General features: G+C 57.9%; 30 protein-coding genes (2 of these 30 cut by a window edge). 21 read left to right on the forward strand and 9 right to left on the reverse strand.

Annotation, left to right across the window (positions count from 1 at the left end):
* On the forward strand, positions 1 to 153 hold the end of the coding sequence (locus K227x_RS18535) for a DUF1552 domain-containing protein (protein WP_145171823.1). Its footprint begins 1,254 nt before the window's first position; only the last 153 of its 1,407 coding nucleotides appear in the window; the start codon falls outside the window, past its left edge; its stop codon occupies positions 151 to 153.
* A 43-nt stretch (positions 154 to 196) separates the two neighbouring features.
* Here K227x_RS18535 and K227x_RS18540 read toward each other — a convergent pair whose 3' ends face one another.
* Positions 197 to 1,138 carry a sugar phosphate isomerase/epimerase family protein gene (locus K227x_RS18540; protein ID WP_246145913.1) on the reverse strand — a complete coding sequence of 314 codons (942 nt, stop codon included), beginning with the start codon at positions 1,136 to 1,138 and terminating at the stop codon, positions 197 to 199.
* Positions 1,139 to 1,711: 573 nt separating this feature from the next.
* Here K227x_RS18540 and K227x_RS18545 point away from each other — a divergent pair.
* Complete coding sequence (locus tag K227x_RS18545) at positions 1,712 to 21,445, forward strand: tandem-95 repeat protein (RefSeq protein ID WP_145171824.1); 19,734 nt, start codon at positions 1,712 to 1,714, stop codon at positions 21,443 to 21,445.
* Between the two features lie 457 nt (positions 21,446 to 21,902).
* On the opposite strand, the gene K227x_RS18550 is transcribed toward K227x_RS18545, so the two are convergent.
* Positions 21,903 to 23,231 (reverse strand): IS1182 family transposase, encoded by a 1,329-nt coding sequence (locus K227x_RS18550; RefSeq protein ID WP_145169287.1) that lies wholly within the window; start codon positions 23,229 to 23,231, stop codon positions 21,903 to 21,905.
* 345 nt (positions 23,232 to 23,576) lie between these two features.
* On the opposite strand from K227x_RS18550, the gene rpmI reads away from it, so the two are divergent.
* The 3 genes from rpmI to pheS all read left to right on the forward strand — a co-directional run bounded on the left by rpmI (position 23,577) and on the right by pheS (position 25,504).
* Positions 23,577 to 23,798: a 50S ribosomal protein L35 gene (rpmI, locus tag K227x_RS18555; protein WP_145171826.1), complete on the forward strand. Its 222-nt coding sequence runs from the start codon at positions 23,577 to 23,579 to the stop codon at positions 23,796 to 23,798.
* A gap of 144 nt (positions 23,799 to 23,942) precedes the next feature.
* On the forward strand, positions 23,943 to 24,332 hold the full coding sequence (gene rplT, locus K227x_RS18560; protein WP_145171828.1) for a 50S ribosomal protein L20: 390 nt from the start codon (positions 23,943 to 23,945) through the stop codon (positions 24,330 to 24,332).
* A gap of 125 nt (positions 24,333 to 24,457) precedes the next feature.
* A complete protein-coding gene (gene pheS, locus K227x_RS18565; RefSeq protein ID WP_145171830.1) occupies positions 24,458 to 25,504 on the forward strand; it encodes a phenylalanine--tRNA ligase subunit alpha in 1,047 nt (348 codons plus the stop codon).
* A 157-nt stretch (positions 25,505 to 25,661) separates the two neighbouring features.
* Here pheS and K227x_RS18570 read toward each other — a convergent pair whose 3' ends face one another.
* On the reverse strand, positions 25,662 to 26,081 hold the full coding sequence (locus K227x_RS18570) for an Rrf2 family transcriptional regulator (protein WP_145171832.1): 420 nt from the start codon (positions 26,079 to 26,081) through the stop codon (positions 25,662 to 25,664).
* A 223-nt stretch (positions 26,082 to 26,304) separates the two neighbouring features.
* Between K227x_RS18570 and K227x_RS18575 the strand changes: the two genes are divergently transcribed.
* Positions 26,305 to 27,552, forward strand: a complete 1,248-nt coding sequence (locus K227x_RS18575; protein WP_145171834.1) for a hypothetical protein — start codon at positions 26,305 to 26,307, stop codon at positions 27,550 to 27,552.
* Between the two features lie 113 nt (positions 27,553 to 27,665).
* Here the strand turns inward: K227x_RS18575 and K227x_RS18580 are convergent, their stop codons facing one another.
* Positions 27,666 to 27,998: a hypothetical protein gene (locus K227x_RS18580; protein ID WP_246145914.1), complete on the reverse strand. Its 333-nt coding sequence runs from the start codon at positions 27,996 to 27,998 to the stop codon at positions 27,666 to 27,668.
* Positions 27,999 to 28,244: 246 nt separating this feature from the next.
* Entirely contained in the window at positions 28,245 to 29,384 is a 1,140-nt protein-coding gene (locus tag K227x_RS18585; protein ID WP_246145915.1) for an acyl-CoA desaturase, read from the reverse strand.
* A gap of 391 nt (positions 29,385 to 29,775) precedes the next feature.
* Between K227x_RS18585 and K227x_RS18590 the strand changes: the two genes are divergently transcribed.
* The 3 genes from K227x_RS18590 to K227x_RS18600 all read left to right on the forward strand — a co-directional run bounded on the left by K227x_RS18590 (position 29,776) and on the right by K227x_RS18600 (position 33,494).
* Positions 29,776 to 30,654, forward strand: coding sequence for an RAD55 family ATPase (locus K227x_RS18590; RefSeq protein ID WP_145171839.1), 879 nt, complete (start codon positions 29,776 to 29,778; stop codon positions 30,652 to 30,654).
* Between the two features lie 226 nt (positions 30,655 to 30,880).
* Positions 30,881 to 32,089 (forward strand): type IV pilus twitching motility protein PilT, encoded by a 1,209-nt coding sequence (locus tag K227x_RS18595; protein WP_145171840.1) that lies wholly within the window; start codon positions 30,881 to 30,883, stop codon positions 32,087 to 32,089.
* 70 nt (positions 32,090 to 32,159) lie between these two features.
* On the forward strand, positions 32,160 to 33,494 hold the full coding sequence (locus tag K227x_RS18600; protein WP_145171842.1) for an ATPase, T2SS/T4P/T4SS family: 1,335 nt from the start codon (positions 32,160 to 32,162) through the stop codon (positions 33,492 to 33,494).
* Positions 33,495 to 33,589: 95 nt separating this feature from the next.
* Here K227x_RS18600 and K227x_RS18605 read toward each other — a convergent pair whose 3' ends face one another.
* Both K227x_RS18605 and K227x_RS18610 read right to left on the reverse strand, forming a co-directional pair.
* Positions 33,590 to 39,079 (reverse strand): SdrD B-like domain-containing protein, encoded by a 5,490-nt coding sequence (locus K227x_RS18605; RefSeq protein ID WP_391540383.1) that lies wholly within the window; start codon positions 39,077 to 39,079, stop codon positions 33,590 to 33,592.
* 116 nt (positions 39,080 to 39,195) lie between these two features.
* On the reverse strand, positions 39,196 to 40,341 hold the full coding sequence (locus K227x_RS18610) for a WD40 repeat domain-containing protein (protein WP_145171846.1): 1,146 nt from the start codon (positions 40,339 to 40,341) through the stop codon (positions 39,196 to 39,198).
* A 399-nt stretch (positions 40,342 to 40,740) separates the two neighbouring features.
* Between K227x_RS18610 and K227x_RS18615 the strand changes: the two genes are divergently transcribed.
* From K227x_RS18615 to K227x_RS18640, 6 genes are all read left to right on the forward strand, one after another.
* The gene (locus K227x_RS18615; protein ID WP_145171848.1) at positions 40,741 to 41,757 is read left to right on the forward strand and encodes a TIGR03009 domain-containing protein; all 1,017 of its coding nucleotides are present in this window, start codon (positions 40,741 to 40,743) and stop codon (positions 41,755 to 41,757) included.
* Between the two features lie 412 nt (positions 41,758 to 42,169).
* Positions 42,170 to 43,270 (forward strand): hypothetical protein, encoded by a 1,101-nt coding sequence (locus K227x_RS18620; protein ID WP_145171850.1) that lies wholly within the window; start codon positions 42,170 to 42,172, stop codon positions 43,268 to 43,270.
* Between the two features lie 86 nt (positions 43,271 to 43,356).
* Positions 43,357 to 44,178 carry a glycosyltransferase gene (locus tag K227x_RS18625; protein WP_145171852.1) on the forward strand — a complete coding sequence of 274 codons (822 nt, stop codon included), beginning with the start codon at positions 43,357 to 43,359 and terminating at the stop codon, positions 44,176 to 44,178.
* A 134-nt stretch (positions 44,179 to 44,312) separates the two neighbouring features.
* The gene (locus K227x_RS18630) at positions 44,313 to 45,356 is read left to right on the forward strand and encodes an aldo/keto reductase (RefSeq protein WP_246145917.1); all 1,044 of its coding nucleotides are present in this window, start codon (positions 44,313 to 44,315) and stop codon (positions 45,354 to 45,356) included.
* 204 nt (positions 45,357 to 45,560) lie between these two features.
* Positions 45,561 to 46,694, forward strand: a complete 1,134-nt coding sequence (gene carA / locus K227x_RS18635) for a glutamine-hydrolyzing carbamoyl-phosphate synthase small subunit (RefSeq protein ID WP_145171854.1) — start codon at positions 45,561 to 45,563, stop codon at positions 46,692 to 46,694.
* Between the two features lie 1,323 nt (positions 46,695 to 48,017).
* Complete coding sequence (locus K227x_RS18640; protein WP_145171856.1) at positions 48,018 to 49,256, forward strand: hypothetical protein; 1,239 nt, start codon at positions 48,018 to 48,020, stop codon at positions 49,254 to 49,256.
* Between the two features lie 21 nt (positions 49,257 to 49,277).
* Here K227x_RS18640 and K227x_RS18645 read toward each other — a convergent pair whose 3' ends face one another.
* Both K227x_RS18645 and K227x_RS18650 read right to left on the reverse strand, forming a co-directional pair.
* Positions 49,278 to 50,699: an O-antigen ligase family protein gene (locus K227x_RS18645; protein ID WP_218933356.1), complete on the reverse strand. Its 1,422-nt coding sequence runs from the start codon at positions 50,697 to 50,699 to the stop codon at positions 49,278 to 49,280.
* 70 nt (positions 50,700 to 50,769) lie between these two features.
* Positions 50,770 to 51,918 carry an acyltransferase family protein gene (locus K227x_RS18650; protein WP_218933357.1) on the reverse strand — a complete coding sequence of 383 codons (1,149 nt, stop codon included), beginning with the start codon at positions 51,916 to 51,918 and terminating at the stop codon, positions 50,770 to 50,772.
* Between the two features lie 356 nt (positions 51,919 to 52,274).
* On the opposite strand from K227x_RS18650, the gene K227x_RS18655 reads away from it, so the two are divergent.
* The 6 genes from K227x_RS18655 to K227x_RS18675 all read left to right on the forward strand — a co-directional run.
* The gene (locus K227x_RS18655) at positions 52,275 to 52,727 is read left to right on the forward strand and encodes a DUF2071 domain-containing protein (RefSeq protein ID WP_218933358.1); all 453 of its coding nucleotides are present in this window, start codon (positions 52,275 to 52,277) and stop codon (positions 52,725 to 52,727) included.
* Between the two features lie 150 nt (positions 52,728 to 52,877).
* Positions 52,878 to 53,243: a hypothetical protein gene (locus K227x_RS18660; RefSeq protein WP_246145918.1), complete on the forward strand. Its 366-nt coding sequence runs from the start codon at positions 52,878 to 52,880 to the stop codon at positions 53,241 to 53,243.
* A gap of 248 nt (positions 53,244 to 53,491) precedes the next feature.
* Positions 53,492 to 54,874 (forward strand): sulfatase family protein, encoded by a 1,383-nt coding sequence (locus tag K227x_RS18665; RefSeq protein WP_145171862.1) that lies wholly within the window; start codon positions 53,492 to 53,494, stop codon positions 54,872 to 54,874.
* 663 nt (positions 54,875 to 55,537) lie between these two features.
* Positions 55,538 to 56,797 carry a DUF1559 domain-containing protein gene (locus tag K227x_RS18670; RefSeq protein ID WP_145171864.1) on the forward strand — a complete coding sequence of 420 codons (1,260 nt, stop codon included), beginning with the start codon at positions 55,538 to 55,540 and terminating at the stop codon, positions 56,795 to 56,797.
* A gap of 173 nt (positions 56,798 to 56,970) precedes the next feature.
* Positions 56,971 to 57,144: a hypothetical protein gene (locus K227x_RS30680; RefSeq protein WP_218933359.1), complete on the forward strand. Its 174-nt coding sequence runs from the start codon at positions 56,971 to 56,973 to the stop codon at positions 57,142 to 57,144.
* Positions 57,145 to 57,250: 106 nt separating this feature from the next.
* Positions 57,251 to 57,671, forward strand: the 5' portion of a protein-coding gene (locus tag K227x_RS18675) for a DUF1559 domain-containing protein (protein ID WP_145171866.1). The gene runs 776 nt beyond the window's last position; 421 of the gene's 1,197 nt are visible here — the first part of the coding sequence; the start codon lies at positions 57,251 to 57,253; its stop codon lies off the right edge, out of view.

The raw sequence follows: 57,671 nt of genomic DNA on the forward strand, positions 1-57,671 counted from the left end.
TCCGCCGGTGGCCGATTCAAAACCGGCCAAATCATGGACGTCGGACACGAGGGCATCGATGTCTACAACACGATGCTGGAACGCATGGGTGCCGACGACCGGCTAGGGCCCGCGGAGCGTGAAATGCAACGGGTGGAAAAGATCCTTGCCTAGCAACGTGCGTGAAAAAAGTGGTCGACCAGTCCTTAGCGGTCTGCTAGATCCACTGTTTCAGCGTCTGCAGGTCGGTCTTCATCGCCTTCAAGTGGTCGGGGACAAGTTCCGGCTTGCGATGGTCCAAGTACTCTTCATGCAACGAGATCGGTCCATCGAACTCACCTAGCTTCATCGCCTGGATCGCTTCTTTGCCGACGCGACCTTCGCCCAACGGGACGTTGATCAACCGATTGCCATCCCACTTGAAATCTTTGATGTACATCGCGCCGATGTGTGGCCGGATCAGTTCCAAAGCCACGGGCCATGACATCCCGCCTTCGGCGATCCCGTGCCGAATGTCATAGGCCACGCCGAGGTCGGATTTTGCGATCCCTTGCAGCCCAAGGTGCAAATCCCAGATCGGTGCGCCAAAGTAATTCTTGCCCGCGTGGTTCTGGTACAGCCCCTGGATGCCGTAGCTATGGTTCAGGGCCGCCAAATCTTGCAGGCCCGGCCGCCACTGTTGGATTTGATCAGCGATGTTCTGGTTCAGATCGTACTTCAGGTACTCCATCCGATAGCGTTGGATGCCGAGCGTCGCCGCCGTCCGCAACACACGCTTGGTCAACGGATCGCTTGCGTCCCGAATGTCGGTGGTGATCAACAACACCTTCAGTCCGCGTTTGTCCAACGCCTCGACCAAGCGGGGCAGATCATCTTCGACCTTCTCTGGCTCGACATTTCCGCCCGGTCGCACCGGTGCTTCAATGCCATCGAAACCGGCTTCGGCCAACACGTCGGCCATTTCATCAAACGAGATCGAATTCAGTGGCTTGGTGAACACGCCGATCGGCGCCACGGGTGGTTTGACGTCCTGACTATCGCTTGTCGCTTGACCTTGCTTCTGGTCCGCGGACGCGGAATCTGCAGAGACGAACATTGATGCGGCGGCAGTGGCGGACGCGGCGGCAAGAAAATCACGGCGAGAACGGATGGGAGACATCAAATGCAGCTCTTTCAGGGGGCGGGCGGGGCAGAAGCGGTCAAAACGGCGAGGCCCCCATCATGACCCGGCGGCTGCGGCATGTCAGCCAACTGCCGCTGGCAATCGGCAAACAAAATTCAAATCCAACAAATTTCTGTTCTCCGTGCAAATTTTCTGGTCGGCGACAAATTCTAGGAAACATGGAACTTTTAGAGAACTTCGCGAAGCTTCGAACGTTTCAGGTACTGCAACCGTTGTAGCCGGACAGCTATCGCGAAGGTTCGCAGCGAAATCAGAAGTGAGCAAATGGCGGCTATGCCGAACGTTTTTGCCATTTCGCCTTCCGTAGCTTCTTCTGAGTTGTCTTCTTCGCGACGCTCTTTCGCCGCTAAATCCCCGTCTATTTGGGGGTTCCTCTTATCCCAAAAAAATCGACAATCCTCACCCAATCGGCGGGTGCCGGTTTTGCTTTCCTGGGGCGTCGTAATTACCCTTTCACGTCGGCGAGCGTTCTGTGCTGCGCCATTAGCACACGACTTTTTCAGCGTTCGTATCCATTTCTAGTTTTCATCCTGCAGAGTTTTCCCACCCATGGTCCAACTTCGACCAACCGCGAAAACGCGGCGCCAGCTTCGTACCGAAAAACGACGTTTGCAATTGGAGTCGCTTGAGCGGCGAGAACTTTTGGCAGCCGAAATCATCGGCACAACCGGCTTAGAACCCCACGCAGTTTTTGCTCCCGATACGCCGCAAAGCTACATCGATCAATGGGAACAGGAACACGGAAACGCGCCGGTCCCGGACGGATTTGTCGGTCCGATCAACCTTTCCAGTTCGCGGTGGACCAACCCCACCGGCGGAGTGAGCCCAGAGATCGGCGACGGAGCGACAATTTCGTGGAGCTTCATTCCTGACAACACGTTGGTTGCCGGGGACGCTGCGCCAGCCGGCAGCGATCTGATCGCGTTTCTAGACGGTATCTATGGCGGAACCGGAAACAGCACGATCGAAACCAAACCATGGTTCCCGTTGTTCCAGAACGTGTTCGACGAATGGGAAACGAATTCGGGACTGACATTCGTCTACGAACCCAACGACGACGGTGCTGCACAGGGTGGCAACGCCGTTGGCGAGATCGGCGTGCGCGGGGACATTCGAATTGGTGGTGCCAATATCGATGGCAACTACAACACGCTGGCCTACAACTTCATTCCCACCGGCGGTGGAAATAGCGGTGTGGACGGGGACATGGTCATCGACACCGCCGACATTTTCTATGCCAACAATTCCAATGGTGCCGGCGGCGAAAATCGTGGTCTTCACAACGTGCTGATGCACGAAGTCGGTCACGGACTGGGCCTGTTGCACGTCGAACCTGTCAACCAAACCAAGTTGATGGAACCGTCGGTCAATTTTTCGTTCCTCGGTGCCCAGCATGACGACAAGCTGGCGATCCAAAGCCTGTATGGCGACCGATTCAGCGACAACAACTCCCAAGCCAACGCTACCGATCTAGGGCAGGTCAACGCGGCTTCGATTCATGCCACGAATGTATCGATCGACAGCAATAGTGACATCGACTGGTACAGTTTCGACGCCGAAGCGGGTGAATTGCTGACATTGGCGATCACGCCGTCGGGCGAAGCCTACAGCGTCGGGGCCCAGGGCGGATCGGCCAGCGACGTGGATTCCCGATCCAACAGCGACCTGCGTTTCGAACTGTACACCCCCTCGGGCGACCTGATCGTATCGCAGAATGCTGCTGCCGAAGGTGAACCCGAATATGCGTCCTCGATTGCGCTGTTGGAATCCGGCAAGTACACCGTCGGTGTGTTTGGCAGTTCCAGTCGCGGTGCGAACTCGGGCGAGAACTCGCAAACCCAGTTCTACAGTTTGACGGTCCAGCAGTCGCAGTTGACGGACCCATCCCTGATCGCGGTGGCCCCGAACAATGGCGAACTGTTTGACCTGGATCCGACCGATCAATCCAGCAATTTCCGCGAATTGGCGCCCACCGAACTGACCCTGACCTTCGGCGGCACCCACGCGATCGATGCGTCAACTCTGGACGCGATTACGGTCCAATACAGCGAGTCCGGGAACTTTGTGTTGGACGCCGTTGACGTCAACATTGGCTACATCGGATTGGACGCCAGCGGACGAAATGCGATCGTGCGATTTGCCGAAAATCTCAGCGACGGCTTCTATCAGCTATCGGTTTCATCCGAATTGTCCAGCGTTGCCGGCATTCCGTTTCTGCCCAGTTCACCAGAGCCGGTACCCGGTGCCCCGTTGCAAACGCGAGAAGTGATCAGCTTCGAGATCGAACTCGGCGCCAAGGTCATTGCTGTCGTTGCGCAGCCGATCGTTGGTGGGTCTGCGAACCTTCGTGAAATCGACGTCTACTTTGACGACGCAGATCTATTCCGCCCTGGATCCACGATTGCAAACCCGAGTTTTTATCAGCTCGTTGACACACAAAACACTGCGACGACCGAGGATGATGTCCTTGCGATGCCCCAATCGATCGCTGTCGACTCGGTCGCTCGGAAAGTCACGCTGACCTTCGCCGCGGATCTAGACGCCTACGTTGACCCGGGCGACACGCTGCGGCTTCGCGTTGGTGACAACACGGATTTCACCAACATCAACGTCACCAGGCAGTCGATTCCAACCGACGCAGGCCTGACCAAGACCACCGCGGCCGCCGTCACATCCGCAGCGACTGGCAGCTGGTCGACCGTGATCACCGGTCAAGCGATCCGAAACTTCGGCGCAATCCAGGTCAATCCGATGGTGGACGATGCCGGATCCCGAAGTGATCCCGGTCATCGCGATATCGAGATCGAAGGTCACTTTCTATCGCCAGGTTCGATCGATGGTGACAACAGTGTCACAACCATCGCCTACACGTTCTTGCGAAACACACCGTACGGATCGAACAGTCAGGGCGATCCGCTGTTCAATCAAATGAACGCGGAACAAGAGAAGCGTTTCCTAGAGATTTTGGATTTGTACAGTGCCCAATTGGGGATCGACTTCGTCGAAACGGAAACCTTTGGCTTGCGTCTGATCGTTGGTGACTTGTCGACAGCCGACCCGACTGTCGTCAGCGGACCGGGCGGCACAGCGGGCTTGGGCGGCCCAGGCGGCGTCACGATGGATGCACTCGATTTCACGACCTCGCAGTCGAATCAGTTCGGTGCAGGTTTCTTCAATGTGGCACTCCACGAAATCGGCCATGCCATTGGGCTGGGCCACTCGTACGAACTATCCCCTGGGACGGTTCAAGGATCCACTGGCCAATACCCTGATCCGGAACGAACCGGCCCCGGCACCGAGTGGGCATTCCCCAGCGCCAACGACATCGTTCACGGTATCCATTTGCACCAACGTGAATCGTTGGACGTTGACCTCTACAAAGTCAGCGTCGCCGAAACGGGCATATTGAAGGCACAGACTTTTGCCCAACGGTTGCCCAGCGCCAGCTTGCTGGACACGCGTTTGTCGCTGTACCAAGAAGACGCCAGCGGCAAACTGGTTTTGGTCTCGGCCAATGAAGACTACTTCGGGGCGGATTCCTTCATCGAGTACTCCGTCACGGCCGGTGACTACTACGTCGGTGTATCGTCCGAAGGCAATTCATTGTTCGACCCCAATTCGGGTTTGACGGCCGCCGGGGGTACCAGCGAAGGCAGCTACGAATTGCGAGTCGATTTTAAGAGCGAAGCGGCAACCGCCATGGTCGACGCGGCGGGAACCCGGATCGACGGTGACCGCGATGGTTCGCAGGGGGGCATCTACGACTTCTGGTTCGAACCGGTCGACACAACCACCATTTTCGTCAACAAGCTTGGCGGAACCGGTGTCGGCCCGCTGGGATCGCTTACGAATCCCTACACCGATATTCCTGCTGCACTAGCGGCTGCCGAAGCCGCCGTCGCTGCCAACGACGGCGTCGTGGTTCGACTATTGCCTAACGGCGGTGTCGACGCAGACGTCATGACCGCCGGCGATAATCTGGCCTATGAAATCGGCGTCATACCGTCGATCAACGACACGCTGGACGATGGTCGCAACCTGACACTGCCTCGCGGGGTCCATTTGGTCGTCGACGCCGGCGTGATCATGAAGTTCTTGGACGCTCGGATTTCGGTCGGTAGCGATGACGACGGGAACGACCGTAGCGAAGGATCGATTTCGGTTCAGGGCACACCCGATCTACCGGTCTACTTCACCAGTTACAACGACACCACGCTAGGATCCAACAGCAACATCTTCGGCAGTGCAGTCCAACGGGGTGATTGGGGGGGGATCGAAATCCGTAGTGACGTCGACCGCCTGCAAGGCCGCAACGACCTATCCCGCCAAGGGATTTTCCAGAACTACGTCAATCACGCACAGTTCTCCTACGGCGGTGGTGAAGTCTCCACGGTCGGCCGCACCATTGACCCGATTCACCTATCCGATTCGCGTCCCGAACTGTCGTACAACATGATCGTGCGCAGCAGCGGTGCAGCGATGTCGGCCGACCCGAACGCCTTTGAAGTCACCACGTTCGCCGAACCGCGATTCCAAAGTTTTTCAATTTCCGGAGACGGATTCTCGACCGATTATGACCGCGTGGGACCGAGCATCTTCGGCAACCTGTTCGACGAGAATTCAACCAACGGCATCTTCGTGCGGATCGACACGCCCGCCGGTGGTGGGCTAGAAACGCTTCGCGTGACCGCTCGCTTTGACGATACCGACATCGTCCATGTATTGGGCGAAAACCTGTTGATCGACGGCAACGCGGGGGGCCCGATCCAAGTTTCACGTCGCCCCAGCCCGATCATTGGATTGGCAGTCGCCAGTGGCGGGGCACTGACCGCCGGCAATTATCAATACAGTTACACGTTTGTCGATCAGTTTGGGTTCGAAAGTCCCGGATCGGTTGTCCAGCAGATCAACGCCGTGGCTGCGAATTCACAGATCGATCTGACGAACATTCCGGTCGCCAGCGAGCAATATGTTGCTAGACGGCTGTACCGCAGCGTCGGCGGCAGCCCGTTTACGCTGGTCGCCGAGCTGGATAAATCGTCGCGTGACTACACCGACAATTTGACCACGCCGGCCATCGGGGCACCGACGATGGATCCCACTAACGCCGCTGTGATCCATAGTCGGCCCGACGGCACGCTGGTCGTTGATCCGGGCACGCTGATCAAGAATCGCGGCGCCCGTATTCAGCTTGGATTCGGCGCGACGTTGATCGCCGAAGGGATCGAAGGGAAAGAAATTGTTCTGACAGCACGCGCCGATGATCGTTACGGTGCCGGCGGAACGTTCGATACCAACGGGAACGGAGCCAGCGTCGGTGCACCCGCGGCCTGGGCTGGTATTTATGCGTCACCAACGAGTCGGCTGAGTATCGATCATACCTACGTCGCATTCGCCGGTGGTACCACCGGTGTGAATGGCGGTACAGCCTCGTTCAACCCGATTCAAATCCACCAAGCCGACGCCCGCATCGCAAACTCGGTCTTCGAAGACAACGCCGATGGAACCGGCGTTTCCCAAGGAGATGCGCGCCGCGACTTTGCTCCGAACGCCGCTGCAACGATCTATGTCACCAACGCCCAGCCCACCTTCGTCGGCAACACGCTGATCAATAACGAGGGTTCCGCGTTCAACATCAACGTCAATTCGATGAACGCGGACTTTGTCACCGACCTAGGTCGTCAGACAGGCGCCGTCGCAATATACGAAACGCCGCCCGCCAACAACGGCCCCGTGCTGCGTGGCAACCGGATGTCGGGCAATGGTGTCAATGGTGTCACCATCCGCGGGGAAGTCCTCACCACCGAAGTGGTCTGGGACGACACGGACATTGTCCACGTGCTTCGAAACGACATCGAAATTCCTGACCTGCACACCTACGGTGGCATGCGGATGGAAAGCAGTTCCAACGAGGCCTTGGTGGTCAAGGCAGAGAACGCCGAAATCTTGGCGACGGGTCGATCATTGGACATCGATGATCGAATTGGTGGCCGCCTGATCGTGTTGGGGCAACCTGGATTCCCGGTCGTGATCACGGCCTTGAACGACGCCACCGTCGGTGCCGGGTTCTCACCAACGGGATCCGCCCAACTAGAAACCGTCGCGCCCACCAACGGGCCGACACCGGGATCATGGCAAGGGTTGAAATTCGATTCGTACAGCCATGACCGAAACGTGGCGACCGCAATCGAGCGAGAAGGATCGGTCAGTGGACTCAGCGATTCCAACGGCGACATTGGCGTGCAACAAGACCTTGGGTTGCTGGCTGCGAATGAAAAGTCGGGCGACGAAAACATTCGCTTAGGTTTCACCGTTCATGGTGCGATCGCAGCGGACTTCGACAAGGACCTGTATAGCTTCGAAGGCGTTGCCGGAACCGCGGTTTGGTTGGACATCGACGAAACCGACCCCCGTTTGGACACGGTGCTGGAACTGATCGACGGCAACGGACGGGTGCTGGCTCTGAGCCAAAACTCACGCACCGAATCGGCAAACGGTGCGTTGACCTACACCGATACAACCTTGATGCGGCCCGGCCACGCGTTGCCCATGCAACTGGATCAAGCTGCCGAGCAAAACCAAGCGGGTGGGTACCGTGACTTGTTCACGACGAATGATGGTGACTCGGGGATGCGGGTCATCCTGCCCGGCACCAGCGGTACGCGAAACACGTTCTATGTCCGTGTTCGAAGTGCGAACCTGACATCCAGCTACAGCACACTTGCCGGCATCAATGCCAGCCTAGTGGAAGGCGGAAAGACTTCGGGCGGATACCAGTTGCAGATTCGTCTGCGCGAAACCGACGAACATTCTGGCAGCGTCGTTCGCTATGCCGACCTGCGTTACGCCACCAACGCGATCGTCGCGATCGGGCTCCCCGCCCACTCGCCTTTGGCGGGCGAGATGAATAATCCAGGCGGCGTGCTGGATTTGGGCAGTTTTAGCAACACCGACCGTGCTGCAACATCGATCTCTGGATTTGCCGACTCCTCACCGGATGCCTACACGTTCACAGTCGAGCGTGATTCGCTTCAAGGGTTGAATCCAACCGACAATAGGCTGTCGTTGATGATTGACGTCGATTGGGCCGATGGGCTGACGCGCCCCAATACCAGCGCGTACCTGTTTGATGGCACGACCCTGATCGCGATTGGCACCGATTCGAATGTTTCCGATGACCGAATCACACCGATCGTGCCCGGGCAACCATCGACGACCAAAGACGATTCACGAGGTTCTGTGGGCAGTCGCGATGCGTTCATCGGTCCTTTGGAATTATCCCCCTTGGGCGACTACCGCTTGGTGATCGCGAATCCGGAACAAGTTCCCGCCGACATGGCTCAGTTTTTCCGAAGCGATGCTGCCAATCCGTTGGCGCGTTTGGAACCGATCGATTCGGCCGTGCGGATCACAGATGACCGTTTTGATTACAATCCCGGCACCGGAGCCAACCAGACTCCCGTGCCGCTGGGTCCCAACGGGCCAGTTGCGGTTCAAGTCGGCTTTGATGACGACGGCAGCAACATCATCCCGTGGCAGTTCGGCGATATCCCGCTGATCACGCTTCGCGAGGACATCAACAACGCTGGCGAAGCACGGTTGTCGATCTACAACCCGATGACCGGTCGCCACGATGCCGTGATCGAGGAAGCAACCTCGAACGCTCCGCTAGGCGCAGCGGCTCAATCCACCAACGGAACCATTCTGGGAATCCGAAATCGCGGCAACGCGTCGCCGCAGAACGATGCCAACACATCGACGACCTATTCGATTTCGAACGAAGGTCTGGTCACGCAAGTCGGTTCAACCGGTATCCAAACCTACGAACACTTCCTGACGACGGGTGCCAATCCAGTCAACACGAACCGGTTGGACAACGAAGGCACCGAGTTTGTCAGCATGACTTACTACAACTCGCCCGAGAACGCCGACCGATTCTTGTACGGCATCAGCAACCGTGGTGCTTTCCAAGGCGTCACCGTGGGAGCTGACACTAATGGAAACGACATTGTCGGACCGGGAACGGGCGTCAATGCCGACAACATCATCTTCCTGCTGGACCCCGACACGGGCACAGCGATCAGCCGCCGCGGCCAGAACATGATCGGTGGATACGAATCCGCCGATCCACTGGATCCTCGGCTGCAGAACAATTTCAACGGCAACAACAGCACTGCTTCTTACTTCCCACCGGAAACCCCCTGGGCAGGCACTCAGATCGTTGGGCAAATCCAGATCCCCACGAACTCGCCCGCTACCGGCAATCCCACCGGCAACGTCACCAGCATCACGACCAGCGTGGGCGATGCGGCCAAACTGTACGCGTTCACCGATCAGGGTGCCGTGTGGGAAATGGATATCGTCACCGGCAATGGCGGCCTGTATTCCAAGGGCGATCTGAGTGTTCCGACGGCCAACAGTGGGCTGCCAACATTGCTGGTCGATCCTAGCGTCGCTGCGCCGATCGGCGGAGCGGATTTCATCACGGATTCTGATGGCAACCGACTGGTGTTCGAACAGGTCACTAAGGGACCGAGCAACTTCTTGGACGCGACCAATGACACCGTCGGCCTGGCTGACATGTACTTTGGCGTCGGACGTGCAGCGGGCGAAGCCAATTCGGTCCGTCGTTTCTATGCATTCGATCTGGCCTCCCGAACCTCGCAGCCTGTGTTCACCTTTGGTGCGGACCGAGTGGCCGTCGACGGCAACAATGCCGGGGGCGAGTTCGCCGGACTGTTCTTCAGCCCCCTAGACCAATCCCTTTGGCACCTCTCGGACACCCTGCGTGATCAAGAAGGCCATGGATATGGTGAAATCGATGACCGCGGACCGGTCATCGGCGGCGGTTCGCTGCGATTCGGGTTCGATGCACTCAACGACGACTTCAACCACCTATCCCGTCAGGACGCAGATGGCGTTTTGGGCGGCATCGTCAGCGACAACTCGGACGGCAACAACGATCTGGACGCATCCGACCTGCAAGGGTTCACCGGTTACAACTTCATCGGTGGTGCCCACGGTTCAGTCCAAAGCAACAACATCGATCTGTCGGGATTCGCGTCCGATGACCTGCCCACGCTGTACTTCACCTACTTGCTAGACAGCGAGAACGTGAACGCCGATGACGACGCACCTAACTTCAGCGACGGCGACTTGGACGATGTGATGCGAGACTCGTTGCGAGTTTCGGTCGCTGGCGAAGACGGCGTATGGCGGCTAGTGGCGACCAACAACATGGACGATTCGATCGACAACCGCGTTTGGCATGACAGTCGCGGGAACGTTCACGAATATGATCCGGTCGGAAGCAACGGATACACCGACATCGGCGACCAACGTTTCGTGCAAGAGTTATTTGACGGTGGTACCGATTTCCGCCAAGCACGAATCGATCTGGGCCCCTGGGCCGGACAAGAAAATGTGCGAATTCGCTATGAATTTAGCACCGCAGGCGAGGCCAGACCTGACCAGAGCGAGATCCAAGCGATTGCGGGCGAGCGTATTATCGATGGTCACACGCTGACGATTTCTGGTGATATGCCCGATTCGAACTTCACCAATGTGTCGGATCCATTGGTGACACGAACCAAGACGTTTGAATTCGACCACGGCTTGGTCGTCCAGATGCCATCGGGAGCTCAAATCGCCGCCGGCGGTCCAGTCGAACTGACGCGACCCGGCGGCTCTCGGATCATGCTGTTGACGGAGAACTCCGGCGAGTCGCTCGGGGTACAAGTCTTCGCATCCGATTCGGCTGCTGATGTGGCTGACAAAGTGGCCTCATTCATCGGCTTGTTCGCAACATCGCGCAGCCCCAGCAATCCAGCGTTGGTGTCCTTTGACTCCGAGAACATGACCGGGAACTACGGTTTTGGCGGTTTACCATCGCAGATCATCTCGAAACCCGGGATCGCGGCGACATCCGATGTTGCGATCCAGATTCACATTGGCATGACGGATATCGAAGTTCGTGATGTCATCCAACAATCACTTGCCGAAACCATTCGGTACGCTGACGTCGCCGCCAACTTGGCGTCTTTCCCAGTCGTCGGAAACACCAACTCGGTACGGGTCTACGACCTCGAAGTCACTCAGAACAACAGTTCCGATCCATTGACTCTGATCAACGGTCAGAACGCAGGCGTCGCGAACACGCCGGGTGCAGATTTCGGTGTCTATTCGGGTGGCAGCTCTCTATCCAGCCTACTGCGTGCGGGCGAACGATCACGTGGTCTGGGCGGTGATAACGGGATCTACATCGACGATATCGTGATCGGGCTGGCCGACCGCGGTGAAACATTCTCTGGCGCCAACCAGGGTACCACCATGGTGGACGACCCTTACTTCGAAGCGTTGTTATATGACGCACAGCGGGACGAAGACCGTCCGATCGTTCCAGAAGTCACTCGAGGTGCTTACCAAGTCGAAGTCAGGCTAGGCCGAGAATACTTGGGCGACGACAACGACGGTAAAGACGCGCGAGTCGGGCTGAACGAACGGCTGGCCGAGGGATTGAACCTGGTCATCAATAGCACCGGAGCAGACATCGTTGATGGAGACACGTTCACCCTATCCAACGGTTCAGAAACGCTGACGTTTGAATTCAATGATGTCACGGCGCCAGCGTTGACGACGGCCCCCGTTTCGACTCGAGTTCCGGTCAACTACACGATCTCCGATTCGCAAGGCAACATCGCGGACCGGATCCGGGCTGCCATCAACAGCACCTCGGTGCGGTCGGTATTGGGTGCCCAAGCCACCACGCAAGCCGGTAAATCAAGCGACCCGACCGACCCGGTCATCCTGATTCACGGTTATCTGGCAGCCACCAATCTGGGTGCCATTGATTTCACATCACCCCAAAGCGGCCGAGCCCATATCACAGGCAATCTGACCGGCGGTGATGTCGTCCTGGGAATCGACAATGGCGATCGCAATCGCCAGCGGGATCAGGGCGTGTTCATCGTCGATTCGAACGTGATCAGCTTTGCGTCGGGTACCGCCATCGACATCGTTGCTGACGACATCGCACCGGGCAGCAAAGTTCCACTGGAAGGCGATCGCCCCAAACCTGGTGCTCCGCAAAACCTGCCGACTCTATCCAACGAGAAACTGGTCCACGGTGCGGTGGTGCAGAACAACCTGCTGATCAGCAACGGCAATGGCATCCACTTGGCCGGCAATCAAGACGCCGATGGTCCCAACGTGTACTCGCGAATCGTCAACAATACGATTTTTAATTCCGCCATCGGAATTGACATCGAAAATAACGCGGCTCCGACCTTGCTGAACAATGTTTTGGTGGGCAACGGAATTGGACTTCGCGGCAACAACCAAGGGCCAACCGTCATTCGCGGAACCGTGTTTGACGACAACGGCAACAATTTCCCGGGAATCTCTGCAGGCACCGAAGCGATCATCGACCCGGTGGGTCCGCTGTTCGTGAACCCAAGCGATGTCAACTTTGGCCTCTCGGCTGGCAATCCAAATTTCTATCCCGCAGATGGCAGCGTGCTGATTGACAACAGCATTGAAAGTCAACTGGATCGCACCTCGATCGTCGATGTCAAAGATTCGCTGGGCATCCCACGCAGCCCGATCGTCGTGACCCAGCGAGATCTGGCGGGCCAAATCCGTGACGATGGTTCAACGTCGTCCGGACAATCCCAGAACGTGAAGATCGACCGCGGAGCTTTGGATCGATCGGATTCGGTTGGACCGGTCGCGACGATTCTCGTTCCTGCGGACAACGACGCCGAAATGATCGATATCGATCGGCTCGATACGTTCATGCAACTGCGTGAAGGCGTTTACAACTTCTTTGAAATCCTGCTGAACGATGGTTCCGGCATGGGTCCGAACGAAGGAACGATCACGGCCGACCAAATCGTCTTGCTGGAAAACCGTCGCCCACTGTTGGCCGGAAATGAATACACCTTTGGCTACAACAATTCCAACCGCACCCTTCGCCTGACACCCGCAGCGGGCATTTGGCGTCAGGATGCGGTTTACGAAATTGTGATGCGAAACGACTTTTTGACGTTGGCCGATGGCACCACCATCAACCCCATCGTTGATCTAGCGGGTAACCGTTTGCAACCCAACCGGCCCGACGGGCAAACACGATTTACGATCGTGATGCCAGAAGTCGAATTGGACTTCGGCGACGCCCCTGCGTCCTACGCGACTTTGTTCGCCACAGACGGTCCACGGCACGCGATCATCGACAATGCGACACCGCGACTGGGCAAATACATTGATAGCGAAGACGATTCGGCCGGTGTGGGTTCGGACGACATCGTGACCGCACCTGTGGTGGATGGCAATGTTCGCGAAGCGGGCGATGGCCCGTTCATCGTTACGACCGTCGGCACCGACGTGCAACTTGTATTGTCCACGTTGCCAGTGATCGGTGACAACATTTCGATCACCGCAGGTAGCGAAACGGCGGTCTTTGAATTGGTCGAAACCGGCCGATCCGTCGCCGTTGGCCGCATTCCGGTGGAATACCCGGCCGGTGCGACCGTCGAAGAGATCAGCGACTTGCTGGCTGACAAGATGGCCGTCGAACTGCTGGCTAGAAATGTCCAAGCGACTGCGTCACACGTGGCCGGCACCAATAGCATCACGCTGGTACCACAAGACGACGAAGACGGTGCATACATCGGAACCGGTGTCGTTGACGGCACCACGTTGAACGGAGTCTTCTTGGATCCAAACAGTGGCGATGTGATCAGCTTCTTGAACCCGCTGGCTCCCAGCGGATCCGAGATCTTCCTAGAAGTTGTTGGCAGCGGTTTCGTGGATGCGTGGGTCGATTACAACGGCGACGGCGATTTCAATGATCTGGGCGAACAAGTCCTGTCCAGCGTCGCCGTGGTCAACGGCCTGAACTCGCTGGTGCTGGTCGCCCCGGCCGTATCCGACGTTGCCGAAAACCCCGACAACTTTGGGTTCACCAACGCTCGCTTCCGACTCAGTTCAGACGGGAACCTGTCGCCCTTCGGATTGGCGTTTGACGGCGAAGTCGAAGACTACACTGTCGTCGTCGCCAAGGCTGCGATTCCAGTTTCCGCCGCCGATGCATACACGTTCCAAGAAGACGTCACGTTGGATCAAACCGGCGTGGGCAATGGTGTGGCAGCCAACGACAGCGACGCCGGCGTGACCAGCATTCAGTACGAAGTGCTTGAATCACCACTGCACGGCACGCTGACCCTGGATCCTGCCACCGGCCAGTTTACCTATGCACCCGATCCGGACTTCTACGGGGACGACTCGTTCACGTACCGCATCGCCGGAGTCCAAACCCTCGGTGCGGCAAACTATCCCGTTCGCAGCGAAGTTGCCACGGTTTCGTTGACCGTCACTGCGGTCAACGATGTGCCGATCGCCTTCGACGACGCTCGCGTCACTTTGGAACTCAGCGACACCAACACGACCAGTACGGTTACGGTATCCAAAGCCGACCTACTAGACGGTGCGTTGGCCCAAGACGATGCCGATCTGCGGACAAGTCCCTGGGACGAAAAAGAACAGACCCTGCGAGTCGTCCAAATCAACGTTCTGGATGCCACCGGTGCATCGGTGGAAGCCATTCCGATGGTCAGCACCTTTGTGCCCACCGCTGGTGTGCACACGATCGCGACTTACGTTGCCGATGGATTGGGCGGGTTCGTCGAATCCGGATCGATCACGGTCACCGTCGCCGCGGACGCCGCTGTCCCAGGATCATTGGACGAAGTCGTATCGGTCCAGTACACGCCGAAGCTGCAGTACAACGAAGACAACCCGCGCACCGGTCCGGCGCCGTCGTTGGATGGGTTCACCTTCACCATCGCGGATGATGGCAAAACGACGCTGCCCGATGGAAACCTAGCCGCTACACAGCCAGCACCGGAAACATTCACAGCGAATGTCAGCATCCAAGTTCGACCGCAAAACGATTCCCCTGTCGCAGCCGACGACACGATCCCGTCCACGTCGCTGACGCCGGGGCCGATCGAAGACGTCGACTTCGTGATCCCCGTATCGTTCCTTCTGTCCAACGATACCGCTGGGCCGGTCGATGTGAATCGAACCGGATCGGATGACGAAAACACGCCCGTCGGTGCGAACGATGGCGCGGTGATGATCGTGACGGACATGCCTGCGGACCCATTGCCGGCTAATTTCCCCGCCGGGTTCCAAGCATTCCCGCTGACCACCGCCGCCGGTGCGACCGTGTCCTATGACTCGGCAACCAGTTCGCTGATCTATTCACGCAGCGACGACTTCTACGGTGTCGATTCGTTCCAGTACACCATTGTCGACCAAGGTTTTGACGTCGCCGTGGATGGCACACGGACCAGCAATCCGAAGTACCACACCGCAACGGTGAACCTGACGATCGATCCGGTCAACGACGTGCCAAGTGCGATTGACCAGTCCTTCGAAACGTTGGAAGACGCGGACATCACCATTACCGCCGCCGACCTGTTGGGCGCCGCCTCGGGTGATGCGGATGCGATGCAGTCGACGTCGCCACTGGACGAAACCAATCAAGTGGTGCGAATTTCCGCCTTGAAATTGGGCGGCACCAACGTCAATGCCGCTTCGGCAGCCGTTGGCCAATCCTATGCAACACCGCATGGATCCGTGGTTCCAAATTTCGATCTGGATCCACTGTCCACGAACTTTGGTTTCCTGATCGACTTGGTCTACACGCCGTCGACCGACTTCAACAGCGACAATCCGTTGACCGGCGGACTTCGCACGCTGGACACGTTCGAGTTCACAGTGACGGATGACGGCATCTCGCCGCTACCACAGGGCGGCCCCGACGTTGTCAATCCGGTCCAGTCGGCTGTCGCAACGGCGTCCATCTTGGTGCGTCCGATCAATGATGCACCGGTGGCCGCCGATGATACGGCCAGCGGCGACGACGCGACGTGGAACGCTTACTTTGCGAACCTGCCGACGCCCGAAGTGGCTCCTGTGCCGACCGAGGACATCGCGTTTGTGATTCCTCGCGACTTTGCCCTGGCCAACGATCGCAATGCACGTGCTTCGGCCGGCGATGAATTGGATTTCACCAATGACGGTGATTTGTCGATTGTTGAAACGACGATCACGACCGCGTTTGGTGCGACCGTGACGTTCGACGCTAGCGGCGACATGCTGTACACGCCCGCCGCCGATCGTTTCGGAATGGACTCGTTTGTTTACACCGTGACCGATTTGGGGATCGACGAGGACTCCGCCGGTGATCGCGCGGTCAATTCGCTGTCCCACGAAGCCACGATTTTCGTGAACTTGGCCGCCGTCAACGATACTCCGCTGTTGGATCCGATCGCCAATGAAGCGATCGTCGAAGACACCCCGACGTTGACAGTCGCACTTGCCGGTATCGATGCAGGCGGTGGACCGACCGAGATTCAAAATCTGCGAGTCACCGCGACCAGCAGCGACACCGCTCTGATCCCCGACCCGGCCGTGACCTACACATCGGACGACATCGCTGGATCGTTGACGCTGCTGCCCAATCCAGATGGTGCTGGGACGGTGACGATCACCGTGACGGTCGAAGACGCTGGTTTGGACAACGATTTGTCGACCACGGCAGACAACCTAACCATGACCCAGACGTTTGACGTCTTTGTGGCCGCGGTGAACGACGCCCCAACCACTTCGCCTGATTTGATCAGCGTCGGTTCCAGCCGCTGGAACGCGTATCACGGCGGCCTTGGTCCGATCCCCACCGAAGACACACCACTGGATATCGCACGCGACTTCCTGCTGGGCAATGATGCCAACGGTCCGGTGACGGCATTGGACGAATTGAATTTCACCCATGACGCGCCGCTGACAATCGTTCAGCAGCAGATCACCACCACACTTGGCGGTACCGTGATCTTCCTGCCCAACGGTGATCTGCGTTACTTCCCACCGTTGGACCAGTCCGGTACCGATTCGTTCGAGTACACCGTGACCGACACGGGAATCGACCAAGATCCGACGGGCGTGCCGACGGTTCGCCCGTTGACCTCCACCACAACGGTCACGATCGAAGTGGTACCGGTCAACGATCCGCCGCTGATCGATCCGATTGCCGATGTGATCATCTCTGAAGATACGACCAGCCGCATCGTGACCTTCACCGGCGTCGACGCAGGTGGCAGCGAAACCCAAGACTTGCGTGTCACGACGCATAGCGACAACCCGACTCTGATCAATGATCCGGCCGTCACCTACACATCCGACGGTGCGACCGGTTCGATCGACTTGGTTCCCAATCCAAACCAAACCGGTGATGCGATCATCACCGTGTTTGTCGAAGACGCGGGATTGGACGGCGACCTTTCGACATCCGCCGACAATAGCATTTCGTCGACACAGTTTCGTTTACGAGTGACGGCGTTGAATGACGCACCGATCGCCAGCGACGACTCGCTGACCGCGACCGAAGACACTCCGTTGGTATTCTCGCAGGCTTCCCTGCTAGCCAACGACCGCAACGGCCCCGCCAATGCAACGGACGAACTGACCGGCCAAAACGATGGCCAATTGGTGATCCAGCAGCAAACGATCACGACCGCACTGGGCGGATCGGTGATCTTCCTGCCCGGAGGCAACTTGCAATACACGCCGCCGACCGATTCATTCGGCACCGACACGTTCGAATACACCATTTTGGACGAAGGAGTCCAAGAAGACGAAAACGGCAACCAGATCGTTGCCCCACTGTCGGACGTTGGAACTGTCACGATCGACATCATTCCGGTCAACGATGTTCCGACATTGAACCAGCCGAACGCGGTCACGATGTTGGAAGACACCGTACGCCCCGTCGTGCTGACCGGCATTACCGCCGGTGGTGGTGAAGTCCAAAACGTGCGAGTCTCGGCGACCAGCAGCAATCCGTCGCTGTTGCCCGATCCGACGATCAACTACGTTTCGCCCAACGTCAACGTCCAGTTTGACTTGGTACCCAATGCCAACCAATTTGGTGTCAGCGTCGTGACCGTGGTGGTCGAAGACGCCGGCCTGGACAATGACTTTGCAACCGGCGGCGACAATCTGTCGGTGACCAAGACGTTCATTGTTCGCGTCAACGCCGTGAACGATCCACCGACCTTGGATCCAATTGGCGACGTGACGATCGACGAAGACGCCGTTGGTGAATCGATCAACCTGACGGGAATCACCGCCGGCATCAGCGAAACGCAACTGATCCGTGTGATCGCGACCAGCGGTGACACGACCTTGGCTGCGAACCCCACGGTGACGTACACGACCCCGGATAGCGGAGCCACGCTGACATTCGCTCCCGTGGCCGATCGATTCGGTACCACCCCGATTACGGTTGTGGTCGAGGACGCTGGTTTGGATGGAAATTTCGCCACGCAGGGCGACAACCAACAAACCACTCGCACCTTCCAGTTGACGATCAATCCGATCAACGACGCACCATCGATGGATGCATTGTCGGATCTTTCACTCGATGAAGACGCGCCGGAACAAGTTGTCGCGCTAACCGGGATCACGGCCGGACCGAACGAAAATCAGGCGATCCGCATCAGTGCGACCAGCGACAACACGACCTTGCTTGCCGACCCCAGTGTCGATTACCAATCGCCATTGGATGCCGGTTCGCTACGGTTCGTGCTGAACCCCGATCAGTTCGGTACCGCCACCGTGACGGTTCGGATCGAAGATGGCGGCGCCGACAACAACCTCGCGACGCTAGGGGACAACCTGACATCGTTCCAAACGTTCGTGATCGATGTCGCGGCCGTCAACGATGCCCCGTCGATCACCCCGATCGCCGACATCACCATCGACGAAGATTCACCGGTCCAATTCGTGTCGTTGGCCGGTATCACGGCCGGTGGCAATGAAACGCAGCCGTTGCGTGCCTCGGTTTCTAGCGACAACGTCAACTTGATCCCAACGCCTCACTTGACACTCGATCTGTTCACCGGCGCAGGCATATTGGACTACACCCCCGCGGCCGACGGCTTCGGGTCCGCCACCATCGTGGTGACGCTAGAGGACGGCGGGGCTGACCAGGATCTGGACACACCGTCGGACAATGGCATCACCACTGAAACCTTTGTGATCAACGTTACACCGATCAATGACGATCCAACCCTATCGCCGATCGCGGATCAAACCGTGGCCGAAGATTCAGGTCCGGCAACCGTATCGCTGGGCGGAATCAGCAACGGTGCCGGCGAAACGGGCCCGTTGCGAGTAACGGGCGTCAGTGCGGATACAACCATGATCAGTGACGTATCGGTGACCTACACATCCCCCGACGCCGACGCAACGTTGTCGTTCACACCGGGCACTGATCAATTCGGCACCACCACGATCACGGTCACCGTCGAAGACGGCGGAGTGGACGGGGACCTGGCGACGGCCGCCGACAACGGCACGACCACCCAGTCGTTCGATGTCATGATCACACCGGTCAACGATTCTCCAACGATCAACCAGCCTAGCGACGTCACGATCAACGAAGATTCGCCACAGCAAACCGTTGCCTTGTCCGGCATCATCAATGGTGGCGGCGAAAATGGCCCGTTGCGAGTGACCGCGACCAGCGGCAACACCGAACTGATTGGCCAACCCAGCGTCAGTTATGTGTCACCGTCCACCACCGGAACGGTTTCCTTCACGCCACTGCCCAACGGCTTCGGATCGACGACGATCCAGTTGACCGTCGAAGATGGCGGTCTTGATGGCGACTTGGCGACAACCGGCGACAATCAAACGACGACAACATCGTTCGTTGTCGAAGTTCTGAACCTGGACGATTCACCGACCGCGGTCGTGGATACCATCGACACCGACGAAGACACCGACATTCGGATTCCGTCATCGGCGCTGACCGCCAATGACACCGACCCGGACATCGGCCCTGGCAGCAGCGAGCAGCTGAGTCTGACTTCGGTCGACGCCATCTCCACGCAGGGTGCCACTATCCGGTTCAATCCGACCACGGGCGAAATCACCTACGTGGCAACCAGCTCTGCGACGCTGCAGGCATTGGCCCCGGGCGAATCGCTGCAGGACAGTTTCACCTACACGATCACCGACTTGGACGGCGAATCGCCCGAACCGGTCGGCACCGTGTTCCTAAATGTCACTGGAATCAACGACGCACCCACCGTTGTCGATGATGCCATCGCGGCTCCCGAAGATGTCACTTCCACCACCCCGATCATCATCAAACCGCTCAGCAATGACTTTGATGTGGACGGAAGCTTGGATCTAGACAGCCTGATCATCACGCTTGACCCTCAATTCGGATCGCTCGCGAAACGAACGACGTCTACCGGCGAAGTCGAATTGGCGTATTCGCCCTTCTCGACCTTCACCGGTGCCGATTCGTTCCGCTACACGATTTCCGACAACTTGGGACAACAGAGTGCCCAGGCAACGGTCTCGATCGACCCCAGCCGTTTGCCGCGAACCGGTGCAGACGTGGCCGGTGGCGTGGCAGGCAACGACATCCACATCGATGTGCTGGCCAACGACTTGCCCGTCGTCGGCGACTTGGATCGTTCGACGTTGACCGTCACCACGCAAAGCACCGGAGGTGTGGCGACCGTGCAACCCGATGGCACGATCACCTACGTCCCCAATGTGGGATTCACCGGCAGCGATTCGTTCCAGTACACGGTCGCGGACACTGCTGGGAATGTCAGCAAGCCGCAGGCGGTCAGCGTTCAAGTGGTCAACAGTGGACTGCAGAACCCGATCCTGTTCGGCGACGTGAATGCCAATGGCGAAGTCACCGCGCTGGATGCACTGCTGATCATCAACCGTCTGTCGCGTGCCGGCGGAGTCGCCAGCATCCCAGTGGGCGACGATGAACGGGGCCCCGATTTCTTCGATGTCAACGGCAACCGTCAAATCAGTGCATTGGACGCTCTGTTGGTGATCAACCGCATCGGCACTCAAGCATCGGTGATCCCCAGTGGCGAATCTGTCGGAGGCGAAGGCGAATCGATCCCAGCGACTCTGTCACAGCCGATCATCGCCGACCTGGCAACGTCACGAAGCACGGCCGAGGAATTGGCCGCCGAGTCGTCCAGCGACGCGGACAGCCCATGGGCCGACATCCACGCGGCCGACTCGGGTCTGATCGCAGGCAAGTTGGTCAGTCACGGCAGTGCTAACGAAGTCGATGTCGATTTGGTCGACCTACTGGCGCAACAGGCCGATCTGGACGATGAACAAGAACAGGACGAAAGTTCGCGAAACGACCTGGCCCTGCTGGATCTGATCTAGTGCGACCAAAGTCGTTGAACCGGTTGCTCGCTTGGCCAAGTGCTCGTTCAGCCGTGTGCTCAGCGAGCCGCGCGTTTCACGAAAGCGCGCGGGGCGATGCCCACGCGGCTTGGCGATGCACATCGAAAACTGATCTTCGACTGCTCTCGTTTAACCGCGTGCCCAGCGGGCCGCGCGTTTCACGAAAGCGCGCGGGGCGATGCCCACGCGGTTAAACGACGCATACCGAAAACTGATCCACGACTGCTCTCGTTTAACCGCGTGCCCAGCGAGACTGTGAATAATTGGCCGGTTGTGGCTTGACGCCGTGTTTTTGAAGTGGTTTTTCAAAAATTTTGGATTGCCGGTCGTCGTCAAAGTTTCAGGTTGAAGCTTCGGTGGTTCTTTTGTCTTGGTGGATCGCTTTGAAGCTTCGTTGGACGCGATGCGTCCAACGATTGGAGACCGGAGGCCAACCTCAAGGCGTCGCAGTACAGGATTGCCTCATCAGTGTTTGTAAAAATCCTAGGTTGTTCAATCGATTGAAGTTGTTCACCAGCACGTGCCAAAGCGTTTGGGCCATTGCTTTCTTCTGGCCACGAACCCGGAACTGATGAAGACCGCGATTACGACATTCCGCGTTGGGAAATTCAGCTATCGATGGACGTCGTCTCAACATCTCCTGCGCCTCGGGTGTCCCCATCCTCTTTCGATACCTCGCCATCGCGTCGCTATCGCCCGGCTTGCTCGCATGGGGATCCTTGCCGTTAGCGACTTGTCTTTTGATGTCCTTCAGTGGACCGTAAACCTCCGTCCCCGCAGCGTCCATCGCTTCGATATCGCTCGCTTTGGTGAACCCGCCGTCGACCAAGTAGTGTGCCGGCGTCACCCCATAGGTGCGGCAGATCGACTCGTACATCGGAAGCATCTCACCTTGATCGCTGCCCTGATTGTCAACGCTCACGCCGACGACAATTCGAGAGTCGCCGTCGCTGGCGAATTGGACGTTATAGGCGGGGCGAAAACCGCCGTCTCCCATCTTCATCCGCGCCGCTTCGGGGTCCGTTGTGGAGGCTCGTGGGGTCGACTTGCTTTTGCGTGATCGTTTCTCTTTACGACGTCGCTCAAGTTCTTTGAGGTTCTCTTGAGCCGCCTTGATACGCTCGAGTCGTTCGTCGGCAGCACGCTTGCGGGCGGCCTGTTCGGCCCGAGTTGCCGCGGCAGCTTCCTCGTCGGATCGCTCGGCGAGTTCCTTTACATAGTCTTCGGCAACCTCTTGCATCTGTTGGAGCGTCGATTCGGACCGAAACGAACTGCTGCCGGCCGAGGCACGCACCCGCATGCCATCCTGCCCGATGGTATCCAACGTGATCAGTTTTTCGCTCAGCAGCACGGCGATCGAGTCGCTAAGCAACTTCTCGAGATACTCGGCGTTGCCGCTGCGAAAGTCGCTCAGGGTGTGATGATTAACCGTGACATCGCCGCAGATCCACAGGTAGTGGAAGTCGCGGGTGGTCAAATCGCTCAAACGGCGGGCGCTACTGATCCCTTCGAGCGTTGCGTAGAACCACAGGGCGAAGAGGATTCGCGGATCGATCGGGGTGCGACCACGACCATCTACTTTCGATTTAATCTTCTCGTAAAGCGGTCCGAGGTCGAGCGATTCGCAGTACTGCCATACCAAACGAACGCGGTGCTCGCGGGCCACCATCTGGTCAAGCGAATAGAACCGCATCTCAACTTGGCTGCGTTCGGGGCGGTGGGTGCGAGCGGAACCACGCTGCTGAGCATCGGTTGGAATTTTCATGCAAATAATTTAGCCCCATGCAGAAATCCAACAAGCCAAAACTCAATTATTCACAGCCTCAGCGGGCCGCGCGTTTCACAAAAGCGCGCGGGGCGATGCCCACGCGGTCAAACGATGCACATCGAAAACTGATTTTCGTACCACCATTCCGCTGGCAGGGGGGGGAGACCGGCTACTACACGTTCCCCCTGGACCACCCAGCCCGGATAACCTTGCTAACCCCGACGACCAGCTTTTCGATAGCAATCTAACAGCACTTCCCATTCCGTTAGGCTTCCGCTATCTTGCGGGGCTTCCAGCTAGCGGAAAACCAAATTTCACCGATAATGACGGACCGGAACAGCCATGACCAAGGCTAAAGCAAAAACTAAAGTCAAGACCCACAAGGGCACCAAGAAGCGTTTCCGACTGAGCGCCAAGGGCAAAGCGATGCACCGCAGCAGCGGTACAAGTCACTTGGCTCAAGCACTCAGCAGCAAGCGCCGTCGTAACCTGCGTGGCACCACTTCGGTGGACACATGCATGGAAAAGACGATCCAAGCGGCTCTGGCTGGCAACAGCTACTAAGACCGCCATCGAACCTCGATTTCTTTTTTACTATCCAGGGAATTTGATTTCCCATCCGATTGGGCAAAACTTCGGCACCTTTATCTGTGTCGGGGCCTGAATCGGAACACACGAATGAACTTTCAAAGTTAAGGATCACTAGCGATGCGTACCACAACCGGCTCAGCACGTCATAAGAGCAAGAAACGTCTATTCAAGCGAGCCAAGGGCTTCCGCGGTGGACGTAGCAAGCTGACGCGGACCGTGAAAGAAACGTTGCTCCGCAGTGGTGCCTATGCATTCCGCGATCGCCGCGCCAAGAAGCGTGACTTCCGCAAACTTTGGATCATTCGTCTGAACGCCGCCGCTCGCCAACACGACATTCGCTACAGCGAATTCATCTTTGGCTTGAAGCTGGCTGGCATCGAATTGGATCGTAAAACGCTATCGGAAATGGCGATTCATGACGAAGCGGGCTTCAAGGACGTTTGCGATGCAGTGAAAGCTGCTCTGGCAACCGCGCCGCAACCGAAGCACGCCGAAGCGACCGCCTAAACAGCGTTCACTTCCAACTTCGCCTACGGGCATTCGGGCAACCATGTCGCCCGATCTTCTTTTCAGATCCCTGGCACCTCGTGCCAGGGCCTCGGTGTTCGTCAGCAAACCAGCGTAAGGCAACCATGTCGCTGAAGGATTTCTTGACCACGCTCGACGATCTCGAACGTGAAGCGTCAGCCGCTTTCGATGCGGCCGCAGATGCCGATGCCCTGGAAGACGCACGCGTGCGCTACCTAGGTGCCAAGAAGGGCGCGCTGAAAGACGTCCAGAAGCAAATGGGCGGCATCGACCCGGGCGACCGCAAGGACGCTGGGATGCGACTGAATGCGTTCAAATCCGCGGTGCAGGCCGCCTTCGATGATTCCAAGCAGCGGCTTGGCGGCGGCGAAGCCGATGGCATCGATCCGACCTTCGACGCCACCCTTCCGGGTATCCGTCCTTCGATCGGACACATCCACCCGATCACGCAAACGATTACCCACCTGACCGAGATCATGGGTCGGATGGGATTCGAAGCGGCCGAAGGGCCGGAGGTCGAGGATCCGCACCACAACTTCGTAGCACTGAATATTCCCGAAGACCACCCAGCCCGCGATCCGCTGGACAACTTCTATCTGTCCACCGCCGCGTCGCTGGCCGATGGTGCCGTCGCACGCGACCGTGGCATCGAGGGATCGCAGCTGCTGCGCAGCCAGACCAGCACGGTGCAAATCCGAGTGATGGAAAATCGGCAACCACCGATTCGCATCATCTCGCTTGGCCGCGTCTACCGTCCCGACGCGCCCGACGCGACCCACTTTCCGATGTTCCACCAGATGGAAGGCCTGCTGGTCGACCGTCACGTCACGATGGCAAACCTGAAGACCGTGCTGCGTGTCTTCGCCAACAACTACCTTGGCGAAGACGTCGAGATTCGCTTCCGTCCATCTTTTTTTCCATTCACCGAGCCCAGCGTCGAAGTCGACTTTTTCTGGAACGACGCATGGGTCGAATTCGGTGGCGCTGGAATGATCGACCCGGCCGTGTTTGAAGCGGTCGGCTACGACCCGGAACAAGTCAGCGGATTCGCATTCGGACTGGGCGTCGAACGGCTGTGCATGCGACGACATTCGGTCACCGACATCCGTGACCTGTACAGCGGCGACCTGCGTTTCCTGAGCCAGTTCTAGAACCGCACGCCCACCTCGATCACGCGTCCAGATCTACCGATCCAAACGAACTGGATTTCGCCAGAAATCTACTCACCGACGCTGAACGCGGAATCCTGGCAACATCCGCTGGCCGCCCAAGCCAATCGTGGCTGACGCACTTGCGCTTCACCAAGCACTACGATTCACAAAGCGGAATGACCGGATTGGTGGAACCGAGCAAATCCTTGATCGTGACGCCGGCAAACGCAGCCTCGGTCGCCGCGTAAGCCTTGTCCAGCTCGGCATGCAAGGGACACAGCGACTTGTGTGACTTCAGCCCCAACGGGCAGGAACGAATGCGTTCCAAGGGGCTGACCGCATTGATCACGTCCAGAATTGTCAATCTTTCGATCGGCTGATCCAGTTCGTAGCCGCCACCGGGGCCAGGACGCGAGCGTACCAAACCGGCCGCCGTCAGATCCTGCAACACGCGAGTCAGGTAACGCCGTGGCACCTTGGTATGCTCGGCCAGCACGTCAGCCGATGTGGGCTGATCCAATCGAGTGCCCATGCAGGCAACAGACCGCAGTGCGTATTCGGCGGTTTTCGACAACATTCAAAGATCCAGGTGACGGCAACAATAAACCCAATTTGCGAGCCCACCGATCATACACCTTGTCATGCATGTTTCGAGGACCTACCCTTAGGGGTGCAGATTGAGTCTAACCAGCCTACGGAAAATCGGCAACGCGATGCTTTTGACACCCGCCCCTCAAACCCACTCCGCCGCGTCTGCCCTGCCCCCTTCCAGGCGGGTCACCGCAGGAATCGTCGCCACGATGACGTTGGCATTCACCACGCTGCTGCAGGCCCAGGGCACCGATTTCGAGCAACCACCGATTGACTACACGGGGGCTGCGACAACGGACGCGGTGTGGCAACTGGACCAACGCCTATCGGCTGGCGAGGCCGAACTGGATTACGAAGACAACTTTGGCTACCTACGGTCGGCGTTGTCGGCTCTCGAGGTGCCCATCGCTTCCCAGACATTGGTGTTCTCGAAAACATCCCTGCAATTGCACCGCATCTCGCCGCGTCGACCTCGGGCGCTGTATTTCAACGATGACGTTTACGTTGGGTATTGCCAGAACGGGGACGTCCTAGAGTTTGCGGTCACCGACCCGAAACAGGGTGCAATTTTTTACACTTTGGCGCAAGACGCCGACCAGCAACCCAAGTTCGTTCGCGACCGCGGACAGTGTTTGGCCTGCCATGCCAATACGCGAACCCAGAATGTACCGGGCTACTTGGTCCGCAGCGTGTTTCCGGATGCATCGGGACGTCCCAAACTGAGCAGCGGAACATTCGTGACGGACCAAACCAGTCCATTCCACGAACGATGGGGTGGCTGGTACGTGACGGGCAAACACGGTTCGATGCGTCACATGGGCAACACGATTGCCACCGATGACGAAACCACATTTGACCGCGACCCGGGCGCCAATGTGATCGACCTGAACGATCGGTTCAGCACCGACAATTATCTGACACCGCACAGCGATTTGGTGGCGTTGATGGTGCTGGAACACCAAACGCAGATGCACAATGCGATCGCCGCAGCGAACTACGAAACTCGTCGCGCACTGCACCAGTCCTACCAAATGAACGAACTACTGGATCGCCCCAAGGGGCACATCAGCGACAGCGCCAATCGGCGGATCGATTCCTCGGTGGATCGAGTGCTGGAACACTTGCTGATGTGCGACGAGTTCCCGCTGACCGATCCCGTCTCTGGCACCAGCGACTTTGCGAAAGAGTTTGAAGACCGCGGCCCGCGGGATTCCCAGGGCCGATCGTTGCGTCAATTGGATTTGACCACACGGCTGTTCCGATACCCATGCAGCTACCTGATCTATTCGGATGCCTTCGCCGCGCTTCCGCCGGAATGCCGATCAAGAGTGATGGCCAAATTGGACCAGATCCTATCCGGCCAGGACGCCCCGGACCAATACACGCACCTGAGTCCGCAGATGCGAAAAGAGATTCGCGAAATCCTAGCGGACACGCTCGATTTGCCCGGCGTCTAGCATGCCCCCGCAGCGAAGTAGGCCGGATCAAGGAGCGCAGCGACGCGGATCCGGCAAGCGTGCAGGCTAGGTACCGCGAAGAAATGCCGGATCAGCGCTTCGCTTGATTCGGCCTACAGATGGGTGGGTAGAAACCGCTTTTGCTCGCCCTCTACGATCGGCGACGGCGGGTCGATCCATGGCACCGCATCGCCTGCGGCTAGATGCGACTGAACAGCCTGCTTGAACTGGGGGACCAGCTTGGACAAGGCCGCACGCTCGGTCGCAGCTTCCACCGTGATGCCTGGCAAATTGGCAACTCGGGCGACCACGCCTCCGGTCGGGTTCGAACGCACGTAGACGATGCATCCGAACGAAGGCACATCCGCCGGCTGTTCCCCGATGGGCAGTGAACCGCTCGGTGATGGCGATGGCGGTTGTTTCGGAGATGGATCTTGATCAGTCACGCGGCAGTATCCGGTTCACGCAGTTCAAAGTCATTGGAAGCTGATCCGAATCATCCCTCCGCCGGACCGCCCATGCAAGCCACGCAGCAAGCGGGCCGCAGCTAACCGACTGACCTGCCGCCGGCGACTCCGTCGGCTGACCTGGAACCCCGGAACGATCACGCTTGGATCGTTGGCCTGGACCTCGTTGACCACCATTCGCATGCCGCGGGGATGCACCGCGGAATCATCCAGTTCCCCAGACGACTACCTTGGCTTGGATGCCAAGGAACGTTGCTTGCGGACGTGTCGGGGTGGAATGATGTCCGTGGCCAACCCTAGAACGCCGAACAATCGGATGGTGTAGTAGTTGATGTCGATCTCCCACCACCGGTGTTGGACCGACGCGCTCGATGGATCCGCGTGGTGGTTATTGTGCCAGCCTTCGCCCGCGGTCAGCAGCGTAACAAACCAGTTGTTGCGGCTATCGTCGGTCGTATCGTAGTTGCGGTAACCAAAAACGTGGGTCAGCGAATTCACAGCCCAGGTGATGTGCCACACCCAAACGGTTCGCAGAATCACGCCCCACACGAACAGGCTAGCAGCCATTCGGTAGGCTTCCGGCGTGTTCCCATAGATCGCCAAACAAGCCAAGTTTGCGACGATGGCATACAGGATTGCGTGGCCAAAGTAAAAGATCCCAGCGGCCACCGGCAACTTTTCCAACCACCGATAATACGGGTCGGCCAAGATGTCTTTGGCGTACTTTTCGTACATCGCGTAGGTGGCCAACGGAGTTCGCGTCTCGTGCACCAACCATTGCACGTGTGCCCATAGAAAGCTGATTCGCGGCGAATGCGGATCTTCGTGGTGGTCAGAATGCGAGTGGTGCATGCGGTGCCAGGCGACCCAGTGGGCTGGCGTTTCCTGCGCTGTACACATCGCCAAGGTTACCAGCGAACGTTCGAACCAACGCGGCGACTTGAAACTGCGATGCGACAACAGACGATGGTATCCGATGGGGATCGCCATTTGACCGAACGCGACCACGCCGATCAGAAACGCTGCGACTCCCGCCCAAGAGAAAAAGAAGGGCAGCACGGCCAACAACGCCAAAGCGTGCAGCGCAATGAAAAAGACCAGATAGTCTTTGCGAACCGCGGATTTCGTATGACCTTCGGGAGTCAGCTTTTCTCGCTGCCGGCCCTTCGGCGCAGGCACCACCGATTCACTGCCCCCCGTTGGTTCACCATCGATTAAATCAACGCGCGAACCACCAGACTCGACAACTTGTCTAGATCGTTCAAGCGGACTGGCCAGCACCGATGCGACGTCATCCGAGTGGTCAGCTAGGTTCGATTCTGTCGACAGCTTCTTTGCCTCGATGGTCATCTTGACTCCGCTCATCCTGAATCCTCTAACGGTTTTTGTTCGACTGCGAGCGATATTTATGGGCATCTACGACAGAATTCCGAAACCCTGATCATCTGACCACGCACTCGATGGCCCCCCAACATACCGATCAGCGGTCGATCCAAGCAGGGGCGAATTCCGAGTTTTGTGCGTTGGGGCCGATGTTTCGCGAGCTGGGTCTTGCCCAACACATCCAATCGCTAAAACTTTACGAACGAAGAAACATCACCCGGCGCCGTAGCACAGCGGCTCTGAACACCGACCGATTTGATCGCTAAACTCCCTGACCGCCGCGCCGCGAATCAACGCACCGATTGCCATTTCGACTTCGTGATTCGACTCCCTGCCCTCCACCTCCATATCCCTACCTACGACTTCGAGAACCATGACCGAACGACTTCAAACAGGATCGCCCGCTCTGGATTCGATGTTGGGAGGCGGACTGCTGCCGGGCACCTTGACCGTCGTTTTGGGAGCGACAGGAATCGGGAAGACTCAGTTGGGCGTCACATTCGCCAATCACGGACTGGCCCAGGAAGGCGAACGAGGCGTGTTTTTTGACTTGACGTCCCGAGGCGACTCGCAGAACCACCGCGATTATGCGAAACGAATCTGCGATTGGGATCTGCAGGAATCCCCCGTCGCGGACCGCGTCAATCTGGATGCCGTTTGGGATCGCGACCAAGCTCGCCGCGACAGCATGCACCTGTTCCGTGACGCCGGGCGGCGGGTCACCGCATCGGACATGGACGCCGATGGTTGGCGCCGATGGAAGTACGAACAAGCCAAAAAACTAGATCAAGCGATCGCATTCTTCTACAGCAACTTTGTCCATGGTGTTCGCCGCACGGTGATCGATGGGATCGAACCGACCGACCGAGCGGCCGAGTCGATCCAGTTCGAACTATTCGAGTACGTTTATCAACAGATCGTTCGCAAGGAACATGATTGGTTGGCCCGCGATTTGTTTCGAGTCGGTTTTCGTGAAAATGCTGAACGGATCGACGCTGCCGCCTACGACCACACCAAGATCGGTTGCGTGTTGTTGGCGACCAGCCGCGAGGTCATGCTGGACGACCTGATCTCTCGACCAATCGAGAGTGGCGACGTCCTTTCGAACGCCAACACGATCATCTTGATGGGCAAGACACGCCAGGGAAACCAGATGGGCCGCGCACTGTGCGTCGCCAAACACCGCGGCAGCGCCTGCGACGAATCGATCGTCCCGTTCCAGATCGAAGCCGATGGCCTCAAGATTGGTTGATCGATCGATCCGGTGGCCACGTCCCGAAATCGGAGGATCCATCCCAAACCCTGGATAATTGCAGTCGGAGCAGTCGGATCGGAACAGTTGCACCGATTCTGCGGTGACGAACCTGCGACACCGTGGGCTAGGTCCGATGTCGGGTCTCGCTATGGTCGGCGGTTTGCCTAGAATATGGGTCGGTCTCATTGCGGTCCGACCTACTTCTCGATTCATTCAGGCACCCATGTCACACAAAAAAGGTTCCCCTGCCCCAGCCACTGCTGGCCCCGTGCTGGATTCGTCGGCAGAAGCCGTAGCCGGCCGATTGCGTGCTAGCTTGCTGCAAGAGAGGGAGGAACTAGAGGTCGACAAGATCTTCCGCGCTTTGGTGAAACTAGAGGGTTCCGACCTTCACCTGAAGGTCGGCCAGCCACCGATGGTGCGGGTCCGCGGCGAACTGAAACCGCTGAATCGACCACCGATTGAGATGGAAGAAATGGTCCGTCTTCTGTTGCCGATGATGGACGAGCGGAACCTGATCATTTTTGAAATAGACGGCGGTGCTGACTTTTCGCACGTGATCGATGTCGACGGAGTCCGCTGGCGATTCCGGGTCAACATGCTGAAGTCGCTGGGAAACATCGGGCTGGTTGCTCGGCGAATCAGCAACTTCATCCCCGACTTCCGAGGCCTGTTCCTGCCGCCGGTGATGGAAACCCTGTGTCACTTCGACCAAGGCATGGTGCTGCTGGCCGGCGTGACGGGTTCCGGTAAATCGACGACCATTGGGTCGATGTTGAACTACATCAACAGCATCTATCGAAAGCACATTCTGACGCTGGAAGACCCGATCGAATTCATCTTTACCGAAGACAAATGCCTGATCAACCAAAGGGAAATTGGCCAGGATGTGAAGGACTTTGAAATCGGCATGAAGCACGCCGTGCGGGAAGACCCCGACATCATCCTGGTCGGCGAACTTCGAGACGAAGAAACGTTCATGACGGCGATCCACGCTGCGGAAACCGGCCACTTGGTGTTCGGCACCATTCACGCCGCCAGTGCGTCGACTACGATCGGGCGGATTTTGGACTTGTTCCCCGAAGAGATGCACGGTGCGATTCGATCCGCCATCGCGTTCAATATGAAGGGGATCGTCGCCCAGAAACTGCTGAAGACCATCCGTCCCGATGTGCCGCGGGTCCCCACCTGCGAAGTGATGACGTTTTCGCCAATGATTCGAAAACTGGTGCTAGAGGGACAAGACCACAAGCTGCCCGACGCCATTCGAATCGGTGCCGAAGACGGCATGCAGGACTTTACCATGAGTCTGAAGCAGTTGATTGACGACGAATTGATCGACCGCCCCACCGCGTTCGCAGTCGCACCGAACAAGGAATCCCTGAAGATGGCTCTGAAGGGCATCGACGTCAAAGCCCCCGGTATCCTGTAACGCTCGGGCCGTGACCAACAGACTGTTCCTTCTCGCCAACCTCCTATCCAACTAAAGAATATTCCTCCTGATGGCCGCACAAGAAGAAATCCAACTCTGGCAAACGGTCGCTCCGGTCGAGTTCGCGCCGCGAATGTCCGATCGCACCCAAGCCCAGTCGTTGTTGATCCTGACTCGCCAAGGTGCCGGCTACCAAGTCATCGGCGGCCAGTTGGCGCACGCAATCCAGGCGCGTGCGACCCACCTGCTGCTCGATTTTTCCGCCAACGCTTGCGCGATCCGATATCAGATCGACGGTAACTGGGAACAATTGCCACCGATCGATGCCGAAACCGCCAACGCGATGCTGTACGCGTTGAAACAGCTATGCCTGATGAATCCGGCCGATCGCCGATCCGCCCAATCGGGCGCCTGCGGTGTCAAAATCGCGAAGGAAAAATTCACCCTGCACGTTCAATCGCAGGGCGTGAAGACGGGCGAACGAGTGCTGTGCAGGATCGAGGCCGAAAAGATTCCGTTTGACCGGATGAGCGATCTGGGAATGCGGGACAAGCTGTACGAGATCTACAAAGAAAAACTGGACGCGCATGGCAACATGATGCTGATCACGGCTCCCAAGGGCGAAGGGCTGACGACCACATGGAATATGTCGCTGAACGCCGCCGACCGCTTGGTCCGTGACTTTCAATCCTTTGAAGACGAAACCAATCCTGAACCCGAAATCATCAACGTCACCCAAAACTTCTTTGGCGGCGAGACGGGCAAGACGGAACTTGAAGTCGTTCGCCGAATGATCCTGCGAGAGCCGGACGTTTTGCTGTTCCCCGAACTGCCCGAACCCGAATCGTTGTCGGTTTGCGTGGACCAGGTCAAGGCATCGGAGAAACAGGTCTATCTGCGGATCAATGCTACCTCAGCGATCGAAGGCTTCGTCAAAATCGTCGGCCGATACAAGGAACTAGCCAGCGACATCAGCGCCACGATGGGCGCTGTGCTATGCCAAAAATTGGTGCGACGCCTGTGTGACAATTGCAAACTCGGTTACGAACCGCCTGCCCAACTGCTGAAACAATTGGGCATCCCACCGGGACGTGTCGCGATGCTGTATGGACCGTTCATTCCACCGCCGATTGAACAACAGGTCGACGAAAACGGAAAGCCGGCCCCGCTGACTCCGTGCCACGTGTGCAATGGCCGCGGATACTACGGACGCATCGCGATCTTCGAATTGCTGACTCCTGGCGAACAACTTCGCAAAGCCGTCATGAAGACACAGGACGTCAGCCGACTGACCCAAATCGCGAAAGCCGAAGGTCATCGCGGCCTGCAAGCCGAAGCCATCCTGACTGTCGCACGCGGACTGACCAGCCTGGATGAACTGAAGCGAGTATTCGCAAAGCGTTAGTCGCCGCGTGAATCCATCGATCGTGTTGACCACGGTCAACACGATGGTCGGTGAATGACGCCAACCTTCCCCACACCTCGCATCTCGAACCGCAGCTAGGCCGATTCGTCATAGTAGGCCGGTTCGTCTTTTCCGTCGCCATCGAAGTCACCCACAACCGGTTGACTATCGGGACTGGACCGTGGCACCACAATCTGTTTGTCATTGCCCGTGATTCGGCGGTCACCGTCGGTATCAATGATCCATAGGTCGCCACGGACGACGCCAATTTCGTCGATGCCGTCGCCGTCAAAGTCACCGGAAATCGGTTCATCACCGGGGCGGCCGAACGAGACGTGTTCGTCGCGGCTGGTCCAGCGCCCATCCCCATCGACGTCCAGCAACCATTTGCCATCGCGGTAGACCGCAACTTGGTCGATGCCGTCTCCGTTCCAGTCGCCTGCAATCGGGGTATCAGACTGTTCGCCGTATTTGAAGACGTGATCCACCGCGTCCGCACGAAGCGCACCTTCTTCACCGCGAACCATCAATCGTTTGCGGTCATCGCCGCCACCGTCTTCGGCTTGCGCCAAGGTTTCAGCATTCACTTCGCGTCGGCGAGTGTTATCGGGGTCTGGCAGCCCCGGGTCTTTCTGGATCTTGAATTCGTCGCGAGCCCATTGTCGACCGAAGATTCCGATGTCGTCTTTCCCGTCGCCGTCCCAGTCTCCGATGACCGGACGATCCATTTCCGTTCCCAATTTCATCCACAGGTCACCGGCATCCCATTTCCCGTTGCCGTTGAAATCAACGAACCACTGACCGTCTTTGTAGATGACGCCTTCGTCGCTGCCATCGCCATCGAAGTCACCCGCCATAGCGGTTGCGTCCAGCAAACCAAGCGTGAAATCGTCGCTGCGTTGTGAACGCTTGCCCTCTTGGTCGGCAATGGTCCAACGCCCCTTGTCTTGGTCTCCCTGAGTCCAGTCTTGGGTAATCGATTTGATACTGACGCCTTGAATCGTTCCGTCTTCCCCGACCGTTCCACGCGGGAAGCCACCATTGATCACGCTAAGGTGCCAAGTCACGGCCCATTCGTCTGCCGCTAGTACAGGCGATCGATAGGTCAACGGAGTCGAGAACGACATCAATTGAATTCGCGGATCGAAAGATTCAATCGGGGCAACGACCGAAGGCGGCTGCGGCGTGGGCACTTCCAATTGAGGGATCTGGCCCTGTTCGATCGCAATCTCGCTGAAGTTGTTGTTGATGCTTTGGCCGCCGGCGACCAACGTGATATTCAGGATCGCATCATCGTTGGGATTCGATGCCTCGCTGGCAGCCAAGGTTTGAATCACAATTTTGTCAGCGTCATCGACAACATCGGCCGGGTTCACGGCGATGCCGCCTGTGGAACCAGGTGTATCGAGTCCGTCGATGTAGTCATCCGGTTGGACCTGATACACGTGATAGGTGCCTGGTCGCAGCCCGGTGAATTCATAGTACCCGGTGGAATCCGTTGTCACGCGGATTGGCCCATCGGCATAGGTCCCCGACAATGCGCGTCCGGAATCAAACGGCAATCCCAACAGGTTCCGCAGTTCCAGCGTGACGTTGCCTAGCAACAGGTCATCACTCGTCAATTGGCCATCGCGATACTCCCGCAAATCCTCGGCTGCCGGTGCGCTGGTCAGGTAGAGCTTCCCACCGTCTTGGAATACGTATCCCGAGATCATCGCTGGGGGAACTTCAGGGAAATCGTAGTTCTTTGCGTTCATGCCGCCGGGCAGAATGATTCCGACCAGCAAATCATCACCGCCAACTTCGCCACCGGCGTCACCGACGACCTGTCCACCATGGAACAATCCACCGGGTTGGACTTCACGAACCGAATAGACACCGGGTGCCAGCTGATCGAAGACGTAGTTTCCTTGCCCGTCGGTGCTCGTTCGCGACAACACGTTCCCGTCGCCATCAAGCAACTCGACGACAACCCCGGAAATCGGGTCCTCCCCTGCATCGAATACCTGATTGAGATCACTTTCCTGCCAAACGCGGCCACTGATCGAAGATCCGGGAAGTTCGCAGAAATCATAATTGACTAGATCCTGCCCAGCCCCAAGTCGGACTCCCAACAAGTCTTCGCCCAACACTTCGCCATCACCGGTCCCGGGAACCTGTCCGCCCTGATAGTAGCCATCGGGTTGCTGTTCAAAGATCTGGTATTGGCCGGGAGCAAGGTTATCAAACTCGTAGCGTCCCATCGAATCGGTCACCGTCTGTGCGACGTAGCGCCCCGATGCATCGCGCAGTTCGACGGTCACGCCGGCGAGTGCCGGTTCATCGGGATCGTGAACACAGTCGCCATTGCTGTCGACATAGACGGTCCCCGAAAGGCTAGCCGGTTCCAGTTCACAGAAGTTGTACTGGGTCAGCCGCTGGCCCCATCCGATGGGAATCCGCGAAATCACGTCGCGTTGGGAATCGTCGCCGCCGTGGCTACCGGCCTGTTGGCCACCCTGCAGCCATCCCTCGGGCTGGATCTCGCGAACCACATATTCGCCAGCCGCCAGATTGGTGAATCGATAGTTCCCATCTGCGTCGGTCAGCGTGAATCCGATCATTTCCCCGGCCGAATTGTACAATTCGACTCGCGTGCCTTCGATTCCCATTTCGTCGGGATCAAACACGCAATCTCCATCGCGATCGTTGTAAACCGATCCGCTGATCTCAGCACCCTCGTGTTCGCAGAAGTTGTACTCCGTCAGCCGCTGTCCCCATCCGATCGGGATTCGCGAAATGATGTCCTGCTGCGAATCATCACCCCCATGGCTGCCGGCTTTCTGGCCACCTTGCAACCATCCATCGGGCTGGATTTCACGGACCAGATATTCGCCCGCCGGCAGGTTCGTGAATCGATAGTTTCCAGACGCATCGGTCAGGGTGAATGCGATGACTTCGCCGGCAGAGTTCAATAGTTCTACCCGGGCGCCTTCGATTCCGATTTCGTCGGAATCGAATAGACAATCGTCATCGACATCATTGAACACCGAACCGTTGATCTCGGCAGGCGGCCGTTCACAGAAATCGTAGTCAACAGCAACCTCGCCCGACGTCAGCGTGATGCTACCAATACGGCTTGGATCCAACGTCGTGCCTCCGGCCGACCCAGGCTTGGCACCGCCTTCGAAGTAACCTTCGGGCTGTTCTTCGATGACCGTGTAGGTACCAGGTTCCAGATCGATGAAGGTGTATTTGCCTTCGCTATCAGTCGTTGTCCGAGCGACTTCCTCTCCGTTGGAATCGATCAATCGGATCGTCACACCGGCCAGGGTTTCTTCGTTCGGGTCCAATTCGCAATCGTCGTCCAGATCGACGTGAACGCGTCCAGAGAGCGATGCGGGACGAAGTTCGCCAAAGTTATACTCGACGCCGACGTCGCCCTGTTTCAACGTGATGGATGCCAGCGAGTCGGCGCCCGTGTCGCGGCCGACTTTGGTTCCGCGAATGGTACCGACGGTATCTTTGCCGTCCAAGTATCCGGCCGGCTGCGTTTCGACGATCGAATAGTCGCCTGGCAACAGACCTTCGAATTCGTATCGACCGGTCGCGTCCGTGGTCGCCGTCGCAACCGTTTTCCCGGTCGCGTCGACCAATGCCACATTGGCACCAGCAATCGCGTCTTCGCCCGCGTCCCGTACACCGTCGTCGTCCGCATCGTGATAGACAAAGCCAGACAGGGTCGCCGGCGCCGCCTCGCAGAAATTGTATTCCACCCCAACGCCCGACGGCGTCATCGTGATTTCCGAGATCAATCCGCCATCGACCGACGTGCCAACCGTCACGTTGTTGATGCGACCGACGTGGGAACCGCCGTCCAACAATCCGGTCGGAGTGAATTCGACGATGCGGTAGTTACCAACCGGCACATCATCAAACTGATAGCCACCGTTGGTACCGGTCGTGGTTCGCGAGATCGTCGTTCCTTGGTCATCCTGCAAAAGCACTTCGACGCCGGCGATCGGCGTGCTGCCATTGCCGTCGTGATCACCATTGCAGTCTTGCCCTGGACCGGCCAAGTACACGAAACCCGCGATCGAACCGTAGGGGGTTTCCCCAAAATTGTATTCAATCCCTGCGTCGCTGCCCGCCAAAGTGATTCCGTACAGTCGGTCACCCGGGTTTTCCGCCGAGCCAACGCTGCGTCCATCGATCGTGCCAGCAGAATCCAAACCATCGTTCAATCCCGCAGGCTGATTGACTTCGATGACTTCATAACTGCCCGGCGCAAGCCCCGTGAACGAATACGTACCGTTACCGTCGGTGGTGACGGTCAACACCGACTGGGGCGCGATCGTGCTAAGCGGCACCAATTGGATGCGGACACCGGGGATTCCTGTTTCCCCCGCATCGCGGACACCGTTGTTGTTCGAATCGATGTAGACGTTGCCGCCGATGGATGCAGGAGCAGCTTCGGCAAAGTCATAATGGATTGCCGACGTGTCGCCCAACGGAATATTGACCTCGCTCAGCACGTCCATCGACTGCGACACACCGGACGTTGCACCGGAAACTGTCCCCGGCAACGAAGCGACACTGAACAGATCGGCTGGTTGGGTTTCCACAATCCGGTAGGTACCGGGGGTCAGCCCCAACGACTTTGCAAAGATGTATTCGCCTTGATCGTTGGTCGTAGCCCGAAATCCCGTGTCCGCATACTGGCCAGAACTGTCCTGTTTCCACAATGCGATCCCTACACCGGACAGCAGCGTTTCACCGGACTGACGAATTTGATCCAGATTGCTATCCAACCACACCGTGCCGCCGATATCGATCGGCTTGGGCGATTGGTTGGTGTTGGCAACTGCGGCGGCTGATCGGTTCGGACGACTATCGGTATCCGGGCTATCGTCGGCAGGCAGGTTCAGACCGAAATCGCTACGGGGGTCCCCATAGTCGTTCAAGAAGATCGCATCGGCATGAGCGGTTTCGAAGTGCGGCGCGTTGAACGTTGCTTCTAAGATCGAATCCTGGAATTCTTGTCCCGATGTGATCACGTCCAAGCGATCGTTGAACACCGCCAAATCCGCGGAATTGCGAAGGACTTCGTCCACGTCCAATGTGAATTCCAAGCGGTCGCCGGCGCGGAAATTCGTCAGCCGCAGAATCAGTTCCTGGCCGCCGTCTTCCACTTCGGCTTGCGCATTGATCGTCCGGCCGTCTGCCGACGTGATGCGAACGATCTGGAAACCGTGGGCGCCATTTTTGCCACGCCCACCAAGGGCAGTATCAAAGATGGGATCGCCGACACTGATGCCGTCACCATCTTTGTCCGTGATCAGGCGAAGTTCCGTCAATTCGGTGTCCGCAGCCCCCCCGGTAAACGACAGGATGAAACGGTCACCTTGGGAATCCCCACCAACGTCCTGATCGCTTTCCAGGTAGTCGGTTTCGATGTAGACCACGCCCACATGGATCGGGTCGGCAGCGAACAGTCGCCGCTGCTCCAGCCTTTCGGGACCTACGGCGCGACGCTTCAACGAGTCCGTGCGGACGGCCGGTTTTCGAATTCGGTTTCGTTTGGCTTTCCAGATCACGCTCGGCACCTCCGTGTGCCCCAAATTTGGCCTGTAACCCAAGTGGCAACAGACAGTTTCAAACTTCCAAGAGTGTCGATCCGGGCAACCGCCTGCGATCGACACAGATTCACCACCGCCGGCTGCTATCGTCCAACCGTGGTGTCAGCATCGGCGATTCGTTCTTCCCCAGGGCCCATTTCCCCAATCGGCCAACGGCGCAGTGTTGCGTCGAAGCTGCCAGAGAACAGCACATCGTCGCTGGCCGTCAACGTTGAAACGCTGCCCTTGTGCCCCGCCAACGTTTTCACCACTCGACCTTCGTCCGTGTTGATCACGCGAATCACGTTGTCGGAACCCGCGACGGCCACAAGTTGGCTGTTCAACACCGTGGCGGCGAATAACTTTCCGGATGTCACCTGGATCCGGTGCAACAGCTTCTTTTGTCCGGTATCGAACACCGTCGCGGCACCATCGTCACCCACACAGATCGCCACATTGCTGCTGCGATGAAAGACGATGTCGTGAATGCGACCTTCGTGAAGCGGGTGTTCGCTGGCCAATGTGCCGGTGACAAAATCAAACAGGTGCAGATCACCGCTACGCCCAGCGACCGCAATCACACCACTGTCATCGCGGTAAACGGCCGATCGCAGGTCATTGCATTCACAGGTCAGCACCGAACGTTCTCGCTTTTGACGCCCGATCAAATAGATTTCGTTGTCGAAACCTACGGCAGCCATCTCGGATCCATCCGGTGCAAAACGGACGCACGCCAACGCGGGCGTGCTGGTCATTTTTTGCTGGACGGCAAAATCGGCGTTGCGATCCCAAACGATCAGCTGCCCGTCGTTTCCAGCGGACACCAATTTGTTGCCGCCGGGATCAAACGCAAGTGTTCGGATTAGATCGCGGTGGCCCACCAATTTATGGATGACGGAGAAGTTTGCGGTGCTGAGGATTCGGATGACATGGTCGTCACCAGCGGCAGCAAGAAACTCGCCTCGCGGGTCTGCCGAAATCGCCGTCACCACAACGCGAACATCGGATTCACCGACCAATCGGTAGGCCCGACTTTGCAGCGGCAGCATCGACGCACCGCTGACCCGCAATTCCGTGGTCACCGTGGGGGTGATTGGCGACGTTGCATCCTGGGCAGTCGATTCGCCCGCAACGACGATCGATGCGGCCGCGATCGCCATCGCCCGCAAACGATTCGGACGCAATCGGTAAGGCACCATGATTTTTTCCCCCCGGCCGGAAACTTTTGATTCGTAAGCGGAATCCATCATTCAACGTATTGCGGCATCAACAGCGCAATGTCGATCGCATACCCAGACACATCCCCAATCAAGATCGGCAGCTATCTGGCGCCGTCATGACCCGAATAATCGGAAAATCTTTCCACGCGTCTGGTTGCCGATCTTGCTGGCACCCGGGGGAGCATCGACCGGTCCCGACTGGTCCGATTGCACAAACTGATCGGAATCGCCGTGATTGACCGCCCCAAAACTCCTCTTTCATTACTTCCGTCCTGAACGCTACAAGTGTTCGGTGCTTTGAATCAGATTGGCCGTTTCAGCCCTTCCAGGTTGTTAGACAAAAGCCTCGGGGAAAAGCACAAAAACGGTGGGACCCAGCGGATGCGTGCCACAAGTGTGTTTCACGATTGAAGAAAGAAGCGTTCAAGGATGATGCGACGAACTCTTGCCACCGGCGTGGCGATTCTCCTTTCGGCTTCAACGATCTCGGCCCAACAGCCGCGACAAGCGCCCAGCTATGCGCGGCAGCCGCAGCAAGCGGCTAGCGAAGCCAATCAGCCCCCGGCCGCCCGCGTTGCTGCACAGCCTCGCCCCAGCGCCAATGCCGCCCAAACGGCAGCACAAGCAAATCAGGTTGCACCTGCACAGCCTTTCCCCGCATTGTCGGAACAGGAAAACGCCCAGCTGCAACGCGTCCTACTGGCGTGGCAACAACAGAGCCAAGGCACCAAGACGCTGGAGTGCAAATTCACTCGTTGGCACTTTGACGTGTTCGCTGCTCCCAATGGCCTGCATGCCACCCGCGCCGATGGCGTGGTCAAGTACGCAGCCCCCGACCGGGGACTGTTTCGCGTCGACCAACTGGTTTTTTATGCCGGGAAAGATGGCGACAAACCCTATTACAAACCACAAACCGGCCAGTACGGCGAACACTGGGTGTGCAACGGAACGCAGCTGATCGAATTCGATCGCAGCAAAGAAGAGTGCCGCATCCAAGACCTGCCTCCTGAAATGCAGGGCAAGAACATTATCAGCAGCCCGCTGCCGTTCGTGTTCAACCTGGATGCCGCTCAGATCCAAGATCGCTACTGGGTTCGGCAAGTGGACGCCGGAGTCCCCGGTATCGTCTTCATCGAAGCGTGGCCCAAACGCCAAGAAGACCGGGCTCAGTACAAGCTGGTCCAAATCGCGCTCGAGGAAACGACCTTCTTGCCGCAAGCGTTGAAGATGTACGCCCCCAACTACGATTTCAAAACGGCCCCCAAGTGGGATCAGTACGAATTCACCGACGTCAAACGGAACAGCATCGGTGCTGGATTCCAAAACTTCCTGGGCAATTTCGTCCCCGAAAAGCCGCCCGCAAGCTGGAAGATCATGCGAGACAAGTTCGTTGCTCCCGCCGAACCACCGATGCAACAGGCTGCGAATCCTAGCTCGACTCGCTAACGCCAGCATCACCTGAATCGATCCGCCAAGGTCGGTGGCTTCGCATCTTTTCGAAAGGTGTGCGGCCACCGGCCTTGGTCTGCATGACGACCGATCGCAAGACTTACTCCGCGATCCTGAATCGCCGGGCATGGTGCCCACTGAGTCACGGCTTCGCTGAATCAGCCGCTTGGCCGTCGCTTGCGAAAGGGGATTCCTGCAAAGTGCATCCTTGATCGATGGACCTAAACGCGAACGCCGAACTTGACGCCATCCGGCACTTTTCGGTAATCAAAACGCGGTCAGCGGCCCCGAACACGCAGCGAATCACGATTCGCTAGATTCCGATCGATTTCGGCCGTTCGATTCAGAGACCATCCAGACACCGCCCACCGACGCATGGGCCACGCGGTACACAATGGGAAACGCTGGGATGAAATTGAAAACACTGGTTCGTTTCCCCTTCGATATCCGCCGCGCACGGCAATTGCTTCGCGAAAAGCCGGCGGCAACGCATTCGTTCCCACAGCGCGGCGTCGCGTTGGTGCTGCGAACCGATCAAATGCTAATCGATGGTGCTCGCCACCTAGCCACGATCGCCCATCACACCAATCAGATCGGGTCACCGTTGACACTGGTCTGCGATTCGATGCTGTTGGCCGGGATCGCGCACAAACCGCATGGTCGGTCGATGCTGATGATGCCCGGTGTCGACTATGCGGCCACCACCGACGGCTTGCCGGCTGACACATTGGTGCTGACCGATTCGCCTCAGCCGGTCGGTGGTCCGCGACAGACCATCCAGATGCAGATCGGGCGCGACATCGATCGCACCATCCCGGTGATGCCCTACCCGATGCACCCGGCGACGTTGCGGTACATCGATGAACAGCGATTGGCCGAACTGCGCGATCATCAACGTTGGATCTCCGTCCTGTTCGCCGGCAATCAAAAGGAACGCTACGGCGATTCGCAAATCCGACGCGGCTTTGGGATGCTAAACCGTTTGGAAATGCTGACCACGATCACGGATAATTTCGAACCAAGAATCGTCCAACAGATCGCCGCTGCGAAGTCGCCCGATGCGATCGTATTATCCGACAGCCGCGTCGATCCCGTGTCGGCATCGGACTGGTTGCCGGCAATCGCATCCGCTGATTTCTTCTTGTGCTGCCCCGGGTCGTCTCAACCGACTTGCCACCATTTGATCGAAGCGATGAGCGTCGGAACGATTCCGATCATCGAATACGGCGACCGCGTCACGCCGCCGCTGGTGGACGGCGAAACAGCGATCTGTTTTTCTGGCCGGACCGGCTTGATCGATGCAGTGCACCAGATCGACGAGATGCCCAAACACAAAATTCAGACAATGCGGCGCAACGTTGCCGATTTCTACGACGCGCACCTCTGCGGTGCAACGTTCATGCAGGGCTTACGCGACGGCACGACCAACACCGACCGCAAACAGATCTGCATGCCGTTTCATCACGAAAACCTTTCCCAACCCAACGTTGAAATGCGGCGTGCCGCTTAGCAGCGCAGTCAATACGGCCGACCTGCACTGCATGCTGCGACGATGCACAAGCGATCCCAAGAATTCAACTGACGAGCCCGTTACCGATGAAGCCAGAATTGATCAGCGTCGTGTTGTCGACCTACAACCAACCGGCTTGGCTAGAGAAGGTCCTATGGGGCTATTCTGTCCAACAGCATCGAGAATTCGAGATTGTGATCGCCGACGACGGATCGGAAACCGAAACCGCCGAACTGGTCCACCAAATGCGTGACCAGACCGGTATGACGATCAAGCACGTCTGGCATGCGGACGACGGGTTCCAAAAGAGCACGATTCTGAATCGAGCTCTGCAGTCGGTTGCCGGCGATTACGTCCTGTTTTCGGACGGCGATTGCATCCCGCGTCGGGATTTCGTGGGGCAACACTTTACGGCCTGTCGCCCCGGACGATTCCTGTCCGGTGGATATTACAAGTTGCCGATGCCGTTGAGCCAACAAATTACACCGGACGATATTCGCAGCGGCGACGCTTTCTCGTTGAACTGGCTACGCCAAAACGGATTGCCGCCGTCGCACCGCTGGCTGCGATTGGTAGCAGGCAAGGGCAGCAGTGTGCTGAACCGTGTCACCACAACGCGTGCGACCTGGAACGGGAACAACTCGTCGGGCTGGACCGCCGACGTGATCGCCGCGGGCGGGTATGACCAACGAATGCGATACGGTGGCCAGGATCGTGAACTGGGCGAACGGCTTGAAAACGCAGGCATCCGAGGGAAACACGTGCGGTTCCAAACCGTCGTTCTGCACTTGGACCACAGTCGGGGCTATGCCAACCAAGAGGACCTCGATCGCAATCGCCAAATCCGACGGGAAACCGTCAGCAGCGGTCGCGTCCGCACGGAGTACGGATTGCCAGAAGCTGCCTAGCGATGCACACCCAGGTCCTGGCCTTCTTACCAGACGAATCTGCGGTTCCAACGATGCGGTCGGTTGATTGACCGGCTGATACGATTTCCAGCGATTCGGTACACTGCGCTGTTCAGTTTCTTTGGTGCCCATGCGTGACACATTGTCCGCCGGCCGACCAGGACACCGCTGCCGCCCACTCGGAGATCACGACCATCACCGCACCAACAACGACACTGATCACAGGCCGCAAGATCCCCAAAGTGGGACTGGGGCTTTGGAAGATCGAGAAAGAAGTTACCGCTGAAATCGTGCACGAAGCGATCCGATGTGGATATCGCCATTTCGATAGTGCGTGTGACTACGGCAACGAGATCGAAACCGGCCTTGGACTGTCCGCCGCGATCAACGCCGGCGACGTCACCCGCGACGAACTGTGGATCACCAGCAAACTCTGGAACACGTACCATCGCCCAGAACACGTTCAAACGGCTCTGCTGAAAACGTTGTCGGATCTGCAATTGGATTACCTGGATCTATACCTGATCCACTTCCCAATCGCGCAGGCATTCGTGCCGATCGAAACCCGCTATCCACCGGGCTGGATCATGAATCCAGACGCCGATGATCCCAAGATCGAAACCGAAGCGGTCCCGATCATCGACACTTGGCAAGCGATGGAAGAACTGGTGCGGGAGGGACTGATCAAAGATATCGGCGTTTGCAATTTCGGCGTATCGTTGCTTCGCGATCTGAAGAACCAAGCGACGATCCCGCCGGCGATGCTGCAGGTCGAAATGCACCCGTACCTGACTCAACAGAAACTGCTGCGATATTGCCTAGAAAGCGACATCGCGGTGACGGCATTCTCGCCGCTGGGTGCCCAGTCGTATTTCCAATTGAACAGGGCCGAGACCCAGGAATCGTTGTTGACTCACCCGGCGATCGTTCAGATCGCCACCGACGTCAAGCGAACACCGGCCCAGGTCTGCCTGCGTTTCGGCGTCCAACGGGGCACCAACGTGGTGCCCAAGACGTCGAATCCGGAGCGTCTAAAAGAAAACCTGGCCCTGTTCGATTTCGAACTTTCTGCTGATCAGATGGCCACGATCGCCGGGCTGGACCAACATCGTCGGTTCAATGATCCAGGCGATTTTTGCGAATCGGCGTTCCACACGTTCTTTCCGATCTATGAGTGATCGGGATCCCAGGGCCTCCTTACTGGATGACGTGAAATTTCATACGATTAGGGTGTTTCGCGAATTCCGGTCAGACCACGCGGGTCGATTGGCAGTTCGCGAGACATCGCAGGGTGGTTTCCTGAGGTTTTCCGGCAGGCATCCCCCCCACGCGATCCCGATCAACATAGAAATTCCTCGCAAAACACTTTCGGTGCCCTCATCATGCCTGGCGTAAAACTTGCTCTCGAAGACGGTACTGTTTTTTCGGGTGAATCCTTCGGCGCGGTCGGTGAAGTGACCGGCGAAGTCGTCTTCAACACGTCGATGACGGGGTACCAGGAAATCCTGACGGACCCCAGCTATCGTGGCCAAATCGTCACGATGACGTATCCCGAAATTGGCAACTACGGCGTCAATTCGGCTGACATCGAAAACGCGGTCCCATCGCTATCCGGATTCATCGTTCGCGAGTCCAGCCGGATCTACAGTAACTATCGGGCCGAAGGCGACCTGGACAGCTACCTGAAACAGCACAACATCATCGGGATCTCGGGGCTGGATACTCGGGCGCTTGTCCGTCATATCCGCAACGCCGGTGCGATGCGAGGCATTTTGTCGACGATCGACATGGACGACGCCAGCCTGGTCGCAAAGGCCAAAGCAGCCCCCAGCCTGGTGGGCCGCGACATCGCCTGCGAAGTGATGGGCAAATCGATTGCGACCTGGGACGAAAAGCTTGACGATTGGACCACGACCGAGATTGGCGCGGCTGCCGGAACCGGCGGTGGCGCACACGTGGTCTGCATGGACTTTGGAATGAAGTGGAACATCCCACGGCATTTCGCGTCGCGCGGCTACAAGGTCACCGTGGTGCCGGGCAATACGTCCGCCGCGGACATCATGAAATTGAACCCTGATGGCGTGTTCCTATCCAACGGACCCGGCGACCCCGAACCGCTTGGGTACGCATGCGACACCATTCGCGAACTGCTCGGGAAGACACCGATCTTCGGGATCTGCCTGGGGCATCAATTGTTGTCGCTGGCCTGTGGTGCCAAAACCTTCAAGCTGAAGTTCGGCCACCGCGGTGCCAACCAACCGGTGATGGATCTAACGACCAGCAAAGTTGAAATCACCACTCAGAACCATGGCTTCGCGGTCGATGCCGATTCGTTGCCCGAGGAACTCGAGATCACTCACCGCAACCTGAACGACGACACCGTCGCAGGGGTCCGTCACAAAACTCACCCGGCCTTCGGCGTCCAATACCACCCCGAAGCCGCCGCCGGCCCGCACGACAGCCATTATCTGTTCGAACGGTTCCAGGAATTGATGGCCGCCACAACGGCGTCCTAATTCTCCGAACGTTGATCACGGCACGCAGGCCGAAAATCCCCGCGAGCAAAGTAGGCCGGATCAAGGAGCGCAGCGACGCAGATCCGGCATCCCCCCACCCAAACGCCACCAACCGTGCCGGATCGGCGCTTCGCTTGATTCGGCCTACGTCGCAGCCCCGGTGAGCCGCGATCGCGTAAGCGGCCGGGCATCCCGCAATTCCTCTCCCCAAACGCCACCAAGCGAAACGACGCGGACGAGGGCCACGGTGGCCGAAACTCGTGGCAATTTGCGTTACAAGCAGAAAAGCAGGCCGGAGCAAGGAGCGCAGCGACGCAGATCCGGCATCCCCCCCACCCAAGCGCCACTAACCGTGCCGGATCGGCGCTTCGCTTGATTCGGCCTACGTCGCAGACCCGGTGAGCCGTGATCGCGTAAGCGGCCGGGCATCCCGCAATTCCCCTCCCCAAGCGAAACGACGCAGACGAGGGCCACGGTGGCCGAAACTCGTGGCGAGTTGCGTTACAAGCAGCAAAGTAGGCCGGATCAAGGAGCGCAGCGACGCAGATCCGGCATCCCCCCACCCAAGCGCCACCAACCGTGCCGGATCGGCGCTTCGCTTGATTCGGCCTACGTCGCAGACCCGGTGAGCCGCGATCGCGTAAGCGGCCGGGCATCCCGCAATTCCTCTCCCCAAACGCCACCAAGCGAAACGACGCGGACGAGGGCCACGGTGGCCGAAACTCGTGGCGAGTTGCGTTACAAGCAGAAAAGTAGGCCGGATCAAGGAGCGCAGCGACGCAGATCCGGCATCCCCCCCACCCAAACGCCACCAACCGTGCTGGATCGGCGCTTCGCTTGATTCGGCCTACGTCGCAGACCCGGTGAGCCGTGATCGCGTAAGCGGCCGGGCATCCCGCAATTCCTCTCCCCAAACGCCACCAAGCGAAACGACGCGGACGAGGGCCACGGTGGCCGAAACTCGTGGCAAGTTGCGTTACAAGCAGAAAAGTAGGCCGGATCAAGGAGCGCAGCGACGCAGATCCGGCATCCCCCCCACCCAAACGCCACCAACCGTGCCGGATCGGCGCTTCGCTTGATTCGGCCTACGTCGCAGACCCGATCAACCGTGATCGCTGCTGCGGCCTGCTGCACTGATTCTACGAACGGACTGTGAAACGACGTTGACCCAGCCCCTGTCGGCTTGTTAATCGAGAGACTTGAGTCTTCATTCTCCGATTCGACAAAATTGACAAACTGCCGGTGAGTACAGGGAAGTCCCGCCGATTGCTATCTATCACGCGTGCCGCGTGCGTGGTGTCTGCGTGCCTGTGGGTGACTTCGATGGCTGGCTGCCGCGGCCGGGCTCAACGCGACCTGTACTATCAAAAAATCGCCTCCGAGTCGCGAATCCTCGAGGACCAGCTTTACGATGCGGACTACGAAAACCGCATTCTGAGAGACCGGTTGGAGCAATACCAACGGGAAGTCGAATCGGCACGGATTCATGTCCCATCGACCATCCAACCGCATTCGCACCCCAACGAACTGAAACGTTCGCAATCGATCCCCTCGGCGTCCGACTACGCTCCCTATCCAGACCCGACACCGGACAGCGATCAGGACGAATTTGGCCGCGGGCTGGAAACCGAAGACTACGACTTGCCAATGTTTGACGAGGGAGTCCCCGTCGACGCTGGCGATCCGATGCCACACGAAGACCTGGACGTCGACCGGCTTGGAACCGATTCCCCACCCAACCGCGACCTCCCCAACAGCTCGCTCGATGCACCCCAGCCACTGACGGACCCGACCGACGCCCAGCCACCCACGGGTGCCGAATTGGTGCCGGTCCCGACGCCAGACGCTGCCGCGCCCAAAGCCCCATCTGACGATGCGGGCGGCCCGAACCGCGATCCCAACACGGACCCATCGTCACCGTTTCGTGACGATGCCCCCAAGATTGAATTGCCAGCCAAGCCAGACCTAAATCGACTTCGCCTGCCTGCGCCTGGCGGACCGGTCCCGCCCGGCATCCAAGACACCAAGCCCAACCCTGTCATTCCAGGCGAAATCCTTCCGCCGCCTCGCGATGGTGTCGAAGAACTGCCACCCGGCCAAATCATTCTGCCCGATTCCATCAATTCCAAGCGTGGCGTCCCCGAGAGGCTGCAGGTTCACCCCAGCCTTTCCGTCGCCCATCATACCGATGGAAAACTGGATGGCGCGGTCATCGTCATCAATGCAATTGACGGATCCGGACGCCCAGTCGATATGGGCCAATTCGATATCGATGCCGAACTGTCCATCGCAGTCCTCGATCCAACCCGACCAGCGGATGAAGCAAGAATCGGACGCTGGGACTTCAATCCACGCCAAGTGCAGACCCTGATGCGGAACGATCCGGTTTCAGGATTGCATGTTCCGATCCAGTGGCAGGACGAACGTCCCAACGGCGAAGACGTGATCATCCATGTCCGATTGCGTGGCGAAGCGGACGACATGAACTGCGAACACGTGTTGCGCTTGGCCGACAAGCCGCCAATCAACGACTGGACGCCTCGCGCTTCGACACTTCGCTAGCCCGATCGCTGACGTTGCCGTCTAAGAAGACGCTGGGACCTGTGCCGACACATAGCCATTGGCCGCTGCACCACGCAGCGCCGGCGACTTTGCGTTCTCGGGAACCTTGATCACCATTTCACATTCTCGCACGGTCACGGCCACCCCGGCGATGTAAAACAGGAACATGTGAACCATAGGGATGATCAGCACGTCTTGGAACATTCCGTTGATCAGATAGGCAATCATCGTCCCCAACAACATCACGCCGGTGCATCGCACCTCGGGCTTCCGATTGGCCTCGCGCACCAGTCGCCACCCGACTCCCATCAGACTGACCAACCAGCCGACGAACAGCGACGCACCGACCAGTCCGGTGTCAACCAACACGGACAACACGACGTTGTGCTGGTTGTAGGGACGAGCGATTTCCAGCGGCAGGTCATACCCACGTTGGCTGTGGTAGGGATCGTTGTGAGCAAAGTAGTGACCGAACCCATGCCCGGCGATCGGACGATCTTTGAACATCTCCCACGCGACGATCGCCAACAGTGGCCTCAACGCCATCGACTTCTGGGCATCGGCTGCGGTCAGGTTCTTGTCTCGCTTCATCTGAACCAGTTGATCCTTCAGCCCCATCACGAACGCGCCACCGAACAGCACCACCATCGCGAGGCCAAGCACACGGACCCAACGCGGCGAATACAACATCGCCACCAATCCGATGGCTGCGATCCCGCCCATCCAAGCACTACGCGTCAGCGTGGCGTACAGACCGACCATCAGAACCGTTACGATCACCGCATACACTAACTTTCCACGTCGGCCGGCATAGACAAATCCCAAAGCGGCAGCCACCAGCGCGATACTGATCAAAATCCCGTTTCCAGACGGGTTCATCAATGGTCCCCGGCCGCGCCCAAAGAACTCCCACACTTCGCCGTCGACGATGTATCGCGGGAACACCAACCCATGCACACCATAGACTTCGAACACCGCGGTCACGGCCAGGTACAAACCTAGCCCGACCATACCGATCATCATGATCTGGATGTCTTGCTGCTGAACGGTGACTAAGCGGGCAATCAGGTACATGCCTGCTGGCATTGCGATATAGAACAACCACCGGGCAACCGGCGAACTGCCGTCCGGAACCGCTCCTCCCATCGCAGCGCGGATAAAGAACCATCCGACCACCCCGACCACCATCCAGTCCAAACGGTTCAGTTTCGGCAGTCGGACATTGCCCATCCGCCAACCGATGGCGGCCAACGCAAACATTGCCCCCCACAACACACGATCCAAACTGATCTGAATGGGCCCATCGACGGCAAAGAACGCGGGCCCCAAAACGGTTCCGACGCCTAGCACCGCCATGGCGACCAACATCAGCCGTCCGTGCTGAATCATCGGCACCAACCAGACCAGTGCGGCCAGAGCGAACAGGGCAATCAATACTTGCATTTTAGTGAACGGGGTTAGGAAGCCGACGGATGGGCGGATTCGATTGCGGGTCATTTAGATTCGGCACGGGCTACTTCACACCCTCGGCTCGGCGACTTGGCGAGTTGCTGACTGCGACGTTACTGGGTGCGACGTTACTGGGTGCGGGTCGCGGGATACGGCCCCCTGTCAACATCGCCATCGCCGCGGGGCAGAATCGGCCCAGCAACATCGCCGTGGCGTAGCACCCGACCAACACCACCGGCGTCAACAACCAACACGAGTAGTCCGGATCCATGAATCGGTCTGTCAGTCGGTGCGCGATCGCACGCAGCGGAAATTCGTGAACCAGGTAAACAAAGAACGAACCGCTAGCCAAATACAGCAGCCAACGATGCCGCATCCGCCATGCAGTCATGTACAAGACCACCGTTCCGACCAGGATCGATGACTGGTGCAGCAACAAGTCCGCGATGCCGTGATCGTCGGCATACCAAATATCAAAATCGGCTCGCAGATAGATTCGGATCGCGACCAACGCTGACCAAATCAGCCATCCCAAGGCGATGACGGACAACGATGCACGGCCAGCCATCTCGATCCACGACCTGCGTGACAACGACATGCATCCGAGCATGAAAAACAATAGCGTTTCCATCTGCAAAATCCGCCATCCGGCCACGGGCGGGAACCACTGGAAATCCAGCAACCACGATCCGCCGATCAACGCTAACGCCACGACTGCCACGGCCGTGCGGCTACCGAGCCACCGAATCACCGGAGCGATCACGACCAACACCATCAAGTCGCGAAGGAACCACAACTGTTCAGCCGGTGGTCGCAGCCACCATGTCGACAAAAATTCGGCCATCGTCAAATCGATGGGCTTTCCCTCGGATCGCCGGACCAGCAACCAGAAGGTCATCGCGACCGAACCGACGATAAAAAATGGAATCGCAACCGTACGAACGCGGTCCGACAATTTTTTGCAGTAGCATCCAAATGTTCCGTCGTCGCTGCGAAAATAGAACAAGCCGGCGGCGAAAGCGAAAACGGGAACCGCGACGCGTGCGACGCCGCCGAACAAAAATTCTTGGCCCAGTTGATTCCAAGTCGCCAGCGTTGCGTCGGGCAGATCAGGGACGTCCGACTTGTAGTGGATCCCAACCACCAACACTGTTGCCAGCAGGGTGACAATCGAAAAGGTCTGTTTGGCTTGGATCGAAAGATCGTGATCCACTGGTTCGTTCCCGTCCGGACGGCGTATCGGTGCAAATCGTCCGGATCCGGCGATCGCGAACAAAATTTGTTTGGGCGATCCACCCGAAATCGTCACTCGGCCGATGCAAAGCATCCGATCGGACTGATCCGGTTGTATCGATTGGTCACCCTGGACCGCCGATGCGCATCGGCGTCCAATCAAACCTAGGTCAAAAAACGACGCCAGGCCCCGGCACCGCCAACTGTCCGGCGGCGTTAGAATTCAAACTCCGGCATCGACCGACGCACCGACCTCCGCCGAGACGCTCACTTGGCAATCCAGGGATTTCAGAATCCGATGCAACGCAGCGATCCATCCACCGACAGTGACCGGACATGGCCGCTTCCCCGTGTGCCGTGGGTAATTCGGATGACATGGTCCAAGCTGTTATTCGCACACTGGGCAGTCGATCCCAAGATGATGGCAGCACGCGTTACCAATCCCACCGCACCCACACCGGCCAGCCGCCGGCCGACTTCGACGCCAGCTACCGCAGCACGGGCGAAACGTTCGCGGCCCAGCGCGGATCGCTAGAACATTGGTTGACCGCGCGGTATTGCCTTTACAGCAGCAATCGAAAAGGCAAACTCTATCGCGGTGAAATCGATCACCCGCCTTGGGCTTTGTCACCAGCCAGCTGCGAAATCCGAACCAATACGATGGGTTCCCACCTGGGATTCGACTTCACCGGCACCCCACACTTGCTGCATGCCGATGCGATCGACGTGCACGCTTGGTGGGCCACTGGCTGCGAAGGCTTCGGGGCCACACGCAATCGTTCCGAATGAAGATCGGGCCGACGATTTTGACATGCCTAGACCTCAACGAAATCGACGTCGAAAAAATGGGGGCAAAGCAATCCTCTGGTTGTACGCCCCGGTGATTCGACTCGACTGTGGCGTGATAGAATGGACACTTTCATAGACTAGGTGTCCTGCATGTCATCGCAACCACAAGCCAATTTGGCGGCCGACGGATTCTGTCGCATCGACAATGCGATCGATCAAACGACTGTCGATGAATTGATCTCCAGCTGCGAAGCCGCGTTCGCCGACGATCACGATCAACAACGGGCTCGGTCCAGCCGCGGACACGTCTATGCGGCCAGAAACTTGCTGGACACCGTCCCCCGACTTCGCATTTTCTGGCAATCGGGGCCCATTGGTCAGTTGCTGCAAATGCAGCTAGGTAGCGGTTTTGGCCTCGTGCGTGTGTTGTACCATTTACGCAAGCGCGGGCGACGCACTGGTCATGCGGCCTCTGATCAGTCACTGCAGCTCCGCGTCGACACCGGGAACCGTTGAACACCGACGAATATTGCATCTGGAATTTTCATCCGACCCGCTTTTGGCGGACGGATACCAGTGGCACGACTTCTGGGGCGCTAGCGAAGCGTGATCCACCGCCCACGCTGCCGCAATGGATCCGCTCGCAATCGACTTACTCGCAAACCATCCGGCCGGCCGGGGCTATCCGGCGTCCTGCACAACCCGCCCCGTTCTTCGCCCCCGCCGTGTCCTTCGCACCCGAATCACGACCCTAGGAAACAACAATGCGCATCGCAGCCATGGCCTGCTTGATCACGATGACAATCACCGCCTGGGCAGAATCGCCACCCAATATCGTATTTGTGATTGCTGACGACTGCACCTTCCGTGATCTCGGTTGTTACGGCGGACAGGCTCACACCCCGTTCATCGATCAGTTGGCGACCGAAGGCGTGCGGTTCACCCGATGCTTCCAAGCGGCGCCGATGTGTTCGCCGACTCGACACAACATTTACACCGGCCAATACCCGGTCAAGTCCGGCGCCTACCCCAACCACACCCACGTCGACCCGGGCACGCCCAGCGTGGTCCAGTACCTAAAACCACTGGGATACCGCGTCGCCCACAGTGGCAAGAGCCATGTGTCGCCCGCGTCGGTGTTTTCCTGGGACGAACTGCCGGGCAACAAGAATCCGGACTTTGACAAGGTCGACGACTTTGTTCGGCAATGCAAACAGGACGAGTCACCATTCTGCTTATTGCTGTGTTCCAATGAACCGCACACGCCGTGGGACAAGGGCGACCCTTCGCGCTACCCCGTCGACCAGATCCAACTGCCGCCGTATTTCGTGGATACACCCGAGACACGGCAAGGGATGGCACGCTATTTGGCTGAAATCACGTACTTCGACACCCAAGTCGGTCAAACGATCGAATTGCTGGACCGACATGACTTGAGCGAAAACACGCTGTTGGTGGTCGTCAGCGAACAGGGAAGTTCAATGCCTTTCGCCAAATGGACCTGCTACGACAACGGGCTGCAATCCGGATGCATCGTGCGATGGCCAGGCCGAGTGGAACCTGGTTCTACCAACCCCGCGATGATCGAATACGTCGATTTCCTACCGACCTTTATCGAAGCTGCCGGTGGCCACCCCGCCCCCATCTTGGACGGCCAAAGCCTGCTGAGCGTCTTCGCAGGCAAACAGGAACACAAACAATTCGTCTTTGGGGAAATGACGACTCGCGGCATCAACGATGGCTCCGATCACTTCGGCATCCGGTCCGTGCGCTCGGAAACCCACAAATACATCTGGAACTTCTCGCCGGAAATCGAATTCCGAAACGCATGCACTACCTCTCCCGAATTCCGCAGCTGGGTCGCCAAAGCAAAGACCGGTGACGCGGACGCAATCGCGAAGGTCCAACGTTACCAGCATCGCCCCGAAATCGAACTGTACGATGTGGTCGCCGATCCGCTGGAACTGACGAACCTGGCTGACCACAGCGGCTATGACGAAATCAAAGCCGAACTACGGCAACAACTGGATCAATGGATGAAGCACTGCGGCGACCAAGGAATGCAGACCGAAATGGACGCGCTGCAGCGGATGCCTCGTCGTAAAGCAGCGCCCAAACCGCGAAAGCGAAAAGCCCAGAATCCGTGACCCAAGGATGAACTCGAGAGCGCCGTTTCGAACAACGGCCTTGTCGCAAATGCGTCACTTTGGTTCGACCAATGGACTCGGCCGGCACGCTTTGCTGGCCAGCCCAATCGGTCCCCGCCCTCGTGCAAACGCATTTTCTGAATTCGCGTCTTGCAGATTCCCCTATCTTCCCGAGTCGCAGTGCCCACCTGCAGAGGTAAGCCGTAAGTTTCCGCCAATATCTTTTGACAAAAGTTGGCAATCAAGCGAAACTTGAGGACTGGAACGGTTTTCAAACTGCGTTACAACGTCGCAAGTGCAAGACTGTTGATAGCGTCGCTAGAACAGCCGCAACACCTGCCTACCTCCCCCCCTGCCTCCCGTTCGGTGCGTTCCCCGCACCGAAGTCATGATCCAGTTGCTTCCCCGAATTTCCATTTGCTTTTGCGATAGAAATCCGTCTGCACTGAGTGATTTCATAATCAGTCATGACTCGGATGCAGCTGGATACAGGAATCCGCGACCCAGGTTGCTGATTCCGAACTTCGACTAGGTCGTCAGAGATCGTTCGCTACTACCACGCTTAATGTGCCGCACCATCGGTTGGGATCGTCACTGACGACCCACGAATCAGACGGTGTTGCGCCGAAATTTTTTCACTTTTCAATTTTGAAGGTTAGATACATGAAGTTGCGTCCCACCAAGGGATTCACGCTAGTCGAACTGCTAGTTGTGATTGCCATCATCGGTGTTCTTGTCGGCCTACTGCTGCCGGCCGTCCAAGCTGCACGCGAAGCCGCACGCCGGATGAGCTGCAGTAACAACTTCAAGCAAATTGGCTTGGGGATTCACAACTACCACTCTGCTTACAACCAACTGCCACTGCACGGTTCGGGCACCTACGTGGTTGGCGGACGCGACCTTTGGGATCAACCATCCCCCACATCGCCAACCGCCACCGGCACCTCGAACCACCGACTTTCGATGATGGTCGGCGTTGTTCCTTTCCTGGAACAACAAGCACTGTGGGAACAGATCAGCAACCCGCTTGCGATCAATTCCGATGGATCCACGAAGTCGCCACCTTGGCAATCGATGGGCCCACGTCCTGACGAACGCAACTACCTGCCGTACGTCACCGAACTGGCCACTTTGCGTTGCCCTAGCGACCCTGGCAGCGGATTGCCATCGCTTGGTCGTACGAACTACGTCGCCTGCACCGGCGATTCGTCGTACCGATCGCGTGACCCCTACTTGAACGTCAACGAAAAGTCCGATGACGCATCCGTCACGTTCCCCTACACGCCAAACGCTGGCACCGCGAACCACTCCAACGCCGCCCACCGCGGTATGTTCGTGCTGACCCGCAACGTCAAGTTCCGCGACACTTTGGACGGTTTGTCCAACACCGTCATGTGCGGCGAAATTGCAACCGATTTGGGCGACAAAGATGCCCGCACATCGATGCCAACTAGCGGAGGAGTCGGTGTCACCGGCGAACGCCAAAACTGTCACCTGAACCCATCGTTCATGGAAGCAACATTGGATCCGCTTCGCCCTCAATTCTGGATCGCCACGGTCGGAACCAACTCCAACTGGGGTCGCGGATACCACTGGTACGACGTGATGCCAATCTACGGCCAAGTGCACACCATTTTGGGCCCTAACTCGCCACTGTGCACCGACGCAGGTGGTGGTGCTGGCCACGGCGACTTGGTCGCAACCGTTTCCAGCCGACACCAAGGTGGTGCCCACGTCCTGATGGGCGACGGAGCCGTTAAGTTCATCACCGATTCGATCGAAGCCGGCGACAAGACGAACCCCATGGTTTATCTGACCGGCAGCGCTGCCACCAAAAACCAAGTGGGTGCCCAAAGCCCATACGGATTGTGGGGTGCTCTTGGCTCTCGTGCATCGCGTGAAGTGATCGACGGCGAATTCTAAAGTCTTCAGCAAAGCATGCTTTCGTGCATGCCCACACTGCAATTTGAACGTGCCCTCCCGTTTCCGACGGGGGGGCATCTTCATGTACCGAGGGCAGTCAATGCTGTCTGTCGGTGATTAGGCGATGTATGAGTGAAAATTGATATTTAAAATTGTTGACTGGAGTTTCGAAGTTGACCAAACGATTTTTCCGAAGCCTGCTATTGATCGGCGTCATCGCTACCGTGACAGGCTGTTCCGAGCGTGCGTCGACCGTTGTGACAGACGAACGTAGCGAAGCGGAACAACAAGCATCCTACGATGACTACGACAAGCAAATGGCAGAAGACAGCAAAAACTACAAGTAGTGTTCCGCGTCCACCATCTTTTGTCGCCCGTTCTATCGACTGATTTTGTGCTGCACACAAACGTGCAGCAGTCCCCGTTTTCCCAATCTCTTTTCAAAGGTCTTGTATGAAAAACAACAGCCGCCTGCATTCTGCATTCACGCTTGTAGAACTTTTGGTGGTGATCGCAATCATTGGCGTGTTAGTAGGCTTGCTACTGCCAGCGGTTCAAGCCGCCCGCGAAGCAGCCCGAAGAATGAGTTGCAGCAACAATGCGAAACAAATGGGTCTTGCATTTCACAACTATCATTCCGCGTTCAATAAGTTCCCCATGCAATTGGGTGGAACTTATCAATACGGGAAACTGAATGTTCCCGGGCTCAACGCAGGCGGCACGACCCGCATCAGCGCAGCAGGCAACAACCGATTCCGCTTGTCATTCCTAATCGGTTTGCTGCCCTATTTCGAACAACAGGCGATGTGGGAACAGATTTCCAACCCCTTGGCCGACGGGATCCCCACGGATCCTTGGCCAGCCATGGGACCGG

It is taken from the genome of Rubripirellula lacrimiformis, assembly GCF_007741535.1.
In the GTDB taxonomy this organism is placed as follows: domain Bacteria; phylum Planctomycetota; class Planctomycetia; order Pirellulales; family Pirellulaceae; genus Rubripirellula; species Rubripirellula lacrimiformis.

Coding starts and splice junctions, on each gene's coding strand:
- K227x_RS18600 (WP_145171842.1), top strand. CDS start 32,160: ATGGCCGCACAAGAAGAAATCCAACTCTGGCAAACGGTCGCTCCGGTC.
- K227x_RS18640 (WP_145171856.1), top strand. CDS start 48,018: ATGGCTGGCTGCCGCGGCCGGGCTCAACGCGACCTGTACTATCAAAAA.
- K227x_RS18665 (WP_145171862.1), top strand. CDS start 53,492: ATGCGCATCGCAGCCATGGCCTGCTTGATCACGATGACAATCACCGCC.
- K227x_RS18625 (WP_145171852.1), top strand. CDS start 43,357: ATGAAGCCAGAATTGATCAGCGTCGTGTTGTCGACCTACAACCAACCG.
- K227x_RS18590 (WP_145171839.1), top strand. CDS start 29,776: ATGACCGAACGACTTCAAACAGGATCGCCCGCTCTGGATTCGATGTTG.
- K227x_RS18595 (WP_145171840.1), top strand. CDS start 30,881: ATGTCACACAAAAAAGGTTCCCCTGCCCCAGCCACTGCTGGCCCCGTG.
- K227x_RS18610 (WP_145171846.1), bottom strand. CDS start 40,341: ATGATGGATTCCGCTTACGAATCAAAAGTTTCCGGCCGGGGGGAAAAA.
- K227x_RS18575 (WP_145171834.1), top strand. CDS start 26,305: ATGACGTTGGCATTCACCACGCTGCTGCAGGCCCAGGGCACCGATTTC.
- rplT (WP_145171828.1), top strand. CDS start 23,943: ATGCGTACCACAACCGGCTCAGCACGTCATAAGAGCAAGAAACGTCTA.
- carA (WP_145171854.1), top strand. CDS start 45,561: ATGCCTGGCGTAAAACTTGCTCTCGAAGACGGTACTGTTTTTTCGGGT.
- K227x_RS18655 (WP_218933358.1), top strand. CDS start 52,275: ATGGCCGCTTCCCCGTGTGCCGTGGGTAATTCGGATGACATGGTCCAA.
- K227x_RS18615 (WP_145171848.1), top strand. CDS start 40,741: ATGATGCGACGAACTCTTGCCACCGGCGTGGCGATTCTCCTTTCGGCT.
- pheS (WP_145171830.1), top strand. CDS start 24,458: ATGTCGCTGAAGGATTTCTTGACCACGCTCGACGATCTCGAACGTGAA.
- K227x_RS18540 (WP_246145913.1), bottom strand. CDS start 1,138: ATGTCTCCCATCCGTTCTCGCCGTGATTTTCTTGCCGCCGCGTCCGCC.
- K227x_RS18670 (WP_145171864.1), top strand. CDS start 55,538: ATGAAGTTGCGTCCCACCAAGGGATTCACGCTAGTCGAACTGCTAGTT.
- K227x_RS18645 (WP_218933356.1), bottom strand. CDS start 50,699: ATGCAAGTATTGATTGCCCTGTTCGCTCTGGCCGCACTGGTCTGGTTG.
- K227x_RS18620 (WP_145171850.1), top strand. CDS start 42,170: ATGAAATTGAAAACACTGGTTCGTTTCCCCTTCGATATCCGCCGCGCA.
- rpmI (WP_145171826.1), top strand. CDS start 23,577: ATGACCAAGGCTAAAGCAAAAACTAAAGTCAAGACCCACAAGGGCACC.
- K227x_RS18545 (WP_145171824.1), top strand. CDS start 1,712: ATGGTCCAACTTCGACCAACCGCGAAAACGCGGCGCCAGCTTCGTACC.
- K227x_RS18570 (WP_145171832.1), bottom strand. CDS start 26,081: ATGTTGTCGAAAACCGCCGAATACGCACTGCGGTCTGTTGCCTGCATG.
- K227x_RS18585 (WP_246145915.1), bottom strand. CDS start 29,384: ATGAGCGGAGTCAAGATGACCATCGAGGCAAAGAAGCTGTCGACAGAA.
- K227x_RS18550 (WP_145169287.1), bottom strand. CDS start 23,231: ATGAAAATTCCAACCGATGCTCAGCAGCGTGGTTCCGCTCGCACCCAC.
- K227x_RS18660 (WP_246145918.1), top strand. CDS start 52,878: ATGTCATCGCAACCACAAGCCAATTTGGCGGCCGACGGATTCTGTCGC.